Below are 57,671 nucleotides of genomic sequence, written 5' to 3'. Positions count from 1 at the left end.
AATAACCGGAATTTTGACTGGAGTACCCTCTCCGGTCGCTGGCTTCTGATCTCCCGCAATCGCGGTGTCTGTGCTGACGACTGCCGGCAACAGTTACAGGCACTGCGACAGATAAGGCGAGCAGTCGGCGCGGAGCGGATACGGGTTGAGCAGCTGCTGATTCAGGAAGCGCCCGTGGCCGAACTCTTTACCGACACATCGGACACACACGCCGAAGACCTGAACATCCTTTACCTGGACCCGGATCAACTAACAGAGTTCGAAAGACTCTTTTCAGTTTCCGGCATCGATCCGGGCAGGGCTACTTACCTGGCGGATCCCAATGGCATGCTGATGATGGGTTACACCGCGAGCAGCCCGAAGAAAGACATCCTTAAAGATCTCGAGACGCTGCTCAAGGCGTCTCGCAACTGGACAACAGGAGTAAACAATGGCCACGACGGGTGAACTATCAATCCTGAACCAGGGCACCATCACCTGGCGCCGTTATTATGAGATGACCAAGCCCAAGGTGGTTCTGTTGATCGCCTTTACCGCCCTGGTGGGGATGCTCCTGTCAACCCCCGGTGCGGTGCCGCTGAAACTGCTGCTGTTCGGGCTGGCCGGAATTTCGCTGGCAGCCGCCTGCGGCGCGGTGATCAATCACATCCTCGACCAGCGTATCGATGCACTGATGGAGCGAACCAGTCGACGCCCCATCCCCAGTGGCCGGATGGATACGCGCCACGCAGTCGGTTTCGCGTTGCTGCTGGGGATAATTTCCATGCTGATGCTGGCCACCCAGGTAAATCTGCTGACCGCGGGACTTACCTTTCTGGCCCTGATCGGCTACGCCTTCATCTACACCCTCTACCTGAAGCGCACCACCCCGCAGAATATCGTCTGGGGTGGCCTGGCCGGCGCCGCGCCGCCCCTGCTTGGCTGGTGCGCCATTACCAACAGCGTGCCGCTGGAGGCGTTTCTGCTACTGCTGATTGTATTTATCTGGACACCGCCCCACTTCTGGCCGCTCGCCATCCACCGCCGACAGGAGTATGCCCGCGCCAGTATTCCGATGCTGCCGGTGACCCACGGCGTCGACTTCACCAAACAACAGATACTGCTTTACAGCCTGATGCTGCTGGCCGTTTCACTGATGCCGTTCGTGATCCACATGAGTGGCTATCTCTATCTGGCGGGCGCCTTTGCACTGGGGGTGGGATTCGTTTATCACGCCTTTGTACTCTGGCGCAGCGATGACAACCACCATGCCATGAAGACGTTCGGCTACTCGATTGTCTATCTGAGCCTGCTGTTCGCACTGCTGCTGGCTGACCATTATCTGGCGCTGCTGCTGCCGGGACTGGGCACCTGATCATCCAGTGTCTGCACATCGGGACCTTCCCAGAAGGCGCGCAACATGATCCAGACGAACAGAATGCCGCCAATAACCGCCAGCAATCCGCCGATGCCCACAACGCCCATGGCCAGCTTGGCCTGGATGCTCTCCAGCCCCTGGGCGGCACCCGCGGTTTTTCGCTGTATACCCAGAAACCCGGAAAACGCCAGACCACCTATATGCAGCATCTGCCCCACTCCATAGACAATCGGTTGAGCCGTGGCCAGCCTGCCTTCCACCCTGGCATAACCCAGGGCCGGCAGCAGCAGGTAGGCAAACCCCATCAGGGCCAGAGTCACACCCACAATGGAGCCGTGATAATGGGCTGGTATCACTGTATTCACGCCGCGAATCAGCATGGCCAGCAAACCGCCGGAGGCAAACAGCAGCAACGAGAACCAGAGCGCCAGACGCAACGGACGTTGCGCCGGAGCCGCCGCCTGGCGGTTTTTGAACAGCGCATACAGCACCAGCAGACCAACCGGGATGGCGGGAATGCCGCCGCCATACTGCATCAGGCGGGTGTGGGCGATGCGCATACCGGCGGAGACCGGCGCGTGATTCAGATAGATGACAAAGGTCCAGAGTATCGGCAACAGCCCCAGCAACAGCAGACCATTCAGCAGGCGCGGCGACAACGGGATACGCACGCCACCAGCTGCCAGCAACAGCAGCCAGGCCAGCAGCAGCATCTGGGTATAGGCAAACTGCAGCACATGCCCCGCGCCCCAGAACAGATACTCGTAATAGGCTACACCATCCAGCTCGGCGGGCAGATGCAACCAGGTGTAGAACAGCACCCCTATCGCCATGGCACAGGCCACCGCGACGGTCAGGGCGACAACATTCACCAGACCGGTCTGATCAGCAGACAGGTCGGCCGGTCGAATCCGCAACAGCAGCAGCGCCAGGCGCAGAGCCACACCGATGCCCACCAGACCCAGGCTGATAAAGAACAGCGGCCGCTGCAGAACCGGGACATAGTTATTCATCAGCGGCATACCCTCACCGATGAAGGCAGAAAGCGCGATGCCCAGGGTACCTGTCAGGGTCAGTCCCAACGCAACACGCCTCAACCCGACTGGTCCCTGCGGCACACCGGCCAGGGACCAGATCACACCGGCCATGGCGAGCGACCAGATCAACACCGACTGATCCACATGCACCACCAGTGCGGTGCGAAAAAAATCGATCCAGGGGAAAAAGCGTTCCATACCGGGAGAACGGGAGAGCACCAGCAGAATGGCGAACAGACCGGCAATGGCCAGTGCCAACACCCCCAGTTGCAGCCAGCGCCGCGCTTCATGCTGCTGTGTCGGACTCAACGGTTCAAGCACTTGTCTCCCACCCCTTTGATCTATATAAACAATCTATCAATAATTTTATCAAAGCCCGGACAACAAACATTGCGATGCAGAATATCTCACTGACTCATGCCCGGTTTGCCCTGACTCTCACGCTGCTGGCACTGCTGGTTATCGTACTGGGGGCCTATGTCCGGCTCTCCGACGCGGGGCTCGGCTGCCCTGACTGGCCAGGCTGTTACGGCAATCTCATCGCCCCTACCAGTGAAGTGCAAATCGCCTCTGCCAACAGCGCCTACCCTGCACATCCGGTTGAGGTAGAGAAGGCCTGGAAAGAGATGGTACATCGCTATCTGGCCGGAGTGTTGGGATTGGCAACTTTGTTTCTGGCAGTGTTATCAATCCGTAATCGAAACCTGACCGGGCAACCCCATCTACTGATCTGGCTCCTGGTACTGGTCGTCGCCCTGCAGGCCGTGCTGGGCATGTGGACTGTCACTCTACTGGTTAAGCCGGCCATCGTCACCTCTCATCTGCTGGGTGGTTTTATCGTCGCGGCCCTGCTCTGGACTCTGACCCTGCGCCTGTACAGCCCAACACTCAATCGTTATGTTGTCAGCCGCGCCGGCCGGCTGCTGTGGTTTTCCAGGATCGGCCTGGTTGTCCTGCTGCTACAGATCCTCCTGGGTGGCTGGACCAGCACCAACTATGCCACCATCGGCTGTACCGAGTTCCCCACCTGCCACTCCGGCAGCTGGTGGCCGAACATGGATTTCAGCCAGGCGTTCACCCTCTGGCATGGGACCGGGATCAACTACGAATACGGGATTCTCAGCGCGGAGGCACGCACCGCCATTCACATGACTCACCGTATTGGAGCGTTGATAACGGCAGCTTACCTGTTGTTCCTCAGCATTTACCTCTGCCGCACCGGCAGGTCGGTTATCACCCGGCAACTCGCCTGGGCCGTGGGTATATTGCTGATATTGCAACTGGGGCTGGGTATTACCAATGCAGTGAGTCATCTACCACTACCGGTAGCGGCCGCGCATAATGGAATTGCCGTGCTGCTGCTGCTGACGCTACTGACACTGAACTGGCAATTGAAACGCGCCTACCGGATGGAATGAGGCAGAGTCCATGATGCAACAATCAACAGACCACAAACCCAGACGACGCTGGTTGATTCCAGTCGCCGTATTCATGATTGTTTTCGGCGTCAGTTTCAACCTAATACTCAGGCAGGCCAACGAGCCATTGGAAAGTACTCAATCCACCCCTCTGATCAGCGGTACGCTGATCCCTGATCCTCGCCCATTGACCCCCTTCCGCCTGACAGACCACAACGGTGGCGAGTTTTCCCAGGAATCGATCAAGGGCAGCTGGCATCTCCTTTCGTTTGGCTATACCCATTGTCCCGATATCTGTCCAACCACGCTGGCCATGTTGGCACGACTGGCTGACCGGATGCGACAGGAATCGCTCAACGCAGAAATTAAAACCGCCTTTATTACCATCGATCCGGAACGGGACACACAAACCGTACTCGCCAGCTATGTGCCCTATTTCGACAGCGCATTTCTCGGTGTTACCGGAGACCGGCAGGCGCTGGATAAACTCACCGGACAACTGGGTGTACTGTACGCCCGCGTGGATACTGAACAGAGCGGCATGGGCTATCTCATGGACCACTCCACCAGCATTATCCTGACCAATCCAGCAGGTGAATTCCAGGCCTTGTTTGGTGCGCCACACGAAGTTGAGGCCATGGCTCAGGACCTGATTCGCCTCATCACCCGGTGATGTCACGCCTCCTGTCCGCCAGTAATCCTGATAAACACCCAACCAGACTGTTGTTTATTATTCAGCTATTCTCAACTATAGAGAATCATGAAAGCAATAGACTCAGGAGGAGTGAATCGTGCCTTATTCGCTCACTTTTCAGGAAAGGGATGGCTATCTTCGAGTAGAGGGGAGAGGAGACAGAACCACAGGTGATCCGGTCAAAAACGGCAGGGCTATTGTGGACAGAGTGGCCATGAAATGCAGGGAGGCCGGATACACCCGGATCATGCTGGTCTCCCACCTCACGGGAGCCTATCCACCTTTTGCAAACTTCCAGGTGGTAACTGCCCTGGAGCAGCTGGGGATTCCGAAGGAGTGGAAAATGGCCTACGTTAACCTGGACCCCAAGAGTCACAAGGCCGTGCTGTTCAGCGAAACCATGGCAGTCAAAAAAGGCTTTCAAGCCCGGGTATTTGACAATGAGCAGGAGGCTTGCAACTGGTTGAATAGCTGACAAGGATTAAGCTGTCACCTCTGCAATGGGTAGCCCGGACAGAGTCCCATTCAGTACGGTACAAAAAATGATACATTGATGGCCCCGAACTGTACGTTATCGTCCTGTCCCTTGAACTCCCGGCTGCGCCAGACATTGCTGATGGCAAAGCGGATATTCTGGATATGATAGGCGAAACCAAACTGCACATCGGCCACCAAAGGTTTTTTGTTCACGCTGTGACTGTCCCTGAAGGTGTTGCCATCGAGGAAGATGTTGCGGGCCACGGCACGCCCCTCAACCCCGGCAAAAAAATACCAGTTGGCCTTGTCAGACGGCCGGATGTAGGGAACCCCGGGGAAACCGGGTCGAATATTCGGCGGCGCGATATCGTTGCGCAGTCCCTTGCCCAGACGCAGCATCATGCCACCACCGGCATAGGTATAGACATTACCCAGGGTGCCCACCAGATGGGGTGAGGTTTCAAACTCCAGGCCGCCACCCACTGGGTGGAAATATTGCCAGCGACGGGTGTAGGTCAGCAGAATCCCGAGTTCATCCTGGAGCTGATTGTCCCAACCGTTGGGTTTATCAACACCGATCAGGTCATGAAATCCCCGCTGAATATCTTCTGCCTGGGAACTGGGTCCGACGATGCCCACGGTGATGCCCAGTATGTTACCCACCTGCAGATTGGGTTCATCCACATAGCGAGACATCAGGTTGGCACTACCGTACAGCCAGCCGGCGTATGGCCGGTCGTCGGTGATCAATGTACTGCGCTCGGTATCCTGCGGGGTGAAGATCTTCTGACCGACGGAATACTGCACGGCACTGACATCACCAGTGTGGAAGAAAGGCAGTCCCTGACCCAGCCGGGTCAACCAGCCCGGAGGACGCTTCAGGGAGAGATAGGAGATCTCGGTGCCGTGACTGTAAAACCGGTCATCACCACTGCCCCAGAGGTCATTCTCGAACTGGATACTCCAGAAACCGCCATCTTTCAGTTTTTCAAGAGGCGTGGCGGCTTCTGCGCCAGATGACACCAAACCGATAAAAACCAGGGTCATCAGATAAATCAGTCGGAATACAATCCCGCTCCCGGATAGTCCAACAGGCATCTTTGGCACGTTTCTCACTGATTCCCCCTCTCCTTTCAATACCTATGAAACAGTAGCCCAGGCTGGTCGGTTTATCCATTCAAGCTGTTATTGCTTTGGCTCGGACAGTCACCGGTAGACCGCCATAAAATATATCAAAAGCCGCAGTGTAGCCTGGAAATCTGCAGATTTTGATTAGTCGGGATTAATTCCGGTCATCTATTATGCTCAGGAATCAACAGACAGTATGATGGCATGGAGATAATCAGGGGCGGCAACACTTCCGTTTACCACGCGGATAGGCGCAATTCACCGGTGATGAACGTCCCCGTCCATTTTGTAAAGAGGTGATGCGACAATGATTAAGCTCATGCACTACCATCGGGTCGGCCGAATTCACCCGGTGAAGCACCGGAACCTGCTCCGGACCTTCATACTACTGCTATTCATTTTTACAGCCACCCCGGCAACGGCCATCGAGGTGGATGAACTGATCCGGCACATTGACCGGCTATGGCGTGGCGAGACCTCCCAGGCAACCATGTCCATGGCGGTCAGGACCGAGCGCTATGCGCGCACCATGACCATGGAGGCCTGGTCACGGGGGAAGGATTACTCGCTGGTGATCATCCGTGAACCGGTCAAGGACCGCGGCATCGCCACCCTGAAAGTGGAGGACAACATCTGGAACTACCTGCCGAAGATCAACCGGGTCACCAAGGTCCCCTCCAGCATGATGTCCGGCTCCTGGATGGGCAGCCACTTCACCAACGATGACCTGGTCAAGGAGAGCACCTTTGAAGACGATTACGATGCCAGCATCAGTTTCGAGGGCGAACGCGACGGACAACAGATCTATGAGTTGACCTTCATACCCAAACCGGATGCCGCCGTGGTCTGGGGCAAGGTGATGATGATGATCGAGCAGACCTCCCTGGCCCCCTACAAGGCGCTCTACTATGACGAAGAGGGTCTGTTGATTCGCACCATGACCATGGATCAGACACAATTGATCGATGGCCGCACCATTCCCATGCGTATGCGTCTGCAACCGGAAGACAAGCCGGAAGAATCGACGGAAATCGTCTACCAGGAGATTACCTTCGGTGTACCGCTGGAAACGTCCTTCTTCTCCCTGCAGACCCTCAAGCGACGCCGCTAGACAGCCGCCATGAAGCATTCAGACCAACTGCACGCTGACGCCAGCCGCCTGCCCATGCTGCTGTTCATCGCCTGGCGCAATATCTGGCGCAGTCCGGTGCGCAGCATCCTGACCATTGGCGCACTGGCCGGCGGGCTGGTGATGGTGATCCTCTACGCCGCGATGATGGAGGGGATGATCCGCCAGATGGTACACCAGGCCACGGCGATCTCGATCGGCCATCTGCAGATACATCGCCAGGCCTATGTGGACGATCAGGACCTGTATGCCACCCTGCCCTGGTCCTACCTGGACACAATCGCCGGGGTGTTCCCCGAAATCAGCCTGGCGCCCCGCCTTTACGCCTCCGGCCTGGCCAGTACGGCGGAGACCTCCACCGGGGTGCTGATCAAGGCGGTCGATCCGGCGCGTGAACCGCAGGTCACCCGGATGCTGCAACAGGTACGCCAGGGTAAGATGGACCTGGGGCCCGCCGACGACAGCCAGGATGGCCTTCCCCGCAACAACCTGGTGATCGGTGCCCAGCTGGCGAAAAACATGAAGCTGCAACCGGGCAGCGAACTGGTGCTGGTCACCCAGGCCGCCGACGGCAGCATCGGCAACGCCCTGTACCGGGTGGCGGCGATACTCAAGCCACTGGAGCCGAACTTCGACCGCATGGGTGTACTGATGTCGATCGCGGCCTACCAGCAGTTGATGTATCTCACAGATGGTTTCCATGAACTAGTGATCCGGCTTGATGACGCCACTGATCTCGGGGTGATGCAGGCGGAACTGGATGCTGAACTGAAAAAGCTGGTCAGCGAGCAGCCGCTGGATGAGCTGGGCGGCACCCCCGTGGTGCGCAACTGGCGCCAGCTGACGCCGATGGTGGCCGACATGCTGGAGATCAGCAAGACCATCACCTTCTTTGTCGGATTCATTGTCATCGCCCTGGCCTCAATGGGCATGCTCAATACCATGCTGATGGCGGTGCATGAGCGGACCCACGAGTTCGGCATCCTGCTGGCGATCGGCATGAAACGGCGCTGGCTGCTGCTGATGGTGCTGCTGGAGTCGTTTTTCCTGGGTCTGGTTTCGGCGCTGACCGGCGTACTGCTGGGTATCGGCGTGATCGGGCTGTTCGGTGAACGCGGTATCGACTTCAGTGGCATGCTGCCCGACGGCTACGACTGGGGCGGCATCGTGTTTGAACCCTACATGAAACTCCACCTGGAACCGCTGGACCTGCTGCTGGCCTGTCTGCTGATGCTGGTGATCACCCTGCTCGCCTCGCTGCTCCCGGCCTGGCGCACGGTACGTCTCAGACCGGCCGAGGTGATGCGATGAACCGGCTACACAGCCATCTGCCGCTCGGCATGCTGGTGATGCTGTCGTGGCGCAATATCTGGCGTCACCGAAGGCGCACCCTGATCACCCTCAGCTCCATCGCCATCGGCTTCGCCCTGGCCGTACTGATGATCGGCCTCAATGACGGCGCCCACAACTCGATGATCCGCAATGCCATCAAGCTGGGTGAGGGTCATCTGACGGTGCAGCCGCGCGGTTATATCGAGGCCCCGGCGAACCACAAATACCTGACCGATGGGACGACGCTGCAGGAGAAGATCGGCAGTCTCGATGTCGCGGGACGGATAGAGCCGCGGATCTCGCTGCAGATCCTGGCCAGCACCGCCAGCAACTCGGTGGGCGCCGGGCTGGAAGGACTCAGTCCGCTGGGTGATCAGCGCGCCGACCTGCTGCGACCACAACTGGTGGACGGCACCTGGATCGAGCCGGGCGACCAGCGCGGCATCCTCATCGGCGACGGCATGGCGGGTAAGCTCAAGGCCAAGATCGGCAGCAAGGTGGTGCTGATGGCCGGCAAACAGGGGGGCGACTCCCAGGCGCAACTGGGCCGGGTGCGGGGCATTTTTGACTCCAGGGTGGATGAGCTGGATGATTACCTGATACTCAGTGATATTCAGCTTGCCCGGCGCTTCCTGGAAGGTGAAGGGGCCGATCCGGCCCTCCAGCCGATCACCCGTTTCGCCCTGTTCCTGGACGACCCGGACAGCCTGCCGGAGTGGAAGGCAGAGTTGAAAGCGGCGGTTGAAAACGACCAGGTAGTGGTACTGGACTGGCGCGAGATGATGCCGCAACTGGTGCAGTTCATCATGGTCGACGATACCGGCAACTACATCTTTCTGGTGCTGATACTGATCATGGTGGTGTTCGGTATTCTCAATACTGTGCTGATGAGCGTGCTGGAGCGCACCCGCGAGTTCGGCCTGCTGCGGGCGCTCGGCATCAGCCGCTATCACCTGCTGTGGCTGGTGTTCTGCGAGTCCCTGCTGCTCAGCCTGCTGGCGGTGGGCATTGGCTGGATAGTGGCCGGCGCCGTGCATCTCTGGTTTGCCAGCCACGGCATCGACATGGCCGCCCTGATGGGTGGCAGTACCGAAATGATGGGCACCTTCATGGACCCGGTGATCTATACCGAACTCTCCGGTGAGCGCGTGCTTCAACTCACCCTGCTGATTTTTGCCGCCACCCTGGGCAGCGGTATCTATCCGGCCATCAAGGCGTCCCGGGTGACGCCGGTGGAGGCACTGCGCACATGACAACAATTGACAACGACAGCGCCGGGAAAACGGCTGTGGCACTACTGACGCTGCAAGGCGTGGACAAGATCTATCGTCAGGGCGAACTGGAAGTGCGGGCACTGCAGGAGATCGACCTGACCGTGCGGGAAGGCGAGTTTGCCGCACTGGTCGGTCCCTCCGGTTCCGGCAAAACCACCCTGCTGAATATCATCGGCGGACTGGACGCGCCCAGTCATGGCAGCATCCAGCTCAATGGCACCTCAATCACCACCCTGAAGGAGGCCGAGTTGTCAGACTTTCGCCTGTTTCAGCTCGGCTTTGTGTTTCAGGCCTACAACCTGGTGCCGGTCCTGAGCGCCCTGGAAAACGTCGAGCTGGTGATGGTGCTTCAGGGCCGCGATGTGCGGGAGCGCCGGGAGCGCGCCGAACACTACCTGAAGCTGGTAGGGTTGGAAAAAGTGCTGCAGCGCCGCCCCGCGGCGCTCAGTGGCGGCCAGCAGCAGCGGGTGGCCGTGGCCCGCGCCTTGGCAGCAGGGCCCCGCCTGGTACTGGCCGACGAGCCGACCGCCAATCTCGATTCGGAGAACGCCACCGCGCTGCTCGACATCATGCATCGTCTCTCCCACGAGGAAAAAACCACCTTTATCTTCTCCACCCACGACCGGCGGGTGATGGAGCGGGCCGAGCGCATCATCACCCTGCGTGATGGGAAAATTGTCAGCGACAAGCATATCGGGCAGGAGTCCCATGAGCAGATGGCCTAGCACTTGCCTGCTGACGGCGCTGTTGCTGCCGCTCAGCGCCACGCACGCGGTGGAGCTGACCGGGCGCCTCTCCCTGCTCGGCAGCGCCGCGCGGGCGGAACGGGGCGATGCCGGTTATAACCCGCTGGACAACGACACCCTGACCACTGACCAGCAGAGCCTGCGCCTGATGCTGGAGGGCGCCAACGGCAACCGCGAGTGGTCGCTGCATCTGAAAACCGCCCGCCAGCACGCCAGCGGCATGGCGCTCGGCGGACGACACTCCAGCGATCTGTTCCGTTATCGCGAACTCGCCGGCGACTGGCATCATGAAACCGACGGCGACCACACCACGCGGATCGGCTACACCCTGGACCGCGCCGCCTACAAGCTGCGCTTCGACGATCTGACCCTGGGAATCGGGCGTCAGCCGGTGGACTGGGGCAGCGGCCGATTCTGGCAGCCGCTGAATGTGTTCGGCGCCTTCGCCCCCACCGACCTGGACACCGACTTCAAGCCGGGCATCGATGCGGCCGTGCTGGAGTGGTATCCCTCCCCCTTCTCCTCACTGACGGCGGTGCATGCCTTCTCCCCCAACGGCAGTGACGGGATCAAGGACAGCAGTGCACTCTATCTGCGCAGCCAGATCGGCGAGCGCTCCGAGTTCGCGCTGCTGGCCGGCCATGTCATCGGCAACGAGATTGTCGGCGCATCCTTCGAAAGTGACTGGGCCGGGCTGGGCTGGCGCGTCGAGGCGGCACACTACCACCTGGAGCAGAGCGGTAAAACGGCCGTTTTCTGGATTGCCGGTGTCGACTACCAGTTCGAGGAAGGCACCTTCCTCGGGATCGAATGGTATGACCACGGGTTGGGAGCCACCCATCAGGCCACACTCTCCGCACTGCCCTCCGAACGGCTGGTGGCCTACGGGTTGCAGCCGCAACTCGGGCGACGTGTACTCGGCATCACCCTGGAGCGGGATATCACGCCGCTGTTGCGAGGCAGTTACCTGCTGCTGTTCAGTCCACTCGGCGAGAGCGATGTGCAACTGGGCAACTCCACCCTGCACCAGGTCAATCTCACCTACTCGGTGAGCAACGAGTCGGACCTGTTATTGTCACTGCAGTATGCCAGCGGCAGGGGGCTGGATCAGCAGGCCGATCCCCGATCCGAGTTCGGCCACTTGCCCACCAGCCTGACGCTGCGTTTCCGCACCTATTTCTGAATTTGTTTCATTCCACCACACCCGGAGAGGATTTAATCTGTAGAGGCCCGCCCCGGGCCGAATTCGCGGCGAGGGCGCCGCTCCTACTGGACGGGGCGGAAATTAACAGGACAGTAATACCGCTAAAAACCGCTGCGAATCTGGTATCCTTCTGACCCACGTATGGAATCACTACTCCCCTATTTCAGCGCCTTTATTGTCGGTCTGCTCGGCGGCGTCCACTGCATCGGCATGTGCGGCGGCATTGTCAGCGCCCTCACCTTCGGGCTGCCAGAGACGAGTCGCGGATCGGTCACAGCACAGCTCCCGTTCCAGCTCGCCTATAACCTGGGACGCCTGATCAGTTATGTCATTGCCGGCGCCATCATGGGTGGCCTGGGTGTGTTACTGGCCGGCATGCTACCCATGCAGATGGCACAACAGGCACTGCTGATGCTGGCCGGGCTGTTCATGATCCTGCTGGGGTTCTATCTGGCCGGTTGGTGGATGGTGCTGAACCGGGTTGAACGGCTCGGCGGCGTGTTATGGCGCCGGCTTGAACCGATGAGTCGCCAGTTGATGCCGGTACGTTCACCGACCCGGGCTTTTGCCATCGGCATGCTCTGGGGCTGGGTACCGTGCGGACTGGTCTATACCATGCTGATCAACGCGGTCTCATCGGGTGGCGCATTGCAGGGAGCGGGACTGATGTTCGCCTTTGCCCTCGGCACCCTGCCCAATCTTTTGGCAATCGGCTTGCTGGCTGGCGCCGCCGCGCGACTGGCCCGTTCGCAAACGGCCCGCCGAGTGGCCGGCATCACGGTCATGCTGTTCGGGATCTACACCCTGTGGAGTGCGATTCGATTGGGGTGAGGGACGAACCCACATCATGGTTGGATGGAAATACGCTGGGGTTCGCAAGCTCACCCCAACCTACGGCTACTCCTCGATCACTCGAATATCGGGATTGGGATAGCGCTCGATCATCTTATTTGGCAGCTTGTGCTGGGTTGCCTGGTGCAGGGCATCCGATTCCATCAGGATCAACACCAGCACGGTCACCATCACCGGCAGTACACCAGCCCCACCTATCATGGCCATCACCGCCACCTCTTTCATGCCGAAATAGGTAAATCCCACCCAGCCGAGGAAGGCGATAAAACCAAATACCGACAAGGTCAGGATAAAGGCGCGGCTGCGCCCCGCACAGAGTTGCCAGTGGCACATCACGAACCAGGAATCGATGGCTTTTGAACGCCTGGCCCGCCACAAGGTATAGCCAAGCAGGAGAATGGAAACGACAGGCACCAGGGCGAGCGGCTGCCAGTAGGAACGCACCAGCCCCAGAGAGGCGATAAACCAGAGGATGTGATTGCCCACGAGATTGGTGAGAAAAATCTCATGCGGCACCTTGGCCTTTTTACTCTCCTGATCACTGACCTCAAACTTCATAACCACTCCCGTTTTCAAGCGTCACAAAATAGCACTTGTAGGAACAGAATGCATTAGCGCCATGTCGTCTCACCGGTGTGTTTCCCCATGTAGTTTGAGTGGAAATAGACTGGCAAATTTACCGATTCGAATATGACCACCGCATAATTTAAAGCACATCCTCTGATATGGGTAATTCTTGGTCTGGCGTACAGAAAAAAGACCCCTGTGCAATAAACCCATCTTCAAACAGCATTTGCAATGAACATTCATTCTATGCTAATTAACAGGCAGTGCAGTATCCACATTTTTTCTACGGCCACGGGATATATTTGGATGGAATTCAGCACGAATAAAGCACACGGTGGTCTGGTCACGTCAACCGTTCGCGGATGCGGAACACACGCGACACCCGTCACTGATTGCATTGTCCAATCCTGGAAACGCTGTCTGGATGAGTATGACCTTGATCCGGAACGACGCCCGGAACCCGTGCTTGTCGACCGGTCAGACCTCAAGGAACGACAGGAAAAATCCTGCCGACTGGTGGAGATCGCCCGCTCAGAGATGACCAATCTCTATCAGCAGGTCGCCGGGTCGGGACATTCGATCCTGCTGACCGACCACGACGGTGTTGTTCTTAATTATGTGGGTGACCCCATGTTCACCAGCACCGCGGTCAAGACTGCCCTGCAAACGGGCGCGGTCTGGAGTGAAAAGACCCAGGGTACTAATGGTATGGGAACCTGCCTGGTGGAGAAGCGCCCGCTGATTATCCACCAGGACGAACACTTTTTTACCAAGAACACGCGCCTCACCTGCTCTGCCGCACCCATCTTTGATCCCACCGGCGAACTGGTGGCGGTACTGGACGCCTCGGGTGAATCAAGGCAGGCGCAACAGCACACCATGGTGCTGGTCAACATGTCCGCGCAACTGATTGAGAACCGGATATTTCTCTGCAAAATGCGCGATAACTATATCCTGCGTTTTCACAGCCGTCCGGAGTTCATCAGCACCCTCGGTGAAGGGGTTATCGCCTTCGACGAAACAGGTCGCATTCAGGCGGCCAATCGCAGTGCCCTGTTCCAACTCGACATGAAAGACATTATCGGCCGCCCCTTTGAAGAACTGTTTAACCTGCGCACCAACAACGCACTCGGCAATGCGCACAATCAGGCCATGGTGCCGCTGCCACTGCGGGATGCCAGCCAGGGTAGACGCTTCTACGCGAGTTTCCAGCCACCGAACCCTGATATAAGCGCTAAACGTCAGCCAGCCCGATCAGCGCGGGCCTTTGTACCGGAAGCGGTTACTGAAGCACCGACACTGGAAGGGCTGGAGTTTGGCGACAATCGCATGCGTCACAATATCGAACGGGCGAAAAAACTGCTCGAACTCGACATCCCCTTCATTCTGCTTGGAGAGACAGGCACCGGCAAGGATGTCTTCGCTAACGCGGTACATAAAACCAGCAGCCGGGCAAGCAAGCCGTTTGTGGCGGTCAACTGTGCCTCGCTGCCAGAGACACTGATCGAGAGCGAGCTGTTTGGTTACCGGCCCGGTGCATTTACCGGGGCGAGCAAAGAGGGTTCCCGAGGCAAGATCGCACAAGCCCACGGTGGCACGCTGTTTCTTGATGAGATCGGCGACATGCCGTTACATCTGCAGGCGCGTCTGCTGCGGGTGCTGGAGGAGCGGGAAGTCATACCGCTGGGTAGCGAAACCCCTATCAAGGTGGATATACGTCTGATCAGCGCAACCCACCAGAATCTTCAGCTGCAGATTGAGGACGGCAGTTTCCGCGAAGATCTTTTCTACCGGCTGAACGGTATCAGCCTGCAGATGCCACCCCTGCGTGACCGGGAAGATCGACGCGCCCTGATTCAACATATCATGAAGCTGGAATCAGCGGGTCAGGATACCGTCATCATTGCGGACGAGGCACTGGATGCGCTGGAACACTATGAGTGGCCGGGGAATATGCGACAGCTGCGCAATATCATGCGCACACTCATTGGCCTTTGTGACAACAACAGCATCGGACTGGACGACCTGCCAGAAGAGATATTCTGCGACTGCGGAGACGATGCAGGTGAACCAAGACAGCGCGCGCGGCCCAGTAACCCACTGGATATCGCCGAGCGTGATGCCATCATCCGGGAACTGGAGGCGGCCCACTGGAATGTCACGCGGGTTGCCACGAAATTGAACATCAGCCGTAACACTCTGTACCGGAAAATGAAGCGCTACGATATAAAACCGCCCCGCTAGCCGACAACTCCCCGGTTGGCCCGAGCCTTGCAGTCTGCAGGCAACGAGTCAACACGCAGGATACCGGGACATGAGCCATTTTGCAGTGCGCGTACACCCAGGCGAACTCCATTTCAACGCCGCGCACTTCATCACCTTCAATGGGAGCTGCGAAAATATCCACGGCCACAACTTCCATCTGCAACTGGAGGCGCGCGGGGAGAACACCCGGGATGCCTTCGTCATCGATTTTGTTCTGCTGAACAAGCTGGCTGCCAGGATCTGCGCGGAACTGCATGACGGCGTGTTGATACCAACCGAAAGCGACGAGATTACGCTGACTGAACGGGAAGACGACATGCTGGAAATCCGCAGCTATGACAAGCGCTTTATCCTGAGCCGCGCAAGCTGCATTCTGCTGCCGATAACCAATACCACGGCAGAGATGCTTGCTTACCATATCAGCAACCGCCTCATCGACGCCCTGCATGCGCACCAGGGGCTTGGCAATCTGCAGACACTGGAAGTGGCCGTCGAAGAGGCCGATCAACAATGGGGCATCTATCAGCGGGAGATCATCCATGACTGATACCGGCCGCACGGCCTGGGCCATTACCGGCTCGGGACATTATCTTAAAGAGTGTCTGCAGCTGGCGGAGCGACTCCCGGCGGTCGATCTGTTTCTCAGTAAAGCGGCCGCCGAAGTACTCCAGGTCTACGGCCTTCCGGTCAAGCAACTGAAACAGCGCTTCCGCATTTTTCACGACAACACAGCCAGTGCATCGCCGGTGGGGCTTTTCTATGAAGGGGTATACAAGCAACTGATCGTGGCACCAGCCACTTCCAACAGCGTGGCGAAGATGGTTTACGGCATATCCGACTCACTGGTTACCAATGTCTATGCCCAGGCCGGCAAATGCCGTATACCCAGCATCGTATTTGCCTGTGATGCGGCGCCGGAAATGGAGACAGAGGCACCCGGCGGAACCGTCATGGTCTATCCACGCCGCATCGACCTGGAAAACACTCGCCGGCTGATGGATTTCGAATATACCCGGGTGGTAACCGGTCTACAGTCACTCGAGGATGCCCTCGACCTACCCGCGCCATGTCAGAACATCTCCTCTTTCTGACCGGGTCACTGGCCGAGGCCAGCCTGAGGCAGGTGCTGCACGCGATGGCACCAACCCCCGTAACCTGGGAAGTACGGCCACTCAAAATCAAGGTAGCGGCGCTGTTGACCGGTGAGATGATCAAACGCCAGTTGGCAGATACCGGAAACGCCAGCCGGGTGGTGATCCCTGGTCGCTGTCGCGGCGACCTGGAAGGACTGAGTGAACACTATGGCACCCCATTTCAGCGTGGACCGGATGAATTGCGCGATCTGCCGGAATGGCTGGGACAGGCAGGCCAACCGGCCGATCTGAGTCAGCACGATGTATTGATTTTTGCCGAGATCGTGGATGCCCCCAACCTGACTCCGGCCTCCATACTCCATCAGGCTGAACTGTTTCGCCAGGATGGCGCCGATATCATTGATCTGGGCTGTCTTCCTGACCAGCCGTTTCCGCATCTGGCGGAGAGTGTGCGACTGCTCAAGTCGGAAGGATTCAGGGTAAGCGTAGACTCCCACCGGGACGAGGAACTGCTGGCCGGTGGCCAGGCAGGTGCCGACTATCTGCTCAGCTTGACCGAACAGACGCTGTGGATTGCCGATGAAGTGGCTGCCACACCCATTCTGATCCCCTATACCGCGGGCGATCTGGAGAGCCTGCAGCGCGCATGGGAGACGCTCGATTCGAAAGGAAGAAGCTGCTTCATTGACCCTATACTCGACCCCATCCACTTTGGATTCACCGAATCCGTTGTGCGCTATCACGAGGCACGAAGACGTCTCCCCGACGCACCCATGATGATGGGTGTAGGCAATCTGACCGAGCTTACCGAAGCGGACACCAGCGGCATCAATGCCCTGCTGTTTGGCATCATATCCGAGTTGCATGTCGGGGCCGTGCTGACCACCGCAGTAAGCCCCCATTGCAGATCGGCGATACGCGAGGCCGACCTCTCACGGCGCATCATGTATCGGTCCAGGGCAGACCGCACCTTGCCGAAACGCCTGCATGGCGGGCTCAGTAACCGACATGAACGTAATCCGTTTCCCTATGATTCGGCGGAAATCAGCAGTGCGGCCAATCGGGTTAAAGACCGTAACTTTCGCATACAGGTCAACCAGCAAGGCATACACATCTACAATCGGGATGCATTGCACCAGGCCGTTGATCCGTTTGACCTGTTTCCCCACCTGGGAGTGGAAGAGGATGGCAGTCACGCCTTTTACCTCGGCGTTGAGCTGGCGCGTGCCCAGATTGCCCTGCAACTGGGTAAACGCTATACCCAGGACCAGATGCTCGACTGGGGCGTGGCGACCCCGCCAACGGAAGAGAATCTGTTGGAATATGCCAAACCCGGCAGTACCAAGCAGGGTCGAAAACCGTTGACAAAAAAAGGCACCAAGTGAGATTGGCCCAGCTTTTGCTCCCGTCTGCCTATTATGAACAGACACGACAGGCTGGACACTTTGGCGTTTGTTAGCTGCCCCTTCTGTGCCATGGTTTGTGACGATCTGTCACTGCCAGTACACAACGAAGCCCTGACCGCGCAGCAGATACCTTGCGAGAAGGCCCGCACGGGATTTACCAGTGCATTCCAGGCGACCCGGGAAACACCCCTCATCCATGGGAAAGAGGCCACCTGGAAGCAGGCGTTGCAGCAGGCGGGCAAAATGTTGCGAGAAGCCAGACTACCCCTGTTTCACGGATTGATTGGCGATCTGCTGGACAGCAAGGCTGCAGTCAAAATGGCGGATCACTTTGGCGGTGCCATCGACCATCTGCATGGCGATGCAATTGCCCGCAATCTGCAGATCTACCAGCAAGGCGGCTGGCAGGTCAGCAGCATGGGTGAGGTACGCAATCGTGCCGACCTGGTTGTATTGATTGGCCATGACCCGCAAGAGACCTACCCGCGACTGCACGAGAAGCTGCTCGACAGCACGGAGCGGCTGCATGCCGACTCACCACCGATTATCCATCCACTCAACCATGACTGCCTCGATTTACTATCAATCACACGTGCACGTCTTGCCGGCAAGCCGGTACAAGCCGATACCGCCGGGAGCGATGAACTGCTGACGCAGATCACGGGTGCGAATTACCCGGTGTTTATCATTGGCCGCCTGCCGGGGAAGAACGCTGAGCTGATCATCCGCACCTGTGTAGGGCTGGTGCGTGATATCAATGAAACCCGACGTAGCGCATTGCTGATGCTGGGCGCGGGGGAAGGCGATACGACCGCACAACTGAGCGCCGCCTGGCATAACGGTTTTGGTATTCGCACCTGTCATGCAAAGGGTTATCCGGAACAGGATCTGCAGAGGTATGCCGGTAACCGGCTAATGCAATCCGGTGAAACCGATCTGCTGGTCTGGATCAGTAGTCTCAGTTGTGCACCCCCACCCGATGTAGCCCAAAACACCATTGTTATTGGACATCCAGCGATGTCATTCACACAGTCAGAACCCGCCATTTTTTTGCCGGTCGGCGTTCCTGGTATACACCGTTCGGGTTATCTGCATCGTGCCGATGGACTGAGACTGGTTCCTCTCAAGAGACTGATCGACAACCCGCTGCCCGGCAGTGCCACACTTTGTGAGCAGCTGATTTCACAGGAACCACGCACATGCTGATAAGACTTAAAGGCGCTCGAATACACGACCCGGTCAATCAGCTCAACGGGACATGTGGTGACATCTGGATCAGGGATGCACGTATCTGCGAGGCACCAGACAACATGGCGGAGGCGGATAGGACCATTGACCTGGAAGGCAAGATCCTGATGGCCGGTGCAATTGACATTCACAGTCACATCGCCGGCGGCAATGTCAACAACGCCCGCTTGTTGTTACCCGAACAGCACCTGGCCGAGCGCGCCCGCCTTCCACAATTCCCCTTCTCCGGTGCCAAATGGTCGGCTTGTGACACCGGCTACCGCTATGCGGAGATGGGCTTTACCACGGTCGTCGAGCCCGCCGTCCTGCCGATCAATGCCCACCAGGCGCATGCTGAACTGGCCGACATACCGATCATTGATACCGCCGGTCTGGCCATTGTCGGCAATGATGATTTCCTGCTGCGTATGCTGCGGGATGGCGCGGAACAGGCCCGTATCAATGACTATATTGCCTGGACCCTGCACGCCACCCGGTGCCTGGGGGTCAAGGTGATCAACGCGGGGGGTGCCACCGCCTTCAAGTTCAACCAGCGACAACTGAACCTGGATGACGAGGTGCCGATGTACGGCATGACATCGCGCGCAATCCTGAGCGCGGTGCAGCGCGCGGTTGTGCAACTGGGCATCCCGCATCCGGTGCATGTTCACTGCAATAACCTGGGTATTCCCGGCAATGTGAACACCGCACTCGATACCATCAAGGCGGCGGATGGCCTGCCCATGCACCTGGCCCATGTGCAGTTCTATGGTTACGGGGACAACGGGGATTCTGGCTTTTCCTCCGGGGCCAGCGCACTGGCCGATGCCATCATGGCGAATCCCAATATTACCGTGGATATCGGACAAGTGCTGTTTGGTCAGACCGTCACCATTTCCGGTGATGTAATGCGCCAGTTTGATGCACGCCATATTGCCAATCCGAAAAAGTGGGTGGTTTGGGAAGGCGAAGATGGCGGTGGCGGCATTGTGCCGTTCCGCTATCGTCCGAAAAACTATGTCAATGCCCTGCAGTGGGCGATCGGCCTGGAGCTTTTCATGCTGATTGATGATCCCTGGCGGGTCTTCTTCACCACCGATCATCCCAATGGCGCGCCCTTTACCGCTTATCCGGAACTGTTCAGACTGCTGATGGACCGAGACTACAGAAACCAGTGGCTGGACCGAATCAATGCGAAATCGGCGGATATCTCCCTGTTGCGCCATCTGGAGCGTGAATATGACCTGAATGATATTGCCATCATGACCCGGGCCGCACCGGCCAGACTATTGGGCCTCGGTGACCGGGGTCATCTCTCCGTTGGGGCCATTGCAGACATTGCCGTTTACCAGCCACAGGCCGATAAGGCCGCCATGTTTGGCAAGGCAGAACTGGTGTTCAAGAACGGTATCGCGGTGGTTGAAAAGGGCCAGGTAATACGCTCCATCCAGGGCAAGACCCATGCCGTTGCACCCGGCTTTGACAGGGGGATTGAATCATCCATCAGCGACTATTTTGATCGCTATCACTTGATGAAAATGGATCACTACAAACTGGATCCACAGCATCTGCTTGAGACACTGGGCAGTGAACTGGTACTGCATTGAGGCGTCTATGAGTGAACGTATTCATGAAGTTATCCTGATCACCCGTAACCCTGATGGATCACCGCATATGGCACCCATGGGCATTCGGCAGCGGGGCAACAGCTGGTTGATTGCACCCTTTCGTCCCTCGCGGACACTGGATAACCTGCTGCGGGATGGCGCCGCCAGTATCAACACCACCGACGATGTGCGGATCTATGCCGGTTGCCTGACCCAGCACTATGACTGGCCCCTGCTAGCGTGTGAAAAGATCGAGGGACTGCGCCTGCGTGACGCCCTCAGTCATGAAGAGATCCGCGTTCAGCAGGTCAAAGAGGATACCCAGCGGCCCGAGCTCTCATGCGAGCGCATTCACCAGGTCAATCATCGCCCATTCAGCGGTTATAACCGTGCACAGGCGGCCGTGCTGGAGCTGGCCATACTGGTCAGCCGGCTTCATCTGCTTACGCCCGAAAAACTGGCAAGCGAGATCGCTTATCTGCAAATCGCCATCGACAAGACCGCGGGCAGTGAAGAACAGGAGGCCTGGGACTGGCTGATGCGAAAGGTCCACGACTATCGCAAGAGGCAATGTGCATGACCGGTCTGCTGGCCAGCATCTGCTCGGTTGAAGAGGCGGCTATTGCCCTGCACGCCGGCGCCGACATTATTGATTGCAAAGATCCCTCCCGGGGCGCCCTGGGCGCACTCGACCTCGACCGGATCGCAGCCATCGTAGACTATGTCAATGGCGAGCGGCCTGTCAGTGCGACCCTGGGCGATCTTCCTCCCGATCCAAAGCGCATCCAGGCCGCCGTCAGGAACACCGCAGACTGTGGTGTTGACTACATCAAACTCGGCCTGTTCGATGAACCAACAGCAGCCTCCTGCATCAGGGCTCTGGAAGAGGAGTGCCGGCACAATCAGTTGATCGCTGTCTGCTTTGCCGACCGCTTTGATCCCACACCCCTGCTTCCGCTACTCTCCACACAAGGTTTTCATGGGGTCATGATCGATACCGCGGAAAAACAAAATGGACGCCTGACCGATCTCTGGACCCTGGACCGACTGGGCCGCTTTGTCGATCAGGCACAACGGCTCGGGCTGGTCTGCGGACTGGCCGGTCGCCTGACGCTTGACGACATCCCTTCCCTGCTGCCGTTGAATGCCGACTACCTGGGATTTCGCAGTGCACTCTGCGTCGCCGGTCGAACCAGCCGAGTAGACCGTGAGGCCATGCTGCGGGCCAGGGATGCCCTGCCGTTACGCCATGACACCACGACCACCCTTACGCCCCACCGGGCCACTCGTTAGTGACCATCTGTCCCGAGATCTATCGCCAGCGCGCCGTCATCGAAGGACTCTATGGCGTCGAGGAGATCACCGAACAGACGGTCAGGCAGGTACTCCAGATCATGACAGAGACACTGGGCATGACGCCGATAGCCAAGCTGCTGATCTTCTCCCCTGACCAAGTCAGTGAGTTGCATCATGGCATCGGCGGCTTTCAGGCCTGGGCTGAGTCAGGCTGCTCATTCTACACCTGGCGGGAGCAGAAACTGTTCACCCTGGATCTCTACTCCTGCAAACCATTTTCGGCAACAAAATGTATTCAACAGCTCGAAGACATATTACGCGTGGAGATCATTGAGTGGCGTGACCTATCGTCCAGGTAAAAAAATGGACCGCCGAGTAAACTGAGCGGTCCCAAGCGGAGGTAAAACTTTAAGTAGAATAGTTGTCGGATTAGGCTGCGCCAATCCGACCTGCATTCGAGGCGAACAATCCGCGCAGTAGGTCGGGTTAGCCGAAGGCATAACCCGACAAAGCCAGCCAGTCACTGCTCCCATCACGATGCGCCAGCCTGACCTTGCCGCCCCACTGCCGCTGAAACTCATCGAACGCCGCATCCAGCAGATCCGAACCCGCTGTTGTCAACGGGGCCGACTTGACCAGCAATACACCTTCCGCCCCTACTTTTGCAGCAAGCCAGAGTGCCAGGCTATCAGCAGTCACCCGCCAACTAGGCTCCACGTCAGGGTCTGCCGCGGCAGGCAGCCAGACGGCACTGCGACCATCTGCCACTATCTGTTTCAACTGTTGCGGATCAGCTGCCGTTTGCAGTCGTTCTTCGATGCCTGACATCAGCAGACCGTACTGATCCATTGCGCAGAGCGCCATGCTGTGGGCTGTGGCATCATCAAATTGCCAGCGCTGTTGCGCCACACGTACCTGATCCGCGAACGGCCCACCTCCTGGCACTAGAATGACCGGGTGTTCACCCGCCGCGATCACCCGCAGCCAAGCCTCGAGTTGTGGACTGTCATACAGACTGCCGCCGATCTTAACTACCCACATTGGACCATTGGCTCTCTTTGAGTAAACACAACAGGGCAGATGCCTTGTCAAAGGTCTCCTGGTATTCGGCATTGACTTCGGAATCATGCACGATACCGCCGCCCGCCCAGCAGCATATCTCCCCCTGGTTGTAGACCAGGGTGCGTATCACGATGTTGCTATCCATCCGGCCATCAAAACCGATATAGGCTATCGAGCCGCAATAGGGCCCGCGGCAATCCGGCTCCAGTTCCGCAATGATCTCCATGGCGCGAATCTTGGGTGCGCCTGTAATAGAACCACCGGGGAAACAGGCACGCAGCAGTCCAATCGCATCCTGATCTTCCCTCAGCTCTCCGGTTACCGTGCTGACCAGGTGATGTACGGTGGCATAACTCTCAACAGAAAATATTTCCGGCACCTTTACTGTTCCGGCATTACAAACCCGGCCCAGGTCATTGCGCAGCAGATCCACTATCATCAGATTTTCGGCGCGATCCTTGGAGCTTGATGCCAACTCTCTGGCCATGGCGGAGTCGCCTTCCGGCGTATCACCCCGGGGTCGTGTTCCTTTAATCGGCTTGGTTTCCACCTGTTTGCCCTTAAGCTTTAAAAAACGTTCGGGTGATGAGCCGAGTATCTCTGCATGAGGTGTTTTGAGATAGGCGGAAAATGGAGCGGGATTCATTCGCCGCAACTCCTGGTAGGCACTCCAGCCATCACCTTCCGCCGGCGCTGAAAAGCGTTGCGCAAAATTCACCTGATAACAGTCGCCATCCAGAATGTACTGCTTAATACGCTGAAACGCCGCCACATAAGTGGCGCGATCCATATTGCTTCGGATCGGACCCGTAATATGGAACGGACGTTTTATCCGCGGCCTTGACGGGGTGCAGAAAAGCTTTATCAGCGACCACCAGCGCTCACGGGTACGCTGGTCCCTCCCCTCAGCAACCAGCCAGCTGCGGCATAGTTTATGATCCACCACGACAGCCCAGTCATAAAGGCCGATTACCATTTCGGGAACTTGATCCCGATTGTCCGGCTGTTCCGGCAGCTGTTCAATGCGCCATGCCAGATCATAGGAGAACCAGCCGATTGCGCCACCGCCAAAGGGTAAATCCGCAGCACTCTCTGTATGCGCACCCAACACTTCTTGCAAGAGTGCAAAAGGATCATCCGGACTCAGGCGTATGCTAGCTTCACCGCGTATCTCGGTAATATTGGCCCGCGTGGTCAGGGTCAGATAAGGGTCGGCCGCCAGGATGTCGTAGCGACCGGCGCTGGTGCGGGGATATCCGCTATCCAGAAACACCGCCCAGGATTTCTCGGCAATACGCGCAAACAGCGCGGCGCTATCGGGCTGGTAGGGTATTCGCACTCTCAGGCACATACGGCACTCCGGCATTGCTGCAGACGCAGTAGTGCGACTGCCGGGGCGCAATCCGCGGCCTTTGCACCGTATTCCCCCTGCGTGAGCAGTTGTCCAATATCGATATAGGGGCACCCAAGCCGATCCGCCACACGTTGGACCAGAAACCGTCCAACTCCGGCTCCGACCAGGGTCGCGGAATCAGCCAATCCGAGACTCAACTGCCGCTGGCACGTCAATGAGAGCGCATCCAGTTGACGATCCGCAAAAAAAGCCGCCAATCGATACCAGTCGGCATCGGAGCCGTCGCCCAGGTCCGCTCCGATCATGCGCGACAATCGTCGCATGCTGGCCGTTATTGAGTGGGCCTTGCCATCAGCAGCCGGATAGAGGTCGGCATGTTCCGGCAGATCACCCAGGATGCGGTAGATATCCGCTGTAGTGGCGAAATGTTCATTGGCGAGGGTCAACCAATCACCTTTAAACGGAACCCGATCGGTAATCGCCATCAGCGGCGTACGCACGATGCCCGCATAGATCATCTCTCCATGCAAAAGACGTTCACGATCAGTGAAACCCCTGTTTTGTAGCTGGTGCTTATCGAATGGCAGCAGGTCACTGGTGGTACTCCCGACATCGATCATCACACCAGAGGCAATCACCGAAGCTGCAAAGCTGGTTGTCGCCAGCCAATTGGCTGAGGCAATCTGCTCATAGAAATTAGAGGCCACAGCGGCGGGAACAAATCCCTTCTGGCCTGCGAAAAAAAAGAGCTGCTGTGGCGGCAACCTGACGCTCAGCCAGTCAACCAGTTCACAGACACCCGACCGGCGGTCGTCAAACAGGTCAACCAGCTCCGCCGTCATGGTGACACGGTGCTCGCACATTTGTAGCGGCAACTCCTGCGCAAGCTCCCGTATCGCCAGATCCAGCGATTCCAATCCTTGCCACAAGGGTGTCGCCCGGATCTCCACGCGCCGCAAAGTACCGCGCCGGTCCTGCCACGCCACCTTCAGGTGGGCACCACCGACATCCCAGCCAATCACTCCCTGCTCAGGCAACACGGCCCAGCTCCAGGTCGATATGTACACACTCACCGGTGATCAATCCCGTCGGCAGTGCGCCTGGGCACTCGGCGAGTTGCATGATCATCGCCGCCAGATTCCTGCCGGTCGATTGACTCAATCCGACATATGCGGTGGTTAACCGGGGGTTAATCTCCAGGACAACCGGGCCCTGCTCGGTAAGAATCAGATCCACGCCAACATAGCCCCACAGCCCTGGAATCGCCGCGCAGATCCCCTTCGCCAATTCAAGCAGTTCCACCTGGTGGCTCTTGAGTCCGTTGACAACACACCCCAGCAGGTAAAAGCCGTCGTTCATCTGCACCACCCGCTGAATATTTGTGCCGACCAGACAGACACAACTGTGACCCACCATAATCGACATGCTGATCGACTGGCCCGCCATGTAGGGCTGTACCACCCACTCAATAATCGGGTCACGACTTTTTACATACTCAATCAGTGCTGCTTCATCCGCAATGATGTGAATATCCTGACAACCCACGCCCTGATCAGGTTTCACCACCAGTGGCTGATTATTAAAGCGGGGATGGGCCCCAAACCGCCAGGTGGGTATCACCGGAACTCCCTGCATGGCCAGACAGTCCACGGTCGCCTTTTTGCTGGATGCTATAGACACCGCCTCGGCACTGCTATTGAGCAACAGTTTTCCAGACGCTTCAACGGCACGACACAGTGACTCCAGGACGCCGTTGGTTTCCGGAGCAATGGGCAACACCGCATCGACTTCATTGACACAGGTAAGCCAGGCGCTCCACCAGTCATCCTCTACCCAGTGGATGTTGGTTGGCAGGGAGAGCGAATCCAGGCGCACGTCACGACTGATCAGCACATCAATTGATTCCAGTTCCGTCAGGTCACGGACAATGGCGTTAAGCATCATATCGCCTTCCGCCTTCAGACTTGGTATCATCTCCTCGTTCACACAACCACCACCGGTTATGTATTCAAATACAAAGATCCGCATACAAACTCCTTGAATATCATCCCTGTCATTGATCTTCTGCAAGGCCAGGCGGTTCACGCCATTCGAGGGCGTCGCGCCGGGTATCGACCAGTTGACTCACCGTTATGCCGCCAGGGTGAAGTCATGCCGTTGATAGCAAGACTTTACGATGACTTAGGCATGCAGCAGCTTTACCTGGCAGACCTGGATGCCATCCAGGGAATGGGCAATAATCTCCTGACCCTGCAAACAATCGCTCACACCTTTCCCCAACTGATTCTCTGGGTAGATGCGGGCTTTTCCTCTCCTGCAGCAATCCAGGCATTGCAATCTCAACTCGCATTCCGACCGGTCATCGGCTCTGAAAGTTGGCAATTCAACCGTTGGTTCCCAGTCGACCAGACGATTCTCTCTATCGATTCGGTCGACGATAATCTGCGCGATCCTTCAGGTATCACGCGCGATAGTGCACGCCGTCCGGACACCCTAATTCTGATGAACCTCTCCCGCGTGGGATCATTGCAGGGTCCCGACATGGAACGACTCACCTGCTGGCAGTCGGTCGCGCCTGACGCGACCCTGTACATGGCCGGTGGAGTGCGCAACCGTTCTGATATCGAAAAACTGCAATCAGCCGGCGCCGCCGGAGTATTATTGGCAAGCGCGCTGCACAATGGCGCGTTGACCGCGGCGGATATCCGGCATTTCAGCTGACCGAGCATGCCGTCATCCTGGGTTTGCCCGGTTGCTGAATCAGGCGTCGTCTAAGTTCTGTATAATCGCTTTTGGCACGAAATGGATATAACAATGATTCGGAACCCTGTACCTGCTGTTCAGCCAGTGATCTTCCCTGATAGTCACACCATGAATTAGTCGTCTCATACAGACGTATGCCACTCAATCCGGGGAGATATTCAATCAACTGTTCCCAGATATAGACGCATAGCATTTCGGTGCTGGACCGCCAGGCCAACTCCTCCGCTGCATAGTTCAGATGATGATGATCAAAACGTTCGATGATCAGCCGGTTTACCACACGTTTCAGATAGCCATAATCCACCACGCATCCGGTTACCGGATCGATACGCCCGGTCACTTCCACCTGCAGGACATAACGCCCTCCATGCAGGTTGGAGCATTTGGCCGGATGGTCAGTAATAAAATGGGCGGAATCAAAAACCAGCTCCTTGGTCACACTTGCCTGTGGTGTAATGGCCTGAAAACGTTCCCAGGCCGTCGGCATGGTCATCAGGCGATCCTTCATCAACTCAAGCAGTTTGTCACCATCAGCCAGTGTCAGCGTGCGTAACAGTGAACCACCTGTTGCATCTGATTCACCGGATGCATCCAGCACCTGACAATGGATGTGAAAATTACAGGCCAAATGTTCACGAACGGCCTCGGCATAAATCGGTCGGCTGAAGAGCATAAACAGGTAACCCGCATGCCACTCCGCACGGTGGGCCATGTACACTGCCAGAGCGCCCAAAAAGGCAGGTGGTGGTTCAGGCATTGCCCAGTCATGAACCAGATTTCGCAACGGTGCCCGGAGAAGATTTTTCGCCACTACACGATGTGTATCCGAGCGGTATTCATAAATCTGATGAAACTGAAAACCGTAATCAACCAGATGATTCAGAGTCCACAACAGCAGGTCCAGGCGGCGTACTTCACCAGCCACATCGACGAAACCATCATTTTCCTGTAGCAATCCCGCCCAGCGCAGCCCCAACAGGGCCTGTCGCGCCGCCTCTGTCGGTCTGGCAACAGGGCGGGCATAATTTTCAATATGATCAGGCTGGTTAATCTGATCACTATGCAGAATCAAATCCAGTGGCAGCTGGTGACGTATTGCATACTCCTGGATTGTCAGGTTGCTGCATTCGAGCAAATGCCCGTTATCCAATTGAGATACTGTTTCGCCACATTCCAAACAGTGCATAACCTGCTCCTGACGAGGAGAAAAAGTGTGGGGCCCAATGGACCCCACAACGATCACTTAGGCGTGTGCAGCAAACGGATGCTCGTTAGTCGACTTACCCGCAATCACCTCTGCAGGAGTAGGCGTACCAGCAACAGCCCGCTTGATTGACTGCTTGGTTGCCTCGTAGTTGTAGTCCTGGATCTTGTCGTCATCCGCCGCCTCCCAGTGAATAAACACCCCCACGCAGATAAACACATCATCCGCCTCATCGGCAGGAATGGTGCCATCCTCAAGGCAATCGGCGACAGCCATGGCCACGCCACGCTGTGCCGGCCCAAACATCTGAACGGCCTGCGCCGCACCCTTGATGGTCACCTTATTGAACATCATCGTGTGTGGCTTACAGGGCAGGTTCGGTGCCACAACAGCCAGCAGTGATGTAAAGCCATCTTTATTGTTGACCAGACCATTACAGAAAGCCGTCTCTGCTGCAGAGCCGCGTGGCCCCATGATCAGATCGATGTGTGCCACTTCATTGCCGTCGCCGACCAGTGATTCACCTACCATAGTCTTGTTAATAACTGCCATATCGGATCTCCTCAGATTGTTGGCTTATAGTATTAGCGGTGTTTTGGCCTGAATCGGCCTCATCATCCGCGGATAATTCCGGGCAACCCCGGCGCTGTTTATCGTCTGCCTTTGCAAACGATGGATGAATACGCCAGCAACACAGAAGTCTGCCGTCGTACCAGGATTTATACCTTGCTGTTTGAGTTGCCGGTCCATTTCGATCAACAACAGATGTCGTGCCGAGTCATCAGCAGCAGTGAGATATTTTTGATGCACGTCAGCAGCCCACCGGGAAACCGCGATCGCTCGTGCCGTTCCCTGCTTTCGTTGAATGTGGCTGTCCTGATAACTCTCCAGCAGATAAAGAAACAGATCAGTGACAGCAGTCTCTTCATCGGCATGGCGTTGAAAAGCGTCGATCAGATAAGGCAGAATTACGCTGGATAGCTCATGGAAACCGTTGGCATATTGCCGGGCGATCAAATCCCTGTCAGCCGCCAGAGCCATCACTTCCACCAGGGGACTGGTAGCGGGACCGGCCACATCATGGGATTCTGTCCGACCGAGCCCACCCGGATTAGCCAACCGTATTGCCGCGAACACTCTATTCGTCTCTTCTGCACGAACAGCGGACAACACCTTGAGAAGCGCTGTCTCCAATCTCTCTTCAGGATAATCAATAGCCGCCTGAATAATCGGTGCGCAGAGTAGAATGATGCCCAGATTGGTATTACACCGAACCGCATCCTGAGTGGCCTTTACCGCACCATAAATGCGATTTCCGAGTACCTGGCCGGGTTCCGTAATCATCTCCGCACTGGCCAGAGCGCTCTGTACAAACAGCTCGGCATCCATTCCATGACCGGCCGAATGAATCGATACATTTCCTGGCTTCAGTGCAGCCACATCCAATGCACAGGCCTCCAGGTACCACTTTGCAAGAAGTTCTGTGGTCATCGGGTTCATTGAAGCGCCTCGCATGCCTGCGAATGGCGACACTTCATCAACAGGTCGTCTGCCAGCACGGAGGCGATGTTTACCGAGGTAACACGCTGCAAGCCGCGCCAGGCGGGAACACTGTTAATTTCAATCACCCACCAGTTGCCCAGGGCATCACGCATCAGATCCACCCCGGCATAGTCCATATCAACGCAGGCAACAGCCTGTTCCGCCAGGTGTTTCAGTTCCCCTTCCGGTACCGCGGCATGGCAGATACCACCTTGCGCTACATTTGCCAACCAACCCGAAGTACTCCTGCGCATGGCAGCCACCGCCACGCCTGAAATGACAAACACCCGCCAGTCGCAGGCCAGATCATCCGACTGTTCAATAAATCGTTGCAGATACCAGACGTGGTGTATCGCATCGGCATCAGGAAGATCGGCACGGTTTTTAACCAGAACGATCCCCTTGCCCTGTGATCCGAACAGGGGTTTGCAAATCAATTGATGTCCACACGCCGTTTCCCGTTCGGTTATGGCTTCAGCCATCGGCCGTTCGGCACAGACCCAGGTGGCCGGTGTAGGAATACCCTTTTGAGACAACCGCGCCGTCGTCAGACCCTTGTCAACCGACCGCTCAATGGCGCGACCATCGTTATAGACCCGCACACCCAGTACCTGCAGGACATGCAGTACATTTAAATGGAATACCACCTGTTGCAACGTGCCCCCGGGAATACCCCGCACAAAAACCGCATCCGGCAGGCCCGACTCAAAACCGGGAAGCACTACCTGGATCTGCCGATCCATCTCGATACGCGCATGTGTCAGCGAGCTAAACAGACAGGTTACTCCCCGCGCCATAAAGGCTTCATGCAGCCGCTTGCCATGCCAGCCCGGATCATCCGTCACGACCGCAACCTGTAGCGTCATAGCGAGACCCCGAAAGAGACCAGCAACTGCTCATGATCAATCACGCCATGGGTAAAACTGCGTCCTGAATCAAGGTTGCTTACGGTGATACGTGCCGGGCTGAACAGCAGCGGATCAATCTTGAAGAAGTCGTACTCGCAGGATTTGAAGATCTCCGCAAAGGGTCGTCCGTAGTCACTTGAAGTGCTACTGGGCAGCGCCTCCGCAAGGGCCTGTGCCGCGCTGTCCTCACCGGTAACAAACAGATGTATCTGTCCGGCAAACAGAATGGCATCATTGGTTCGGCCCATCGCCTGCAGGAAATCCGGCGCAGGCGGTGGTAGCGGCGCGGTCGCCAGTCCATCCACGATGTGCCTCAGTTCAAAACCCAGTTCATGCGCCTTGTGCAGCGCGACCTCCAGCACCCGCGCAACCACCTGGGTAGTACCGGCCAAACTGCGGGTCGGCGTCAGTATCAGACGCAGTTGCTCCGGTAATACACCGCAATCCAGCGCAATACGTTCGGTCAGTTCAAGGGGGGGCGGTTGATCAACTTCCAGCACCAGCGTGGCACAATCCGCGCTATCTTCAATGCCCAGGTGATCGTAGAGTTTTTCCTTACGCGCAAGGATGCGGCCCGGACCGGAGCCCAGGGCGTGAAATGCCGACTTGCCCTCGCCATGCGACAGACTCCAGCCTGCATATTGACTCCCCAGACAGGCCAGCACCGGCTGGTTGCTGTGCACGGTAATATTGGAGGTCCAGCCCGACACCGTACCCGCCGCCTGCAGTGATACGTGTCCCTGCCCACCCATGCAGATCTCGGCAATCCGTCTACCCGCTTCCAGACCGCCATGACATTTAATACCGGCATCGATAACCGTAACGCCATTCTCCAGCTGTTGCGGCAACAGTCTGAGCGACGCTGAATCCAGCAACAGGGAATCAACCAGACTACGGGTATGCCGATTCATCGAAGCGGGGTTATTTTGCAATGCCATATCAGGCCGCCTCCTGATTCGACAAGGCGACGAGGGAGCGGATCTGTTCAAGCCTCTCCTGCAGAAGTCCAGCCACCTCGATGCTGGAGTTACCCGTCGCATGCAAGCCACAGACCGGTGCCCCCTTCAGGCAATAGGTACCGGCTGGCGGACGATCACTACACCAATCCGGCCAGGATACCCGGCCGACCCGTTGATCCTGTTCCGCATAGTAGACCCGGTACCCCTGAGCCTGGCCTTCCAGGGACAGTTCACTGAGCGTGCCGTTACAGGCAGCGATATGCGCCGCCACGCCACCATCCGGAAGCGCCTGCTCATAGAGTTCAAGCGTGGCCGGTGGGCGGGCATTCAGCTCCAATAGGAGCACCTGATCACCCTCGAACACGCAATCGATACCGTTTGCACCACACAACTGCAGGGACCCCGTCAACTTCCGCGCCATGTCAATCATCTGCCGCCTGTGCCCATCACCCGGATTGAACCTGGAGTACACGCCAGAAAAACGAAAATCACCCAGACCGGGATCCACTGCATGCAACTCGTTAATCCCCAGCACCTCTATTTCACTACCATCTGCAAGAAAAGTGAGCGAACAGACAGGGCCCGGAATCAGACGCTGAAAATAATGTACCCGGTTATCGGGGGCATCCGTCTGGGCATACCGGACACCCAGGCCACCATAACTGCCGGCGACTTTTCTTAACCAGCCACACGGCTTGCGCGGCCGCCTGAATGACACCCGCGGGTAACTAATCGCCAGATCATCCAGCAGGGGAAAAAAGCTGGCAGGCTGAGACAACAGCATCAGCGTCCGCGGACTGTTACCCAGACAGCAGCCCAGTGATTCCAACTGCTGCAACCGCTCTGGTTCGGCCTCGAAACCCGCACCATATATCCAGGCGGTGTTCGCCACCATGTCCTGACCGAGACAGACATCTATAAGTCCCTCGACATCCTGCCGTACTGTTTTGACAGCGGTGTGACAGGCGGCCTGCGTATCCTCATCCGAAAACAGGTCCACGCCGGTCACCGCATAACCGCCACGCGAGGCGGACTGCGCAAGATAGCGCACACTGTTACCCACAATGAGGAGAGACTCTGGCCGGTTCATCTCACACCTTGCTCCGGGCCACAACCAGTGCCTGTGAGAAGTCCAGATAGACCGGCTTATCGGTATCAATCATCTGCTGCAGCAAGGCGCGCTGGGTCTGATACTTCACATTACCCACCGCCAGCGCACCGATGCCCAGAGCACCTGCCGGCGTTGATGCCAATTCAACACCATTATCCATAACGCCAAGGCCGGCTATACCTTCAGGCGGCACCGCATTGACATCACAGAACACCTTTACCGATAGTGCAGACGCCAGGTGCCGATCATTCAATATCTGAACACCCGCCTTGGCGGCACCGAACACCAGATCTGCCTCTGACAGGAGCGCACATATCTCTGCATCACCGCTCCCTACTGCACCCGTAATCGCGGTCTCGTAACGTTCACCGCAGAAAGCCGCCGCCACATCAGCCTTTTCCTTGCTCTCATGGCTGACGATGATTGCATGTGCACCGGCCTGTGCTGCAAGCATCGCACAGGTCAGACCCACGGGTCCGGTGCCGCCAAACACAACCACGTTCTTGGCCTGGAGCGAATCGCCGGTTCGCCGCCGATAGGCTTTTTCACCACAGGCCACCATCGCCGCAGCCGTGGTAAATGCACCGCTGGGATCGGCAAACACAGAGACCTCAAACGGCGGCACCATCGCCTTCCGGGCGGCATTCAGCATATCCATCGCACGGTGGATATCACGGCCACCGATAAAGATACCGGTGCGCGTTACCCCTTTAGGTCCGCGGGAAAAAATTGCGTCCTGGGTGAAGTCCGCCACCTGCCCTACTCCCAACCCGGTGTACGGAATACAATGATTCCACCCCGCATCAATCGCCATATTGACATCAAATGGGCTCAAGTTAGGCACTTCAGTAAACATGTGCAGAATGGTCTGGTAATTCATACGTTAGCGGGCTTCCTTCGTGACCGGACGGGTCGATTCAATCGCCACATGGCTCCCCTCATTACAGGCTGCGGCTATTTCAAAACAGAGCGGGGAGAACTCGCCAACACGCTGGCGTGCCTGCTCCTTGAGCTGTATGGCAGAAGCCTGGTCGGGCAGCAAAATAAAGCCCGTGGGGCCCCAGGAACTTTGTCCGACCCCGGCATAGCCCTGCAACTCCGCCCAATTCAAAAGATCAGCCACAGCCGGGCTGGTATAACGCCCCCCTTGCGCGGGAGCAAAATGATCTCCGACGCTGCGCTGCAGCTCGGCAATTCCTGCAGCGACCGGACCCAGCCGCTGTTCTCTGATTCCGGGCAATATCTGCATCAGCGTCAAATGACAGAGATGAGCCGCCTGATCTGCAGGAAAGGGGGGTAGACGCCTGAACGCCTCTACCTCCTGCTGGCCATGCAGACCCTGGCCACCTCTATCCATCACCAACAGCACACGCCACGCTTCCGGAAATGGCATCTGCACGGTGAGCGGCGGCGGACCATCCTGCTCACTGACTCCGCTATCAACCATGAAACCACCATGATCAAAGCCACCAATGCCAATGCCCGAGCGCCGACCTCGCTGCATCTGGATCGCCACCTGAGACGTGTTTGTGGACAAACCAAACAGCAGGTGGATAGCGTGCCCGACAGCCAGAGCCATCTGGGTGCCTGAACCCAACCCGGCATGGTCGGGAATCGCTTCATCAATACCGATCTCCACCCCTTCCCTGATGCCCAGGAGGCCAAGCATTTTCCTGGCATAGCCGACAGCCCGTTCTGCTGAGGGGCCGGAGGCACTGACCGTGGGGGCAATCTGCATATGCAGGGATGTCCTGAAGGCATCGATGCTAAGTCCGAGACTGCCGAAACGCCTGCCCAGGGCTCCACTGATATCGAGAAAACCAAGATGTAGTCGTGCTGCCGTACTGACAAAGACACGCTGATGCTGTTGACGATATGACCACTGATCTCTCATACGAGCTGCAATTGCAAACCCCGTGCCTGTTTTCTCAAGCGTATAAAAACGGCCGGATTTGTAGGGTCTTACGCTGACGGGTGCGTCTGTCATGAGTCACTGTGTCACGACCCTACGGCGCACCCATGACAATCAGACACCCCATGGCGCTTTGCAGCAGGCCACAGTGGCGCCCAACCCTACCCCCGCCCATCCCGGCATAGCTTTTGCCTTGGTGAGTCCAATCAATTAGTAAAATGGTTAACTTGATGCAGATTAATGGGGTCACAATCGAAGATACGTTTGCGGAAGCATTTGGTATGCGGGCCACCCGAATCATCATTACCGCGCTCAATCTGCGCTGGGCCCGGCAGGCTGGAGAAACCATGACCGGCTTCGCCACCTCGGTAATCGGCTGCGGCGTTGAGGCAGGTATCGAATCCGACCTGACCGCCGACCAGACACCCGATGGTCGACCCGGGGTCAGCATTCTGCTTTTTGGCATGTCAACCAACGACCTTGCCAAGGCATTGGAACGGCGAACCGGGCAATGCATACTCACCTGCCCGACAACCGCGGTCTACGCCGGAATGGATGGCAGTGAGCGACTACCGCTTGGAAAGAACCTGCGCTACTTCGGTGATGGGTATCAGATCAGCAAGTTGCTTGATGGCAAACGCTACTGGCGAATTCCGGTAATGGATGGAGAATTCATCGCAGAGCAGGACACCGGACGCTGTGCAGCCGTGGGAGGCGGGAATTTCCTGGTATTGGCTGATACCCTGCCTGAAGCGTTGACGGCCTGCGAAGATGCGGTAATAGCAATGCGGCAACTACCGAATGTCATCTTGCCCTTTCCCGGCGGGATTGTGCGCTCGGGATCAAAAGTTGGCTCCAAGTACAAGGCACTGGTCGCATCCACCAATCAGGCCTACTGCCCTACCCTGCGCGGACTTGTTGAGACACAACTGGATGACAAGACCGGGGCAGTGCTGGAAATCGTTGTCAATGGGCTCGCGCCGGACGATATCACGCTGGCAATGCGCGCCGGCATTGAAACTGTCTGCAGGCATGGCCGCGAGCGGGGAATAAGACGCATCTCTGCGGGCAACTATGGCGGCAAACTGGGACAGTTTCACTTCAAATTACATGAGGTAATGGCATGAGCCTGATACTGCGCCAGATCAATGAACAGAAGGGGCGTATAGATCTCCGGGGAATCACGCCGCAGCGACTTGCCACTCTTGAGCTACCTGCCATCGAGCAGTTGCGGATCACAGCCGATCACCAAATGGTTCCATTATCGTCGCTCTTCAGTGTGGAGGGTGACCCGATGGATGAACTGATCATCATACCCGGCAATAATCGGGTGGATTACATCGGCGCCCGAATGGCCTCGGGGACGATAACCCTCTCCGGTGATGCCGGGAACCATGCGGGGTCCGGGATGCTGGGGGGCAGACTGCTCGTTAATGGCAATGGCGGTGATTTCACTGGCAGTGCCATGCAGGGTGGAGAAATCATTGTGCAGGGCAATGTCGGCAACGCTACCGGCGCCCCTAGCGCGGGCGGTTTGTGCGGACAGAATGGCGGTGTCATACATGTACAGGGCCACGCCGGTGATCGTGCGGGTGAGTGTCAGCGGCGTGGCCTGCTGATCATCGAGGGTGATGCGGGCGATCTCGCCGGGTATCGCATGATTGCCGGCACTATTTATGTAGGCGGGCGTACTGCTGAACATACCGGCCTTGGCATGCGCCGCGGGACTATTCTACTCAATCACCGGCCCGATCAACTCCCCGTTACCCTGAACCACAACGGTTCTTTACCCCTCACCATGCTCACCCTGGTTATACGGCAGCTTCGTCACTACCTTGTGGGCAAAACACCTGAAGCTACTTTTGCACATCACGTTGACCGTTATGTCGGTGATCTTGCCTGTCAGGGTCTGGGTGAAATTATCATTCTTACCTAGGCACCATTATGGGATCTAACCTTCTGATTGGCTGCCTTATACTTTTTCCCCTCCTGGCGAGGCTGTTCTGGCTACAAAATCATAATACCCTGGTCAGACAGAAGCTGATGGCTGCACGCAAGCGCTGCAGTGAAATGCATGAACAGCTGAGTGAACAAGCAGAACTGTTCAGAACCATGTTCGATTCAGCACCTGAATGCGTCAAACTGCAGAATGCGGACGGCACCATCGTGCGCATTAATGCCACCGGACTATCGCTTCTGGAAACCGATACTCCGGCAACCATTGTTGGTCAATCGGTTTATAGCGTTATTGCGCCAGAATATCATCAAGCCTATCAGAAACTGACTGACAGTGTATTTTTGGGTAACACCGAGTGCATGGAGTTTGAACTGATTACTTTTGAAGGACGCCGACGCTGGCTTGAAACTCATGCAGTACCTTTACGCAATGACCAGGGTGATATCAAAGCGCTTCTGGCGATCACACGGGATATTGAAGAGCGTAAGCAGATGAGTTACCAGATGGAGGAACAGCGAAATCGTCTCCAAACCATTATTGAATCCGAACCCGAGTGCGTCAAACTGCAGGACCGGTACGGTACAATCCTGGAGATGAACCCCGCTGGGCTTGTCCTGCTGAACGCCACTCACTCCACTGAAGTGATTGGTCGATCGGTCTATGAGTTCCTGAACAGCGAGTATCACGAAGCCTATCAGGCACTCACCCAGGAGGTCTTTGCTGGAAATCCCGGATGCATGGAATTTGAAGTGACGGGAATCAGCGGCACGCACCGCTGGCTCGAAACTCATGCCGCGCCACTTTGGGATAATACGGGTAAAGTCACCGCACTGCTGGCTATTACCCGAGATATTGATGATCGAAAACAGTCCGAAGATAAGATGCGCCGCCAGCATGAAGAACTGGCCCATGTCTGCCGTCTGAGTACCATTGGTGAACTGGCAACCGGGCTGGCGCATGAACTAAACCAGCCGCTCTGTGCGATATCCAGTTATGCTGAATCGGCCGTTCTCCTGAATGCACGTCCTTATGGCAAGGATCCGACTAAAGTCGATCAGATCCTGCAAAAGATCGTCTGTCAGACTGAGCGCGCCAACGGCATTCTGCAACGTTTGCGTGACTTTGTACGCAAGAAGACACCGAAGCCGCAGGCTAATCAGGCATTGTCATTGATAGAAAATATGCTTGAATTCATTGACCCGGAAAGACGCCGGCAAGGAATAATCATCAATGTGACACATGATGACCCACTGCCCTACATCTGGGTCGATCGTGTACAGATAGAACAGGTCATACTCAACCTGATCACCAATGCCATACAGGCCACCATTCTGAACCCCGATAATCCCAGAAAGTTATCTATCAACATCATGGCAGCCGATTCTGATGTCACTATCATGATCCGTGACTATGCGGGCGGTGTTCCTGACAAAATACGACCCAATCTGTTTACCCCATTTATTACGACTAAAGAGCAAGGCCTGGGTATCGGATTGGCCCTGAGTCACAGCATTGCCGAGGCTCACGGTGGCAGACTCCGGTATCAACCGGCAGATCCCGGCAGCCTGTTCTCACTCACCCTACCTTGCAGGGTACAGGACGCATAATGATTCAACGGGTATTTATCATTGATGACGACCCTGCGGTACGGGATGCCCTGGTGACATTGGTGGAGTCGGTCGGCCTGACTGCCGAACGCTTTGCAACGGCTGATGATTTTCTCTCCAGCTACAGCAACGAGACCCCAGGCTGCCTCATCACAGACATCTGTCTGCCGGGTATGGATGGAATTCAGCTACAGCAGGTGTTGCTGGAGAGAAAAATCAACCTGCCCCTGATCGCCATGTCGGCCCATGGTGATATTGCAATGGCGGTAAGAATGGTGCGCCGTAATGCGATCGACTTTATCGAGAAGCCTTTTCGCAATCATGTCATGCTGCAACGAATTCATGAGGCGCTTGAAATTGATCGACAACAGCGTCAGCTGCACGCCAAAGACGATAAGTTAAGGTCAAGGCTCAGCCTTTTGACGCCTCGTGAAAAACAAACACTAACTCTCCTGCTGGATGGAAAAAGCAACAAAATCATTGCTCGTGAACTTGCACTCAGTCCACGCACCGTGGAATCCCATCGCGCCAGTATTCTGAAAAAGATGCGTGTTGATTCTGTCACTGCCCTCGCGAAACAGATCAATAATATCCAACAAATTCTTACGTGTAAGTAGTATTACGGATACCTATCGTAGTCTTGCGAATAGGCACGAAGTCCACCGCAACATATCCTCACAGACAGCAACACAGAAACCGTGCTGCACCATTACTGGAACCATCTGGAGGAGATATCATGTCCCAGGCAAGCGTAAGAACCGCACTGCTAAACACAATCGAAGGCATCAAAAACAATCCTGCCATGTCGGGCGTAGTTTTTCGCGCAGATACTGCATGGGAGGAGGACGTAAGATGCAGTGCAAAGATCCGCGATTTTGCACCCTTCACCATCGATGAGCCACTGGAGCTGGGCGGGCAGGACAGTGCCGCCAATCCTGTTGAGCTGGTGCTGGTCGCCCTGGGCACCTGCCAGGAGATCATGTACTCCGCTTATGCCTCGGTCATGGACATTCCGTTGGAAGCAGTATCTGTTAAGGTCCGTGGCTACCTGGACCTGAAAGGAATGTTTGGTCTGGATGAATCGATAGCCCCCGGTTTTAGTCGCATCACATTTGACACTGAAATCACCACCTCGGCAGACAGTAAAAACATCAGCGAGCTGATTCATGTAGTAGAAAATCACTGCCCTGTTCTCGACATTCTTGTCCAGGCCCAATCCGTGACTGGAAAAGTAAAAGTCAATGGCCAAGCACACACCGCACTAAGTTCAAGCGCGGCTTGATGTTGCTGGAGACTCTTGATGACACGATTCAGCAGCAAACTCAAATATGCAGGCCTGGTTACCGGTCTGTCCATGACATGTACTCAACTGAATGCGGCCAATTATGGCACTGACCTTAATCTCACCATGATGCCGGCGTCGGGGGGTATGGGGGGCGTTGGCATTGCCCGCCCCCAGGATACCGGCTCGGCGGTTTTTGGGAATCCCGCTTCGCTTACTCAGTTCAACGGCACCCACTTCATGTTTGGCGCCACATTCTACGCGCAGGACGTGGATGCCCTGCATGATGGCACCACTACAGGTACGGCCTGGTCTGGAGACTCGGATGCGGGGCCTTACTTGATTCCAAGCATAGCCATTACCCAGTCACTGAATAACCGGGTGACCCTGGGTCTGGGACTGGGCGTGGTTGCCGGAATCGGTTCCGACTTCCGCAAGGTGCCCGGCAGCCTGGGTCCCTTGGCGGAGATCATGGTGTTCGGCGCCAACGCCGGTGCCGCCTACCAGGTCAACGACAACCTGTCTCTGGGCGCTGTGGCGACCATGGGCATGGGATTTGGCCAGGCGGGCCTGAACAGCAATACCTCATCCACCAGCAACTTCGGTCTGCGCGCTACGCTGGGTGCCAACTACAGCATGGATTACAACACGCTGGGGCTCTATTACCGGTCACCGCTGTCAATTGAATACGACAACATGGTTCAGTATTCCACCACCGGTTTCCACAGTCCCACCTTCGAGCAGCCCCAGGAAGTCGGATTCGGCATTGCGAACGGGAGCCTCGCCGGTGGAAAACTGCTCATCGCCGCAGATGTAGTCTGGAAAGATTGGGAGAGCGCCGACAGCTATCGCGATTTGTATGACAACCAGACCGTCTTTGCCCTGGGTGCCCAGTATACGACCGGCCCCTATAAACTGCGGGTCGGCTTTTCCCACGCGGACAGTCCGATCAAGAAAAATGTCGGCTCAAACGTGGGCAGCATCACCTCGCTACTGGTGGGTGGCGCCACGGTTCCGCTTAACCCGGCACTAACCCGTTATGTGCAGGCCACAAACGGCGAAGTAGTGTGGGAGGACCAGGTCACCCTCGGTGTTGGCTGGAACATGAGCAAAATGCTGACCCTGGACGCCCATGCCAGCGTGGCCCTGGACCGGGCCGAGACTATTGGCGAAACCCGGGTCGACGCCGGGGCATGGCAGGTTGGCGGCGCATTTACTTGGCACTTTGATTGATCGAATTTTTACCTTCAGCCGTCGCTTTGGAGCGACGGCATTTTTCATTGTTTGGAGTTAGCTATGCAGTTACCTGATGATCGTCGTTACAGCTCGGAGCATGTCTGGGCACTTTTGGACAAGGGTGAACTGGTGATAGGCATCACCGATTATGCACAGTCCGCCCTGGGAAGCGTGGTTAGCCTGAATCTTCCCGTAAAGGGTCAATGCATTATTGCCGGTGACAGCTGTGGCACTGTTGAGTCGATGAAAACCGCATCCGATCTGATTGCCCCGCTCAATGCAACTGTTGTTGAATTAAATGACAGCGCTGATATTGATCCCGAGATGATCAATGACGATCCCTACGAAGCGGGTTGGCTGCTACGCGTGACAGACTTTGACCCAGACGCCTACGAATGCCTGCTGGATGCGGCTTCCTATGAAGATTTGATCTCGGAATAAGCAACCCCGACAAGCGCTGCTTGCCGGGACAGGAAAGGCGGTATTATCGCAACGAGCCGGTCAGATACCGGCTCTATTTTTTCTCATGTAATCGGCAATCGTTTTAAGCATGCCGGGTGCATCCCATGCCCGCTCCCCCACAGCCTCGGCAATTATGCGGCCCTGGGGATCGATCAAAAATGTGGACGGTAATCCCCGTATGCCCCAGCCGGTCAGTGCCAGTTCCTGATCAACCAGGATAGGAAATTCGAGGTTTAACTGATTGGCATACTGCTGCGCAGTTTCAACACTCGGACCCGCATGAATGGCCAGCAACTCAAATCCCGGATTACTCAATTTTTCGTAGGCGCGTTGTAACGAGGGCATTTCAGCACGACAGGGCGCACACCAGACTGCCAAAAGTTGACCAGCAGGTACTTTCCTCGGAAATCCTCGAACCGGTGTTGTTTCCCATCGATGCCGGCCAGAGAAAAATCAGTAATATCTTGAGGTGGGTCTACACGCTCGATACCCTCTGATGCGCCTACGCTGCTATAACAGATCCAGAGAATCAAACCCAGACAATGTAGTTTACTCATGACTTGCCTTCTGATTGGCCCAGTTGGGATCCGCCTCGGTAATATCGCCTATCGGGGCAGCGAATGCGTCAGCGATAATAGTATCCACGTTATCACCGGTCAGGCTTTTCAGAAAGGCCACCAGGTCTTCCCGCTCGCCTTCGGACAGGCCCAGTGGTTTAATCCTTACATCCAGCAGTTCATTCTCAATACCGCCCTCGTTATAAAAATCAACCACCTCGCGCAAAGTGCTTAAAGAGCCGTTATGCATGTAGGGTGCCGTTAATGCAATATTCCGCAATGATGGGGTGTGATACTTCCACCGGTCATGGGGATTCTGGGTCACTTCATAGAGACCCACGTCTGCGGGTGGCGGATGGCCGACTGCGTCAATAATCTCCCTGTCGACTTCCAGATAAACACCGGGTGCCACCAGTATCTTCTCTTTCTCGGGTTTAATACCCATCGATTCACGGTATCCCACACCCGTGTTATGCATGGCATCATCCGTGAAAAGTGCGGCCTCCGTACCAATTTGATGACAGCTTACACAACCGGCCTTACCGGTGAAAAGCGCATGCCCCCGTTTTGCCGATTCACTCAGAATGTTGGTTTCGCCACCATAGTGCCAGCGGTCGAAGGGTGAATTACCCGACACAAGAAGACGCTCATAGCTTGCGATGGCCATCCCCAATGTTTCCATACTGACGCCTCGGCCATTAAACGCAGCCTCAAACATGCCGGCGTAATCAGGAATTTTGCGTATTTTCCCAATCACCGCACCGACCGAGGGATTGGCCATCTCATTCACGGCCAGTAATGGCCCCCACACCTGCTGTTCCAACGACTCTTCGCGGCCGTCGTGAAACAACCGGGACAGGTAACCGGTATTATAAATGGTGGGGGAATTTCTACGCCCACTCCGTCCTTCCAGACCAACCGCAATCGCCAGTTCATGATTGGTAAATCCTTGTTCAGGTATGTGGCACATAGCGCAAGAGAATGTGTCATTCAGCGATAACCGGCGATCGAAGAACAGCTTTCTTCCGAGTTCCACCTTGGCATGGGTAACCGGATTATCCTCGGGCTGAGGAATGGCAGGCAAACCCAGTGGGGGTCGTACCAGGTAGTGAGACAGGTCGGCTTTTTCTCCGGTACGTTCCGCAACCGACTGACTCTGCGTCACGTATCCAGATGTTTCATATCCTCCCTTATAATCACCTGGCCTGGAAAGTTCGGATACTTTTATTGACTCGTTTGGGCTATACCGTTCGTACTTAGGCACGCTATCCTGCAGTATCGTCTTGGCATCATTGATAATGAGTTCAGGATAGAGAAAAGAGACACTGTAGATATTGCGGATGCGCTTCTCTGGATCGATCAGAAACACCCGGAGAATATGTGAAAATGTCGATAACTCCCTACCCTGCTCATCCACATCCCTGATAACCGGCTGGTTGTAACTATCAAGTATCGGTTCCAGCTCCTTCCATGACGCAGTGGTCAGAAAACGCCAGTTTCCGGCATCTGCGTACCCCCCACCGTAAAGAGACAATACTTCAGGCGTGTCATATACCGGATCAAAGCTCAAACTCAGCATCTGCAAGCGGTCACGTAAAACAGGATCATTTTTTATTTTACGCTGGATGTCATACATGACTGCCGTTGCCAGCGGACAGCCATTGACATCGCTACAGGTACTGTAGATAAAGCTGAGCAGAATAATTTTCCCGTGGCCAAAGAAATCGTGCAATCTTCCCTCTTTGCCATCCGCATCGATCACCCTGCCATCCGCTGCTACTCCAAACGGTGGTAGCTTGTAGCTGCCCACTTTCGGCGGTGGGTACTCGGCCTTTGTGTAGAATGGCGCCAGTACTGCAGGCGGCTCTCGTGCAGGCGCAACAAGCGGACTGTGAGTCATTAGTGCGCTCAGTAGAATGACGGCTATGGCATATATCCCACGCTGCTTGATTACGCTCATACAGAATACTCCGCACATCCAGAGATTAAAAAAATGCCCTCCGGGGTAAGAGGGCAGGAATCCCCTGCCGGTGGAACCCGGCAGGGGTGTCGGGAAAAACCTGCTATTTTGCAGCGACGGCAGACTGACCCTTTTCTGTACTTCTGTTATTGGCATATAGCGAGTAGGCACCGAAACGCATCTGATGCGCGCGTCCCAATTTCTCTTTTAAAAAGTCTATGGAGAACTGCTCGGTCAACTGTTTGCCGTCCCAGTGATAGGCCTTGAAATACTGCTCATTGTCCTGCCCCTTTTTATCCCAGTTAGCCAGCAAGGAACTGGTATAGTAAGCGCGTTTTCCATCCCAACTCTCCGACACCATATTGACCTGTGCCGCTATCTTCTTTTCATAGGTCTGCTTGGGATTGTGCGGATCACTCAGATCAAAAAAGCGACTGGTACCATCCATGAAGGTGTTGACCCACAGACCGGAGTCATCAGCCAGCAAGGAGATATCAACCGGGAGAGGCACCTTGGAAGGATCACCCACATCGGCAATTTCCTTGGCCTGCCATTCGCCCGTTTCATCCTCATAGATCATCCAGATTTTGGAAGTCAGCGCAGTCGTTGTCAGACACCAGTTATTCTCAGACTTCCATGCACAGCGGACTTCCAACGGCGCTCCAGGGACATCGAGTACCTTTTTGGGCTTGCGCGTGTGCAGATCCCATACCACTACCGTATTACCAAAACGCTTCATGGCCTCTTTGTCCTGCAGCATCTTGCCAAAGTCCATCATATAGTTTGACCAGCCGGTAAATGACGAAGTCACCATCACATTGCGACGTGGCAATGCACGAATATCATAGCCATAACCATCGGCAAAATTACCACCCTTCTTGGCGCCCTGCAGGTTTTGATCTGTTGGAATCCAGTGCGTTGCCACGTATTCACCTTCATTGGTGTATTCAACCAATGCTGTACGCCCCCCGTGATCCTGATTGTTCGACAGCCCGGTGATCATCATACGGCCCGGCAAGGCATAGGTTGTGTGGGGGCCAACAACTCCCCCACTCTTCGCGACAAAGTCTGTAACCACCTTGTGAAGCTGAGGTTTGGCCGGATCTGTATGAACATCAAATATAAACAGCTTATTGGTATCCAGACCTCCGGCCCAGAGATAGCGACGGTCATCGGTAAATCCCGAGTGATGGGCCTCGTTGCGCCCCCCGACAGAGAGGCTATTGATGACCTTACCGTAATTCATGGATTTCGGATTCACGTCAACCGTGACCAGTTTGTCCTGACCATCCCCCAGTCCATCGACACCCAGAGTCCAGACATAGACAAAATCCTCCTGGCCGACAATCTTCGCCATGTAGGGTGACTGGCAGGTTTCATCAGCGACTGTCCTGGCAGGCATCGCAGTAAACAGTGTCGTTGCTGCCAACGAGGCAGCCATAAGAACACGACTGAATGTCCCTTTGTGTTGCTTTTGCATAAGGTGGTTTCCTCCAACTCTTCACTCTATTTGGTTGTTTGCTGGGTTAAAGCCCCAAGCAGTTGGGGAATACTTTGCCAGCCTGATCATCACCGCGATCTCCAGCGGTGTGCGGACATGTCGCAAGATAGATGCCAAACTGACAAATATCAGTTTTTACAAGCGTTCAATGCGCATGCAGAGTTGTCCGGTGCGCCGTCGCTGTTACACATACACACGCTGTTGCACAGTGTCTGCAACACTTATCGGGTTTCTGATCAGGCAGGACAGGCCTGCATAAGTTGGCACTAAAGCTGCATTGTAGGGGGGATAATCTGGAGAACTTCATGCGCAGATCAATTAAGTACTCATTCATAGCACTACTACTAATCACCGGCGGCACGGCATTCGGATTGGGTGGTGATTTCAGCCTGACCGCACACAACGGCAAGCCTTATTCGCTGGCCGATTCGCGCGGCAATATTGTCATACTTTCATTTGGATACAGCTTCTGTCCCGACATCTGCCCGACAGCACTGGCAACCATCAGCAGTGCCCTGGACAGCATCGGCGACGCTGCGCAACAAGTCGATCCACTCTTTATATCTGTAGACCCGGACAGGGATACCCCTGAGTTTCTAAGTAAGTACACGCAATATTTTCATCCGCGGCTGATTGGTCTGACGGGTGATGCAGAAGACATTGCGGAAATTGCCGGGCGCTATCACGCTCGGTTCCAGTTCGTAGGCAAGGGTGAAACGCCCAATTACACCATTGATCATACCGCGAGCCTCTACGTAATAGACCGAGAGGGAAAACTGATGACGGTTCTACCCCACGGACTCCCCCCCCAAGCCTTGGCCGAGAGTCTGATGAATGCCATCAATCAACCATCCGAATAAAGCCAGGGTCAAGGCAGGTCCTATTATTGGGTTATTGAGATCTACTCATAGCTGGCAGAAATAAAAAATGAGGATATGTTGTTGAAAGTAAAAACAACAGGCAGGAAACCCCGCAGAAGAGGTCGGCAGGCCGCACCTGCAGACCTGACGGCAGTAAAGCAGTACCTGGATGTTGGAAACACCAGTCGTGATCGGCTGATTGAATACTTGCATCGTATTCAGGATGACCGGGGCTACCTGGATAGCGGCATATTGACCGCACTGGCGGAGATACTTCGGCTTTCGACCGGTGAAGTGTATGAAGTGGCCAGTTTTTATCATCACTTTAATATCATCAAGGATAATGCCCCCCCGCCACCGGCACTGACGATTCGGGTATGTGACTCCATCAGCTGTAACCTGGCAGGTGCCGAAACCCTCATTACTGAATTACAGGCTGGTCTGGGTGAGGCTGTTCGCCTGCAACGGGTTCCCTGTATCGGACGATGTGAGAACGCGCCTGTAGCTGTCGTGGGTACCAATCCGATCCCGTTTGCCACCCCCGATCGCGTCTGCAAGACAGTTGATCAGGGTATCCATGACGAACCCATACCCAAGGCAGCACTCACCTATTCATCTTATCTTGAATCGGGCGGCTATCGGCGACTCAAAGACCTGGTCAATGAAGGTGATGAAGCAACCTGCGAATCAATCATTGAGACACTGGAGAACGCAAACCTGCGTGGCCTTGGCGGCGCGGGTTTTCCTGCCGGAAGGAAATGGCGCATTGTGCGGGGCTTTGCTGCCCCGCGCCTGATGGCTGTCAATATAGATGAAGGAGAACCGGGCACATTCAAGGACAGGTATTACCTGGAGCGCGATCCGCATCGTTTTCTGGAAGGAATGCTGATTGCCGCCACTGTAGTGGGTATTGAAAAGATTTACATCTATCTGCGCGACGAGTACGCCGGTATTCGTACACTACTGCAACGTGAATTGCGAGCACTCAATCTTGATCCACCATGTCACCTTCCAGAAATCGAACTACGGCGGGGAGCCGGGGCCTACATCTGCGGTGAAGAGTCCGCCATGATCGAATCCATAGAGGGCAAGCGGGGTATTCCCCGGTTGCGCCCGCCGTATATTGCCGAGAAAGGCTTGTTCGGATTACCCACACTGGAACACAACATGGAGACCCTCTACTGGGTCCGTGAGTTGCTGGAGAAAGGGGCTGACTGGTTCAGTGCACATGGTCGTAATGGCCGACAGGGGTTGCGCAGTTTTTCCGTCAGTGGGCGAGTAAAAAGACCCGGTATGTATCTTGCGCCTGCCGGGATCACCCTGCAGCAACTCATTGACGAATATTGTGAAGGCATGCAGGACGGACACCAACTAAAAGCCTATTTCCCGGGCGGTGCCTCGGGCGGCATACTGCCGGCTTCCCTGAGCAATGTCCCGCTCGACTTCGATACGTTAAATGAATATGGATGCTTCATCGGATCGGCGGCGATTATTGTCCTGTCCGACCAGGACAGCGTGCGTGAACAGGCATTGAATGCTATGCAGTTCTTCGCCCACGAATCCTGTGGTCAATGCACGCCCTGTCGTGTGGGCACAAGCAAAGCGGCCATCCTGATGGGTGAACAGGAATGGGACCAGCCCCTGTTACAGGAGCTCTGCCAGGTGATGTCGGACGCCTCCATCTGTGGTCTTGGCCAGGCCGCTCCAAATCCACTCCGCTGTGTACTGAAGTATTTTCCAGAGGAGTTTGCATAAATGGCCTCGAATCTGGAAAGCGATGGAACCACAATCTCGTTCACACTGGATGGTGTGACCGTCACTGCTCAGCCCAATGAAACAATTCTGCAGGTCGCCCAACGACATGACGTGGAGATACCGCATCTCTGTTTTACCGATACCCTGCGTGCCGACGGGAATTGCCGGGCCTGCGTGGTAGAGATTGCCGGTGAGCGGACGCTGGCGCCATCCTGCTGTCGTTATCCCAGTGAAGGCATGTCGGTGGAAAGCAACTCCCTTCGTGCGACAACAGCACAAAAGATGGTTCTTGAGCTGCTGCAATCGGATATTCCGAAAACACCCTTACTCACCCCCAACAGCGAACTGGACCACTGGTGCAAAAAACTGCATGTCACCGAGCGCCGGTTTCCGCCACGCCGACAACCCGAACAGGATCTATCTCATCCCGCCATAAGCGTAAGCCTGGATGCCTGTATTCAATGTGGCCGTTGTCTGCGCGCCTGCCGGGAGGAACAGGCCAATGATGTGATCGGTTTTTCCGGCCGGGGAAGCCAGGCACAGATCATATTTGACATGGACGATCCGATGGGTCAATCAAGCTGTGTCGGCTGCGGAGAGTGTGTACAGGCCTGCCCCACCGGTGCACTGATGCCGGCCGGCGATGCGGGCAAGCAGGCTATTGACCGGCAGGTCCACTCGGTCTGTCCCTATTGTGGCGTAGGCTGTCAGCTCACTTATCATATAAAAGACAACCGTATACAGTTTGTCGAGGGACGCGATGGACCGGCCAACCGCGGCCGCCTCTGTGTCAAGGGGCGTTATGGATTTGACTATGTGAATCACCGCCAGCGCCTGACCAAACCACTGATCCGCAAAACCGATGCCCCAAAGCATGTTGAAATGGATATGGATTATGAGCATCCATTACGCGACTTTCGCGAGGCGAGCTGGGAAGAGGCATTGCAGTACGCCGCCGACGGGTTGAAGGAGATTCTGGATAGTCAGGGTCCCGCAGGCCTGGCCGGGTTCGGATCGGCCAAGGGCTCTAACGAAGAGGCCTACCTGTTTCAAAAACTGATCCGCACCGGCTTACATACGAACAACATCGATCACTGTACACGCCTGTGCCACGCCTCTTCCGTTGCGGCGCTGCTACAGATGGTCGGCTCAGGTGCCGTGACCAATCCCGTCTCGGACGTGGATTTATGTGAAGTGATTGTGCTGATCGGCTCCAATCCCACCTCCAACCATCCCGTTGCCGCCACCTTTTTCAAGAATGCCGCCAGAGCGGGAAAAACCCTCATCGTGATGGACCCGCGAAAAACCGATATTGCTCGTTATGCCGATCATGTCTTGCAGTTCAATCCCGACACCGATGTGGCGATGTTAAATGCCATCATGCACGCAGTCATTCAACTGGATCTGGTAGACAAGACATTTATTGAGCAACGCACAGAGGGCTACGAAACATTAAAGCGGCATCTGGAAGAGTTTGCACCGGAAAGAATGGCGCCGATCTGCGGCATACCCGCCGATACGCTCTATGAGATAGCCCGAATCTATGCCAGCTCAAAAGGCTCAATGATATTTTGGGGCATGGGTGTGTCGCAGCATGTGCATGGCACTGATAATGCGCGCTGTTTGATTAACCTGGCATTGATTACCGGACAGATTGGCCGGCCCGGTTGCGGCCTGCACCCGCTGCGAGGTCAGAACAATGTGCAGGGTGCCTCAGATGTTGGCTTGATACCTATGGTTTACCCCGATTATCAACGTGTCGACGATATCGGGGTACGGGAGAAATTTGAGGCGCTTTGGAAAACTGCGCTTGATCCTGATCCGGGGCTAACCGTAGTTGAGATTATGCATGCCATACATGACGGAAAAATAAACGGCATGTACATCATGGGAGAGAATCCCGCCATGTCCGACCCCAATCTGAATCATGCGAGAAAGGCATTGGCTTCCCTGAAGCATCTGGTGGTTCAGGACATCTTCATGACCGAGACCGCACACTATGCGGATGTCATTCTTCCCGCCTCGGCCTTTCCGGAAAAAACCGGTACCTTTACCAATACAGACAGACGCGTACAGATGGGCCGACAAGCCATCACCCCCCCGGGAGAGGCGCGACAGGATCTGGATATAATCCTGTCGATGGCCAGTCGGTTGAACCTGGACTGGAACTACGCGGGTCCGCGTGATGTATTCAATGAGATGCGCCAGGCCATGCCCAGTATTGCCGGTATAACCTGGGAACGTGTCGAGGCCGAGAGCGCGGTCACTTATCCCTGTAGCCAGGAGGGTGACCCGGGGGAGCCAGTCATCTTCCAGGAACAGTTCCCACGCACAGGCGGGAAGGCCGCGTTGGTTCCAGCCACCTTCAGCCAGGCCGATGAACTACCTGACAAGGAGTATCCGAACATTCTGATCACCGGCAGACAACTGGAGCACTGGCATACCGGGGCGATGACCCGCAGGGCAAGCGTACTTAACAACCTGGAACCGCAAGCAGTCGCCATGCTGCATCCCGATCACCTGAAACAGATAGGCTTGCATGCTGGACAATCCATCCGTTTGCGATCAAGACGCGGAGAAGTGATCACGCAGGCACGGAGCGACCGCGGACTCAAACCGGGACAGATATTTCTGCCTTTCTGTTATTACGAAGCAGCAGCAAACCTGTTAACCAATGAGGCGCTGGACCCGGATGGCAAAATACCCGAATTCAAGTTTTGTGCTGTTCAAGTTGAACCGGCATGAACCGGGCACCCTGTTGCGTGACGCCGATGAGCGACCCATGAGCCATGCGCCTGGCTCATGGCTGGTAATCCGCTCTCAACACTGGAGAATCTGAATGAACAACCTTGCCCTCGCCCTGGAAGATGTACAAAACAGAGCCGACAAACGACAGATACCCATCAACAAAGTGGGTGTCAAAGGCATTCGTCACCCCGCCCTGGTGAAAGACAGAAGCGGTGGTGAACAGCGCACAATTGCTGACTTCAGCCTCTATGTCAGCCTGCCCCAGCATTTCAAGGGTACGCACATGTCACGCTTTATTGAAATTATCAACGAACATGAAAAAGAGATCACCGTGCGCTCCTTTCACGAAATGCTGTTTGAAATCAACGACCGGCTGGAGGCGGAGACCAGCCATGTAGAGATGCATTTCCCCTACTTTATCGAAAAGTCGGCACCGGTTTCCGGGGTAAAAAGTCTTATGGACTATGACATCAGTTTTATTGGCGAATTGAATAAGAATGAACTGGCTGTAAGTATCAGGGTTGCGGTTCCAGCCACCAGCCTCTGCCCCTGCTCGAAGGGCATTTCGGAATATGGCGCCCACAACCAGCGATCCATGATCACGGTGACTGCGCGTATTGGCGGATTCATCTGGATTGAGGAGCTGATTGAGTTGATCGAGGGAGAAGCTTCCTGCGATCTGTTTTCCGTCCTCAAACGACCCGATGAAAAATATGTCACGGAGAAGGCGTATGACAATCCCAAATTTGTTGAAGATATCGTGCGGGATATTGCAAACCGACTGAACGCCGAGAAACGTATTTCAGCATATAGCGTGGAGTCAGAAAATTTCGAGTCGATACACAATCACTCAGCCTATGCGCTGATAACCAAGGATAAAACCATTTAGATTTCAACAGTGTTAGCGTGCTGCCTTATCAAGGATCAGGAAACTCTAACAGAGTGTAACAGATCATTAAACATCAAAAGCGATCGGAGGTGCCTGGTGTTATCAAACTATCCAGAAGATAGCGTACTCAGAAGACATGCCCTGACAGCAGAAAAAATGAGCCAGTATGAAGCGCTGAAAAGAGCGCCTACAGACTCAACCCTGTTACGACATTACCAACAACTGCATGCGCTGCGGGCGGATATGGACAACGGCACTTCGATAGGCTATTCGGCCAATACCCTAACAGCGGTAACTGCGCCACAATCAGATTACAATGAACCACCACGAAGCGGATTTTTGAGTTTGCTTCGGCGTCTCTTTGGAATCTGATTGAACCTTGGCACTGGCCGTTCACTTTTTTAAAAGAGGTCGGATATGGAGGAATACGTTGTACTGGTAGATGCCCATGACCGGCAAATAGGCGTGGGCGAAAAAATGGCCTCACACCGTGAGGGCCTGAGACACCGGGCATTCTCGGTTATATTACTAAACGGCTCTAACATTCTACTGCAGCGGAGAAGTCGCAAAAAATATCACTCCGCCGGTTTATGGGCGAATGCAGCCTGTGGGCATCCACGACCTGATGAAAGTCTGCCGGCTGCCGCCCATCGAAGATTGGCTGAGGAGATGGGTATCCGCTGCGACCTGACATGGCGGGCTGTGACCCACTATGAAGCCAATGTCGGCGGAGAGATGATTGAGAACGAGATAGTTCATCTCTTTTTTGGCAACTATACCGGCCCGGTAAACCCGGACCCTGACGAAGCGGACGACTGGGGCTGGTATAGACTGGAATCGATTCGCCAGCAGATCAGATCCGCAAACTGTTACAGCTACTGGTTAAGAGAGTATTTCAGGCAACGGCTGATCTGATCCTGCCCCCTATTATCATTCCCATTTAATAAAACGAGAAAACGATGAAGCAGAAGATTTTTAAGGAAAAGTACTCACTGTATGAGATCAGTTATGCTAAAGACGAAATCCGACACAACAGTGTTGATGAAATCATTGCCGATCTGAAGCAGATGATTCAGGATCATCCGGTCATCGCTTATATTGACATCTTTGATCAGTATCAACACACAAAGAAACTGAACGGGGAAATCAACCCGCACATATGTGCGGCCAAGAATATCGTCTTCTGCTTTGGTATGGAACTGCCAACTCCAGAGGTATTGGCAGTGCGGCCACGCAGTATAGGTGTGTGTGAGATGAGTGACAGTTATGTCATTAACTTCATGGAAGCGCCGAATGCCCAGGCGAACCAAACAATGATTGAAATGATCAAATCACTGAAAACCTGAGGATTCACCAGCAATCAGGTCCCTGCTGTTTCAAGAGGGACTTTACTCCCCAGCCTGGACCAATCATCAGGTCCAGACGGACAAGCCTCATCCTGTAGCACATGCCAGCTATCCTGTTCCAGTGATCGGGACGAGTTCCACACCACCAGAATACTGCTTGATGCCATCGCCAGTGCCGCAAATAGCGGATTCAACATGCCCGACAAAGCCAGAGGAATTGCTATGGCATTATACAATAGTGCCCAGCCTATGTTCTGGTGCACCCGGCGACGTACACTGCCCAACAGGTCGAGTGCAATGGTAATGCGATCCAGCCTGTCACCCGGAATAATCAGATCAGCGGCATCGGCTGCCAATGATGTGGGCACACCGAAAGCGATACCCAGGTTCGCTGCCGCCAACGCCGGCCCATCATTACTCCCGTCGCCAATCATGACAACGCCCCCCTCCTCACGCAGCTGCCTGACAATGACTGCCTTGGTTTCAGGGGGTACGCCCGCATGATGCATATCCACGGCGGACTCATACCCATCCGTCCGCTCCGCACCGGTTAGCATGACAACCCGATACTGTTGCCGCAATTCAGCAACAAATTTTTTCCAACCGGGACGAGGCTGGTCACCCGTCACGATAGCGCCTATCGCCATACCTGCCCAGCCAACATAGGACACCACGCCACCTGCGGGTGCACCCTTGACCTGGGCTTGAAGCTGATCCGGAATGGTCCAATTCAACAATCTGAAAAGTGTCTGGCTACCGACCACCACCCGTTTCCCATCAACCAAAGCCTCGGCCCCCTTACCGGGATGAATAACCGGGTTGATTGCCTCATACCTGGCATCCAGTCGCGCGATGGCATTGGCAACCGGGTGTTGTGAAAAGCGTTCAACGGCGGCGGAATACCATTCAACCTCAGGTGGACCGTAAACCGCTGTAACCTGCATTTTTCCCGTCGACAGGGTGCCTGTCTTATCAAGTGCAATGGATTTTATGTGCGCGGATTTTTCGTACGCCGCCGAGCGACCGATGATGATGCCGTGCTTGAGAGCCGTGCTGACGGCAGCAGCGGTAGTCAGCGGTACAGCCAATCCAAATGTGCAGGGGCAGGAGACAATCAGCGTGGCCAACCCGGCCAGCAGGGCTGTACCGGTCGAAGCACCATTCAGCAACAAGCCTGACGTAATTCCGGCCGCCAGGACCAGAACCAGGGGCACGAACACCCGGGCGAATCGGTCGGCCATTCCAAGCAGACCATCCGACGTACTCTGGGCACGCCAGAGAATACGGGTCAATGCCTCCATCTGACTCTCAACTGACTCACCTACCGTCACAGTCAGTTCACCCTCAACCAGGGTTGTCCCACCCAAAACCTCTGCGCCTGCGCCTCGCGTCACCGGATGGGGCTCGCCTGTCATGAGCGACTCATCCAGCGCGCCAACGCCCTGGAATATGGTTCCGTTAACGGGTATGAACTCCCCCTGTGTTACAACAAAGCGGTCACCCGGGTGAAGCGCATCCATACTCTTTTCAACAAAACCCTCATCCTGAATCACCCTTATCTTCGGATTCCAGGCGGAAATTATCCGGGAAAGTTCCGCTGTAGCATCGAGCTTGGCATTTTTTTCAAAGAATCTTCCGGCCGTTACCACAGTCACAATAACTGCGGCGACATCGAAATAGAGATCATGGGATCCGATCCACATCTGATGGATGCTGTACCCGTAGGCGGCCAGTACAGCAATGGCAAGCAGGTTATCCATATTCAAGGCGCCGGCCCTGACCCCGATCCATGCTCCACGCAGTATGGGAAAACCGACGTAGAAGATCAGAACCGTGGTTAGGAGAAACATCACACGTGGCGCTGCATAGAACGCCAGCCAACGCATTGATTCAAGGTCTTCCGCAGGCACCAACCCAAGATTGCTCGGATAAAAAAATGCCAGATACAGCATCATGACGATAGCAGACAGACTCACCCCGGTGAGCAGCCTGAGTAGTGACAGATCATTATCGCGCTGCTCGATAACCTCGGATCTGAAACCCGCCCTGTAACCGGCATGACTTAACACCCGGGGTAGATCGGACTCATCAATGATATCCGGATCAAAAGTCACCTTGGCGGTGGATGTTGCATAGCAGGCGGTTACATCGAGCACACCCTTCGCCCGCTCTCCCAATTTTTTGAGCATGAATTCGCAAGAAGCACAGTGCATCCCTTCGATTCGAAGAAAGGCCTCTTTACCTTCAGGAGGTAAAGCAGGCCCAACCTCTTCAATCAGTTTATACGAATCCAACACCGCCTCACCGAAGTGTTCATAGACAGTGCTGCACCCATAGCAACAGAAGACATGGCCGTCCTGCTGAACAGGGGGATTGGGTGTTGGCAAACCACACAGTTTGCAATCCATTCGTAATCCTTATCTTCTCACTGTCGAACGCTTAACCCCGGCTTACGACAAAAGTAACACATCGAGTACTGTTCCTATCAATAATAACGAGAGCTGTATCAGTGAAGCAAAGAAGCTCGCCATGGCATTTTTCTTTCCCGCATCCTGAATCATTTTCAGGTTTCGATAGAGAAAATATCCGCCACCACTCACCGCCCCCAGAAGATACAGCCATCCCATACCGTAAAAATAGGGCATTATGGAAATGGCGACCAGGATCAGCGTATTCCCCAGTACTACCTTGGCTGCATACTCGTTGCCCGCTATGGCAGGCAGCATGGGCACGCCAGCGGCGGCATAATCCTTGTTCTGGGCAATCGCCAGACTCCAGAAATGGGAAGGTGTCCAGAAAAACAGGACCAGTGCCAGCTGTATGGGAACCGGTGTCAGTACCGGATCAACGGCAGCGGCTCCAGCCAGCACGGCAAAACTGCCCGAGGCTCCGCCAATCACAATATTCATCCAGGTACGCCGCTTTAACCAGACGGTGTAGACCACAGCATAAAAAAAGGCGCCGAGAAAAATGTAGAGTGCCGCCATGCCGTTCAGAACCACAGCAGCAATCGCCACGCTCACGAACAGCAACCCATTGATCACCATTAACCAGAATGGTCCCTTGGTTAACACACCGGTCACAAAAGGTCGATTTCTGGTACGCGCCATCAGTGCATCGAGATCTGTCTCGTAGTACTGATTGAACGCGCCGGCACTGGCGGCCGCGACTAGCACGGTGAGCGCCAGAACAATCATTTCAGTCAAAGTGACCGAACGCCCGGGCGTGGCCGCCATCGCCACGAGCGCTGTCAGCATCATGATAAAGCCTATTCTCAGCTTAAATAGATTAACCAGCTGTTTAATCATGCCATCCCACCTCAATCTTCACATCCGACTCTGTTGGCCGGTTGTCGAATATATAGCGTTAAATGTCGAAGCGGGCAGGCTCCGGGAGGTATCTATCTACCTGCCCGCTCGACAAGCGCGGCACACTATTGTGTCGCACCCCTACACCTGGGTAACACGATTAACCTCATGAAATGGATCTCGACCTCATGAAGTTCTGCATGTAGGTGACAAATCCGGCTATCAGGAAAAGACCAAATATCAGGATAGCAATGCCTACCATCATCCAACCATCAGGACCGGCACCCCAATCGGCAAAGCGTCTTGGCATACCCATGGCACCACCTGCCGCAAAAGAGTACAGCAGGCCAACCGCACCAATAAAATAGAGCGTTACAAAACGACTGCCGAGTTTTTTATCCAGCTTTTTGCCGGTGATTACCGGATAGTGGTGATATAGAACACCCATCCACATCAGGCACATGGCGATCAGAACCGACATCGCATGACCACCCACCCAGAGGGTACCGTGTATCTGATACGATACGGCGATATTCCCCGCCACCATGGCATTGACACCATCCAGGATATAGACAACAAATCCGGCCAGGATAGCCATCAGGCCAGGTTCCGGTTTTATGCCATGTTTCCAGATAGTCGCCAGAATAGTGAATGTCGAAAGCGCGGCACCAACACCGGTTGCCCAACTCATGAAGTTACCGTGATAGGCGAGCGCGGAAGGGAGCCCCGGGTTAGTGGTATAGAAGTGATGGAAGAAGGAGGTAACCGAGGTAACCAGCAGTATCCAAAGAGCCAGGTTGGCCAGCTTGTCGCTGTACAGTTTGCGGGTTCCATCCGCCAGGTAGAGCGGCAATGTGGCGTAAACGGCACTGATCACCATGATGGCCATGGCTTCCATCAGATTGTGTGCAAAAATATAGAACACATACTGAAAGACCACGGGCTCGGAGGCCCAGGTTATCGCCTCCAGCGGAACGATACCATAAAGCGCCAGCAACAAGGCACCTGCAACAATCATCAACGGTGTCCCCGTTACAAGCAGGATCATGACCGACATCACCATGCCGAGCATGCCGGGGTCCTTAAGGGTGCGCGCCGACAGCAACAACTCTTCACGCTGCTTGCCAAAGAAGGACATGCGGATGATCTGTAATGGATAGAGGAAGATAATAGAAGTCAGAACCAGTGCGATACCGGTAAACCCGAGCACCACCATGTTCATGCTCCACGCGCCCATCTGCGCACCCACCAGGGGTAGCGGATACATAACGGTGTAGG

At 55.6% G+C, this 57,671-nt stretch carries 57 protein-coding genes (2 of these 57 cut by a window edge); 35 read left to right on the top strand and 22 right to left on the bottom strand.

From position 1 onward, the window contains the following. Together ACHZBF_RS06420 and cyoE (ACHZBF_RS06415) are read left to right on the top strand one after the other, a co-directional pair. On the top strand, positions 1-447 hold the 3' portion of the coding sequence (locus ACHZBF_RS06420; protein WP_321527975.1) for an SCO family protein. 186 nt of this gene lie to the left of the window's left edge; 447 of the gene's 633 nt are visible here — the last part of the coding sequence; its start codon lies off the left edge, out of view; the stop codon is at positions 445-447. Next, a complete protein-coding gene (cyoE, locus tag ACHZBF_RS06415) occupies positions 431-1,354 on the top strand; it encodes a heme o synthase (RefSeq protein WP_321527974.1) in 924 nt (307 codons plus the stop codon). The genes ACHZBF_RS06420 and cyoE (ACHZBF_RS06415) overlap by 17 nt, the downstream gene beginning before the upstream one ends. Here the strand turns inward: cyoE (ACHZBF_RS06415) and ACHZBF_RS06410 are convergent. Beyond that, a complete protein-coding gene (locus ACHZBF_RS06410; protein WP_321527973.1) occupies positions 1,318-2,715 on the bottom strand; it encodes a cbb3-type cytochrome c oxidase subunit I in 1,398 nt (465 codons plus the stop codon). The two genes, cyoE (ACHZBF_RS06415) and ACHZBF_RS06410, sit on opposite strands and share 37 nt — an antisense overlap. Positions 2,716-2,789: 74 nt before the next feature. Between ACHZBF_RS06410 and ACHZBF_RS06405 the strand changes: the two genes are divergently transcribed. From ACHZBF_RS06405 to ACHZBF_RS06395, 3 genes are all read left to right on the top strand, one after another. Continuing rightward, positions 2,790-3,812 carry a COX15/CtaA family protein gene (locus ACHZBF_RS06405; RefSeq protein WP_321527972.1) on the top strand — a complete coding sequence of 341 codons (1,023 nt, stop codon included), beginning with the start codon at positions 2,790-2,792 and terminating at the stop codon, positions 3,810-3,812. A gap of 10 nt (positions 3,813-3,822) precedes the next feature. Then, positions 3,823-4,485 (top strand): SCO family protein, encoded by a 663-nt coding sequence (locus ACHZBF_RS06400; protein WP_321527971.1) that lies wholly within the window; start codon positions 3,823-3,825, stop codon positions 4,483-4,485. 118 nt (positions 4,486-4,603) lie between these two features. After that, positions 4,604-4,981 (top strand): hypothetical protein, encoded by a 378-nt coding sequence (locus ACHZBF_RS06395; RefSeq protein ID WP_029133015.1) that lies wholly within the window; start codon positions 4,604-4,606, stop codon positions 4,979-4,981. A 50-nt stretch (positions 4,982-5,031) separates the two neighbouring features. Here ACHZBF_RS06395 and ACHZBF_RS06390 read toward each other — a convergent pair whose 3' ends face one another. Beyond that, positions 5,032-6,099, bottom strand: coding sequence for a lipid A deacylase LpxR family protein (locus ACHZBF_RS06390; RefSeq protein ID WP_394707551.1), 1,068 nt, complete (start codon positions 6,097-6,099; stop codon positions 5,032-5,034). A 319-nt stretch (positions 6,100-6,418) separates the two neighbouring features. On the opposite strand from ACHZBF_RS06390, the gene ACHZBF_RS06385 reads away from it, so the two are divergent. The 6 genes from ACHZBF_RS06385 (at position 6,419) to ACHZBF_RS06360 (ending at position 12,627) form a co-directional block, all read left to right on the top strand. Continuing rightward, on the top strand, positions 6,419-7,222 hold the full coding sequence (locus ACHZBF_RS06385) for an outer membrane lipoprotein-sorting protein (protein WP_321527969.1): 804 nt from the start codon (positions 6,419-6,421) through the stop codon (positions 7,220-7,222). A 9-nt stretch (positions 7,223-7,231) separates the two neighbouring features. Next, positions 7,232-8,551, top strand: a complete 1,320-nt coding sequence (locus ACHZBF_RS06380) for an ABC transporter permease (RefSeq protein WP_029133012.1) — start codon at positions 7,232-7,234, stop codon at positions 8,549-8,551. Then, complete coding sequence (locus tag ACHZBF_RS06375) at positions 8,548-9,825, top strand: ABC transporter permease (protein ID WP_321527968.1); 1,278 nt, start codon at positions 8,548-8,550, stop codon at positions 9,823-9,825. The genes ACHZBF_RS06380 and ACHZBF_RS06375 overlap by 4 nt, the downstream gene beginning before the upstream one ends. Further along, the gene (locus ACHZBF_RS06370; protein ID WP_321527967.1) at positions 9,822-10,571 is read left to right on the top strand and encodes an ABC transporter ATP-binding protein; all 750 of its coding nucleotides are present in this window, start codon (positions 9,822-9,824) and stop codon (positions 10,569-10,571) included. Before ACHZBF_RS06375 ends, ACHZBF_RS06370 begins: the two co-directional genes overlap by 4 nt. Next, positions 10,555-11,775 carry a hypothetical protein gene (locus tag ACHZBF_RS06365; RefSeq protein ID WP_321527966.1) on the top strand — a complete coding sequence of 407 codons (1,221 nt, stop codon included), beginning with the start codon at positions 10,555-10,557 and terminating at the stop codon, positions 11,773-11,775. The genes ACHZBF_RS06370 and ACHZBF_RS06365 overlap by 17 nt, the downstream gene beginning before the upstream one ends. A 162-nt stretch (positions 11,776-11,937) precedes the next feature. Further along, a complete protein-coding gene (locus ACHZBF_RS06360; RefSeq protein ID WP_321527965.1) occupies positions 11,938-12,627 on the top strand; it encodes a sulfite exporter TauE/SafE family protein in 690 nt (229 codons plus the stop codon). Between the two features lie 66 nt (positions 12,628-12,693). Here the strand turns inward: ACHZBF_RS06360 and ACHZBF_RS06355 are convergent, their stop codons facing one another. Then, the gene (locus ACHZBF_RS06355) at positions 12,694-13,206 is read right to left on the bottom strand and encodes a hypothetical protein (protein WP_321527964.1); all 513 of its coding nucleotides are present in this window, start codon (positions 13,204-13,206) and stop codon (positions 12,694-12,696) included. A 315-nt stretch (positions 13,207-13,521) separates the two neighbouring features. On the opposite strand from ACHZBF_RS06355, the gene ACHZBF_RS06350 reads away from it, so the two are divergent. The 9 genes from ACHZBF_RS06350 (at position 13,522) to ACHZBF_RS06310 (ending at position 22,469) form a co-directional block, all read left to right on the top strand. Next, a complete protein-coding gene (locus tag ACHZBF_RS06350) occupies positions 13,522-15,459 on the top strand; it encodes a sigma-54-dependent Fis family transcriptional regulator (RefSeq protein WP_321527963.1) in 1,938 nt (645 codons plus the stop codon). 70 nt (positions 15,460-15,529) lie between these two features. Beyond that, the gene (locus ACHZBF_RS06345) at positions 15,530-16,027 is read left to right on the top strand and encodes a 6-pyruvoyl trahydropterin synthase family protein (RefSeq protein WP_321527962.1); all 498 of its coding nucleotides are present in this window, start codon (positions 15,530-15,532) and stop codon (positions 16,025-16,027) included. After that, complete coding sequence (locus tag ACHZBF_RS06340; RefSeq protein WP_321527961.1) at positions 16,020-16,571, top strand: flavoprotein; 552 nt, start codon at positions 16,020-16,022, stop codon at positions 16,569-16,571. Before ACHZBF_RS06345 ends, ACHZBF_RS06340 begins: the two co-directional genes overlap by 8 nt. After that, a complete protein-coding gene (locus ACHZBF_RS06335; RefSeq protein WP_321527960.1) occupies positions 16,547-17,959 on the top strand; it encodes a DUF6513 domain-containing protein in 1,413 nt (470 codons plus the stop codon). The genes ACHZBF_RS06340 and ACHZBF_RS06335 overlap by 25 nt, the downstream gene beginning before the upstream one ends. Positions 17,960-17,992: 33 nt before the next feature. After that, on the top strand, positions 17,993-19,186 hold the full coding sequence (locus tag ACHZBF_RS06330) for a hypothetical protein (protein ID WP_321527959.1): 1,194 nt from the start codon (positions 17,993-17,995) through the stop codon (positions 19,184-19,186). Then, the gene (locus ACHZBF_RS06325; protein WP_321527958.1) at positions 19,180-20,814 is read left to right on the top strand and encodes a formylmethanofuran dehydrogenase subunit A; all 1,635 of its coding nucleotides are present in this window, start codon (positions 19,180-19,182) and stop codon (positions 20,812-20,814) included. Before ACHZBF_RS06330 ends, ACHZBF_RS06325 begins: the two co-directional genes overlap by 7 nt. Positions 20,815-20,821: 7 nt before the next feature. Then, the gene (locus tag ACHZBF_RS06320; protein ID WP_321527957.1) at positions 20,822-21,394 is read left to right on the top strand and encodes a DUF447 domain-containing protein; all 573 of its coding nucleotides are present in this window, start codon (positions 20,822-20,824) and stop codon (positions 21,392-21,394) included. After that, positions 21,391-22,107, top strand: a complete 717-nt coding sequence (locus ACHZBF_RS06315; protein WP_321527956.1) for a (5-formylfuran-3-yl)methyl phosphate synthase — start codon at positions 21,391-21,393, stop codon at positions 22,105-22,107. The genes ACHZBF_RS06320 and ACHZBF_RS06315 overlap by 4 nt, the downstream gene beginning before the upstream one ends. After that, positions 22,107-22,469, top strand: a complete 363-nt coding sequence (locus ACHZBF_RS06310; RefSeq protein ID WP_321527955.1) for an S-adenosylmethionine decarboxylase — start codon at positions 22,107-22,109, stop codon at positions 22,467-22,469. The genes ACHZBF_RS06315 and ACHZBF_RS06310 overlap by 1 nt, the downstream gene beginning before the upstream one ends. A 127-nt stretch (positions 22,470-22,596) precedes the next feature. On the opposite strand, the gene ACHZBF_RS06305 is transcribed toward ACHZBF_RS06310, so the two are convergent. Genes ACHZBF_RS06305 through ACHZBF_RS06290 form a run of 4 tightly spaced genes read right to left on the bottom strand, consistent with a single transcriptional unit; the run spans position 22,597 to position 26,554 of the window. After that, positions 22,597-23,151 (bottom strand): amino acid kinase family protein, encoded by a 555-nt coding sequence (locus ACHZBF_RS06305; protein WP_321527954.1) that lies wholly within the window; start codon positions 23,149-23,151, stop codon positions 22,597-22,599. Further along, complete coding sequence (pabB, locus tag ACHZBF_RS06300) at positions 23,138-24,523, bottom strand: aminodeoxychorismate synthase component I (protein ID WP_321527953.1); 1,386 nt, start codon at positions 24,521-24,523, stop codon at positions 23,138-23,140. Before pabB ends, ACHZBF_RS06305 begins: the two co-directional genes overlap by 14 nt. After that, positions 24,514-25,599: a hydantoinase/oxoprolinase family protein gene (locus tag ACHZBF_RS06295; protein ID WP_321527952.1), complete on the bottom strand. Its 1,086-nt coding sequence runs from the start codon at positions 25,597-25,599 to the stop codon at positions 24,514-24,516. The genes pabB and ACHZBF_RS06295 overlap by 10 nt, the downstream gene beginning before the upstream one ends. Continuing rightward, positions 25,556-26,554, bottom strand: a complete 999-nt coding sequence (locus ACHZBF_RS06290; RefSeq protein WP_029132996.1) for an ATP-grasp domain-containing protein — start codon at positions 26,552-26,554, stop codon at positions 25,556-25,558. The genes ACHZBF_RS06295 and ACHZBF_RS06290 overlap by 44 nt, the downstream gene beginning before the upstream one ends. 9 nt (positions 26,555-26,563) lie before the next feature. Between ACHZBF_RS06290 and ACHZBF_RS06285 the strand changes: the two genes are divergently transcribed. Next, a complete protein-coding gene (locus ACHZBF_RS06285) occupies positions 26,564-27,247 on the top strand; it encodes a HisA/HisF-related TIM barrel protein (RefSeq protein WP_029132995.1) in 684 nt (227 codons plus the stop codon). Here the strand turns inward: ACHZBF_RS06285 and ACHZBF_RS06280 are convergent. The 8 genes from ACHZBF_RS06280 to ACHZBF_RS06245 are packed head-to-tail and all read right to left on the bottom strand — an operon-like array spanning position 27,240 to position 34,907. After that, positions 27,240-28,475, bottom strand: a complete 1,236-nt coding sequence (locus ACHZBF_RS06280) for a 6-pyruvoyl trahydropterin synthase family protein (RefSeq protein ID WP_084609924.1) — start codon at positions 28,473-28,475, stop codon at positions 27,240-27,242. The genes ACHZBF_RS06285 and ACHZBF_RS06280 overlap by 8 nt on opposite strands. A 57-nt stretch (positions 28,476-28,532) precedes the next feature. Then, a complete protein-coding gene (gene fae / locus ACHZBF_RS06275) occupies positions 28,533-29,045 on the bottom strand; it encodes a formaldehyde-activating enzyme (RefSeq protein ID WP_321527951.1) in 513 nt (170 codons plus the stop codon). A 24-nt stretch (positions 29,046-29,069) separates the two neighbouring features. Beyond that, positions 29,070-29,993 carry a triphosphoribosyl-dephospho-CoA synthase gene (locus tag ACHZBF_RS06270; RefSeq protein ID WP_394707550.1) on the bottom strand — a complete coding sequence of 308 codons (924 nt, stop codon included), beginning with the start codon at positions 29,991-29,993 and terminating at the stop codon, positions 29,070-29,072. Next, complete coding sequence (locus ACHZBF_RS06265; protein ID WP_321527949.1) at positions 29,990-30,901, bottom strand: ATP-grasp domain-containing protein; 912 nt, start codon at positions 30,899-30,901, stop codon at positions 29,990-29,992. Before ACHZBF_RS06265 ends, ACHZBF_RS06270 begins: the two co-directional genes overlap by 4 nt. Next, positions 30,898-31,881, bottom strand: coding sequence for a methenyltetrahydromethanopterin cyclohydrolase (gene mch / locus ACHZBF_RS06260; RefSeq protein WP_273439052.1), 984 nt, complete (start codon positions 31,879-31,881; stop codon positions 30,898-30,900). The genes ACHZBF_RS06265 and mch overlap by 4 nt, the downstream gene beginning before the upstream one ends. 1 nt (position 31,882) lies before the next feature. Next, positions 31,883-32,992: an ATP-grasp domain-containing protein gene (locus ACHZBF_RS06255; protein WP_321527948.1), complete on the bottom strand. Its 1,110-nt coding sequence runs from the start codon at positions 32,990-32,992 to the stop codon at positions 31,883-31,885. Position 32,993: 1 nt separating this feature from the next. After that, positions 32,994-33,893, bottom strand: a complete 900-nt coding sequence (locus ACHZBF_RS06250) for an NAD(P)-dependent methylenetetrahydromethanopterin dehydrogenase (RefSeq protein WP_321527947.1) — start codon at positions 33,891-33,893, stop codon at positions 32,994-32,996. A 3-nt stretch (positions 33,894-33,896) separates the two neighbouring features. Continuing rightward, a complete protein-coding gene (locus tag ACHZBF_RS06245) occupies positions 33,897-34,907 on the bottom strand; it encodes a beta-ribofuranosylaminobenzene 5'-phosphate synthase family protein (protein ID WP_321527946.1) in 1,011 nt (336 codons plus the stop codon). A 248-nt stretch (positions 34,908-35,155) separates the two neighbouring features. Here ACHZBF_RS06245 and fhcD point away from each other — a divergent pair, with 248 nt between their 5' ends. From fhcD to gcvH, 7 genes are all read left to right on the top strand, one after another. Next, a complete protein-coding gene (gene fhcD / locus ACHZBF_RS06240) occupies positions 35,156-36,052 on the top strand; it encodes a formylmethanofuran--tetrahydromethanopterin N-formyltransferase (RefSeq protein WP_273439057.1) in 897 nt (298 codons plus the stop codon). Continuing rightward, positions 36,049-36,861: a formylmethanofuran dehydrogenase subunit C gene (locus ACHZBF_RS06235; RefSeq protein ID WP_321527945.1), complete on the top strand. Its 813-nt coding sequence runs from the start codon at positions 36,049-36,051 to the stop codon at positions 36,859-36,861. Before fhcD ends, ACHZBF_RS06235 begins: the two co-directional genes overlap by 4 nt. Positions 36,862-36,968: 107 nt before the next feature. Then, positions 36,969-38,489: a PAS domain-containing protein gene (locus tag ACHZBF_RS06230; protein ID WP_321527944.1), complete on the top strand. Its 1,521-nt coding sequence runs from the start codon at positions 36,969-36,971 to the stop codon at positions 38,487-38,489. Next, positions 38,489-39,106 (top strand): response regulator transcription factor, encoded by a 618-nt coding sequence (locus ACHZBF_RS06225; protein WP_321527943.1) that lies wholly within the window; start codon positions 38,489-38,491, stop codon positions 39,104-39,106. Before ACHZBF_RS06230 ends, ACHZBF_RS06225 begins: the two co-directional genes overlap by 1 nt. A gap of 119 nt (positions 39,107-39,225) precedes the next feature. After that, on the top strand, positions 39,226-39,771 hold the full coding sequence (locus ACHZBF_RS06220) for an OsmC family protein (protein ID WP_321527942.1): 546 nt from the start codon (positions 39,226-39,228) through the stop codon (positions 39,769-39,771). Positions 39,772-39,789: 18 nt separating this feature from the next. Continuing rightward, positions 39,790-41,004 (top strand): OmpP1/FadL family transporter, encoded by a 1,215-nt coding sequence (locus ACHZBF_RS06215; RefSeq protein ID WP_321527941.1) that lies wholly within the window; start codon positions 39,790-39,792, stop codon positions 41,002-41,004. A 63-nt stretch (positions 41,005-41,067) separates the two neighbouring features. Further along, positions 41,068-41,448: a glycine cleavage system protein GcvH gene (gcvH, locus tag ACHZBF_RS06210; RefSeq protein ID WP_321527940.1), complete on the top strand. Its 381-nt coding sequence runs from the start codon at positions 41,068-41,070 to the stop codon at positions 41,446-41,448. 60 nt (positions 41,449-41,508) lie between these two features. On the opposite strand, the gene ACHZBF_RS06205 is transcribed toward gcvH, so the two are convergent. From ACHZBF_RS06205 to mtoX, 4 genes are all read right to left on the bottom strand, one after another. Then, a complete protein-coding gene (locus ACHZBF_RS06205; RefSeq protein ID WP_394707549.1) occupies positions 41,509-41,814 on the bottom strand; it encodes a peroxiredoxin family protein in 306 nt (101 codons plus the stop codon). Then, on the bottom strand, positions 41,781-42,026 hold the full coding sequence (locus ACHZBF_RS06200; RefSeq protein ID WP_394707548.1) for a peroxiredoxin family protein: 246 nt from the start codon (positions 42,024-42,026) through the stop codon (positions 41,781-41,783). Before ACHZBF_RS06200 ends, ACHZBF_RS06205 begins: the two co-directional genes overlap by 34 nt. Beyond that, positions 42,019-43,986 carry a cytochrome c peroxidase gene (locus tag ACHZBF_RS06195; protein ID WP_321527938.1) on the bottom strand — a complete coding sequence of 656 codons (1,968 nt, stop codon included), beginning with the start codon at positions 43,984-43,986 and terminating at the stop codon, positions 42,019-42,021. The genes ACHZBF_RS06200 and ACHZBF_RS06195 overlap by 8 nt, the downstream gene beginning before the upstream one ends. A gap of 103 nt (positions 43,987-44,089) precedes the next feature. Next, positions 44,090-45,466, bottom strand: a complete 1,377-nt coding sequence (gene mtoX, locus ACHZBF_RS06190; RefSeq protein ID WP_335342955.1) for a methanethiol oxidase — start codon at positions 45,464-45,466, stop codon at positions 44,090-44,092. Between the two features lie 326 nt (positions 45,467-45,792). On the opposite strand from mtoX, the gene ACHZBF_RS06185 reads away from it, so the two are divergent. From ACHZBF_RS06185 to ACHZBF_RS06155, 7 genes are all read left to right on the top strand, one after another. Then, positions 45,793-46,347 (top strand): SCO family protein, encoded by a 555-nt coding sequence (locus tag ACHZBF_RS06185; protein WP_321527937.1) that lies wholly within the window; start codon positions 45,793-45,795, stop codon positions 46,345-46,347. Between the two features lie 81 nt (positions 46,348-46,428). After that, positions 46,429-48,102 (top strand): NAD(P)H-dependent oxidoreductase subunit E, encoded by a 1,674-nt coding sequence (locus tag ACHZBF_RS06180; protein WP_335342954.1) that lies wholly within the window; start codon positions 46,429-46,431, stop codon positions 48,100-48,102. Then, positions 48,103-50,847 carry a formate dehydrogenase subunit alpha gene (fdhF, locus tag ACHZBF_RS06175; protein WP_321527935.1) on the top strand — a complete coding sequence of 915 codons (2,745 nt, stop codon included), beginning with the start codon at positions 48,103-48,105 and terminating at the stop codon, positions 50,845-50,847. A 94-nt stretch (positions 50,848-50,941) separates the two neighbouring features. Continuing rightward, the gene (folE2, locus tag ACHZBF_RS06170) at positions 50,942-51,739 is read left to right on the top strand and encodes a GTP cyclohydrolase FolE2 (RefSeq protein ID WP_029132981.1); all 798 of its coding nucleotides are present in this window, start codon (positions 50,942-50,944) and stop codon (positions 51,737-51,739) included. A 96-nt stretch (positions 51,740-51,835) separates the two neighbouring features. Continuing rightward, positions 51,836-52,111, top strand: a complete 276-nt coding sequence (locus ACHZBF_RS06165; RefSeq protein ID WP_157606758.1) for a hypothetical protein — start codon at positions 51,836-51,838, stop codon at positions 52,109-52,111. A gap of 45 nt (positions 52,112-52,156) precedes the next feature. Beyond that, a complete protein-coding gene (gene idi / locus ACHZBF_RS06160) occupies positions 52,157-52,654 on the top strand; it encodes an isopentenyl-diphosphate Delta-isomerase (protein ID WP_029132980.1) in 498 nt (165 codons plus the stop codon). A 44-nt stretch (positions 52,655-52,698) separates the two neighbouring features. Next, on the top strand, positions 52,699-53,085 hold the full coding sequence (locus ACHZBF_RS06155) for a DUF6858 family protein (RefSeq protein WP_029132979.1): 387 nt from the start codon (positions 52,699-52,701) through the stop codon (positions 53,083-53,085). Positions 53,086-53,099: 14 nt separating this feature from the next. Here ACHZBF_RS06155 and ACHZBF_RS06150 read toward each other — a convergent pair whose 3' ends face one another. The 3 genes from ACHZBF_RS06150 to ACHZBF_RS06140 all read right to left on the bottom strand — a co-directional run. Next, positions 53,100-55,493: a heavy metal translocating P-type ATPase gene (locus ACHZBF_RS06150; RefSeq protein WP_321527934.1), complete on the bottom strand. Its 2,394-nt coding sequence runs from the start codon at positions 55,491-55,493 to the stop codon at positions 53,100-53,102. Between the two features lie 42 nt (positions 55,494-55,535). Beyond that, entirely contained in the window at positions 55,536-56,393 is an 858-nt protein-coding gene (gene cyoE, locus ACHZBF_RS06145) for a heme o synthase (protein WP_273439072.1), read from the bottom strand. Positions 56,394-56,559: 166 nt separating this feature from the next. Further along, positions 56,560-57,671, bottom strand: partial view of a cbb3-type cytochrome c oxidase subunit I gene (locus tag ACHZBF_RS06140; RefSeq protein WP_321527933.1) — the 3' portion only. 391 nt of this gene lie beyond the right edge of the window; the window shows 1,112 of its 1,503 coding nt (coding positions 392-1,503); the start codon falls outside the window, past its right edge; its stop codon occupies positions 56,560-56,562.

This window comes from Sedimenticola selenatireducens (assembly GCF_963675335.2).
GTDB classification, from domain to species: Bacteria; Pseudomonadota; Gammaproteobacteria; order Chromatiales; family Chromatiaceae; genus Sedimenticola; species Sedimenticola selenatireducens.
The sequence above is the reverse complement of the archived record's forward strand: the minus strand, read 5'-3'. Positions and strand labels throughout refer to the sequence as shown.

Bases quoted from the DNA above. Each gene is read 5' to 3' on its own strand.
- fdhF (WP_321527935.1), top strand. From the start codon at position 48,103: ATGGCCTCGAATCTGGAAAGCGATGGAACCACAATCTCGTTCACACTG.
- ACHZBF_RS06400 (WP_321527971.1), top strand. From the start codon at position 3,823: ATGATGCAACAATCAACAGACCACAAACCCAGACGACGCTGGTTGATT.
- ACHZBF_RS06380 (WP_029133012.1), top strand. From the start codon at position 7,232: ATGAAGCATTCAGACCAACTGCACGCTGACGCCAGCCGCCTGCCCATG.
- gcvH (WP_321527940.1), top strand. From the start codon at position 41,068: ATGCAGTTACCTGATGATCGTCGTTACAGCTCGGAGCATGTCTGGGCA.
- ACHZBF_RS06305 (WP_321527954.1), bottom strand. From the start codon at position 23,151: ATGTGGGTAGTTAAGATCGGCGGCAGTCTGTATGACAGTCCACAACTC.
- ACHZBF_RS06265 (WP_321527949.1), bottom strand. From the start codon at position 30,901: ATGACGCTACAGGTTGCGGTCGTGACGGATGATCCGGGCTGGCATGGC.
- ACHZBF_RS06350 (WP_321527963.1), top strand. From the start codon at position 13,522: ATGGAATTCAGCACGAATAAAGCACACGGTGGTCTGGTCACGTCAACC.
- ACHZBF_RS06245 (WP_321527946.1), bottom strand. From the start codon at position 34,907: ATGAGAGATCAGTGGTCATATCGTCAACAGCATCAGCGTGTCTTTGTC.
- mtoX (WP_335342955.1), bottom strand. From the start codon at position 45,466: ATGCAAAAGCAACACAAAGGGACATTCAGTCGTGTTCTTATGGCTGCC.
- ACHZBF_RS06205 (WP_394707549.1), bottom strand. From the start codon at position 41,814: ATGCCCTCGTTACAACGCGCCTACGAAAAATTGAGTAATCCGGGATTT.
- ACHZBF_RS06235 (WP_321527945.1), top strand. From the start codon at position 36,049: ATGAGCCTGATACTGCGCCAGATCAATGAACAGAAGGGGCGTATAGAT.
- ACHZBF_RS06290 (WP_029132996.1), bottom strand. From the start codon at position 26,554: ATGCGGATCTTTGTATTTGAATACATAACCGGTGGTGGTTGTGTGAAC.
- ACHZBF_RS06335 (WP_321527960.1), top strand. From the start codon at position 16,547: ATGTCAGAACATCTCCTCTTTCTGACCGGGTCACTGGCCGAGGCCAGC.
- cyoE (WP_321527974.1), top strand. From the start codon at position 431: ATGGCCACGACGGGTGAACTATCAATCCTGAACCAGGGCACCATCACC.
- ACHZBF_RS06215 (WP_321527941.1), top strand. From the start codon at position 39,790: ATGACACGATTCAGCAGCAAACTCAAATATGCAGGCCTGGTTACCGGT.
- ACHZBF_RS06250 (WP_321527947.1), bottom strand. From the start codon at position 33,893: ATGAATTACCAGACCATTCTGCACATGTTTACTGAAGTGCCTAACTTG.
- ACHZBF_RS06360 (WP_321527965.1), top strand. From the start codon at position 11,938: ATGGAATCACTACTCCCCTATTTCAGCGCCTTTATTGTCGGTCTGCTC.
- ACHZBF_RS06155 (WP_029132979.1), top strand. From the start codon at position 52,699: ATGAAGCAGAAGATTTTTAAGGAAAAGTACTCACTGTATGAGATCAGT.
- ACHZBF_RS06315 (WP_321527956.1), top strand. From the start codon at position 21,391: ATGACCGGTCTGCTGGCCAGCATCTGCTCGGTTGAAGAGGCGGCTATT.
- ACHZBF_RS06230 (WP_321527944.1), top strand. From the start codon at position 36,969: ATGGCTGCACGCAAGCGCTGCAGTGAAATGCATGAACAGCTGAGTGAA.
- fae (WP_321527951.1), bottom strand. From the start codon at position 29,045: ATGGCAGTTATTAACAAGACTATGGTAGGTGAATCACTGGTCGGCGAC.
- ACHZBF_RS06150 (WP_321527934.1), bottom strand. From the start codon at position 55,493: ATGGATTGCAAACTGTGTGGTTTGCCAACACCCAATCCCCCTGTTCAG.
- idi (WP_029132980.1), top strand. From the start codon at position 52,157: ATGGAGGAATACGTTGTACTGGTAGATGCCCATGACCGGCAAATAGGC.
- ACHZBF_RS06345 (WP_321527962.1), top strand. From the start codon at position 15,530: ATGAGCCATTTTGCAGTGCGCGTACACCCAGGCGAACTCCATTTCAAC.
- ACHZBF_RS06280 (WP_084609924.1), bottom strand. From the start codon at position 28,475: ATGCACTGTTTGGAATGTGGCGAAACAGTATCTCAATTGGATAACGGG.
- ACHZBF_RS06270 (WP_394707550.1), bottom strand. From the start codon at position 29,993: ATGAACCCGATGACCACAGAACTTCTTGCAAAGTGGTACCTGGAGGCC.
- ACHZBF_RS06200 (WP_394707548.1), bottom strand. From the start codon at position 42,026: ATGAGTAAACTACATTGTCTGGGTTTGATTCTCTGGATCTGTTATAGC.
- ACHZBF_RS06195 (WP_321527938.1), bottom strand. From the start codon at position 43,986: ATGAGCGTAATCAAGCAGCGTGGGATATATGCCATAGCCGTCATTCTA.
- ACHZBF_RS06255 (WP_321527948.1), bottom strand. From the start codon at position 32,992: ATGAACCGGCCAGAGTCTCTCCTCATTGTGGGTAACAGTGTGCGCTAT.
- ACHZBF_RS06185 (WP_321527937.1), top strand. From the start codon at position 45,793: ATGCGCAGATCAATTAAGTACTCATTCATAGCACTACTACTAATCACC.
- ACHZBF_RS06405 (WP_321527972.1), top strand. From the start codon at position 2,790: ATGCAGAATATCTCACTGACTCATGCCCGGTTTGCCCTGACTCTCACG.
- ACHZBF_RS06220 (WP_321527942.1), top strand. From the start codon at position 39,226: ATGTCCCAGGCAAGCGTAAGAACCGCACTGCTAAACACAATCGAAGGC.
- ACHZBF_RS06340 (WP_321527961.1), top strand. From the start codon at position 16,020: ATGACTGATACCGGCCGCACGGCCTGGGCCATTACCGGCTCGGGACAT.
- ACHZBF_RS06375 (WP_321527968.1), top strand. From the start codon at position 8,548: ATGAACCGGCTACACAGCCATCTGCCGCTCGGCATGCTGGTGATGCTG.
- ACHZBF_RS06370 (WP_321527967.1), top strand. From the start codon at position 9,822: ATGACAACAATTGACAACGACAGCGCCGGGAAAACGGCTGTGGCACTA.
- ACHZBF_RS06325 (WP_321527958.1), top strand. From the start codon at position 19,180: ATGCTGATAAGACTTAAAGGCGCTCGAATACACGACCCGGTCAATCAG.
- ACHZBF_RS06355 (WP_321527964.1), bottom strand. From the start codon at position 13,206: ATGAAGTTTGAGGTCAGTGATCAGGAGAGTAAAAAGGCCAAGGTGCCG.
- folE2 (WP_029132981.1), top strand. From the start codon at position 50,942: ATGAACAACCTTGCCCTCGCCCTGGAAGATGTACAAAACAGAGCCGAC.
- ACHZBF_RS06365 (WP_321527966.1), top strand. From the start codon at position 10,555: ATGAGCAGATGGCCTAGCACTTGCCTGCTGACGGCGCTGTTGCTGCCG.
- mch (WP_273439052.1), bottom strand. From the start codon at position 31,881: ATGGCATTGCAAAATAACCCCGCTTCGATGAATCGGCATACCCGTAGT.
- cyoE (WP_273439072.1), bottom strand. From the start codon at position 56,393: ATGATTAAACAGCTGGTTAATCTATTTAAGCTGAGAATAGGCTTTATC.
- ACHZBF_RS06225 (WP_321527943.1), top strand. From the start codon at position 38,489: ATGATTCAACGGGTATTTATCATTGATGACGACCCTGCGGTACGGGAT.
- fhcD (WP_273439057.1), top strand. From the start codon at position 35,156: ATGCAGATTAATGGGGTCACAATCGAAGATACGTTTGCGGAAGCATTT.
- pabB (WP_321527953.1), bottom strand. From the start codon at position 24,523: ATGTGCCTGAGAGTGCGAATACCCTACCAGCCCGATAGCGCCGCGCTG.
- ACHZBF_RS06385 (WP_321527969.1), top strand. From the start codon at position 6,419: ATGATTAAGCTCATGCACTACCATCGGGTCGGCCGAATTCACCCGGTG.
- ACHZBF_RS06320 (WP_321527957.1), top strand. From the start codon at position 20,822: ATGAGTGAACGTATTCATGAAGTTATCCTGATCACCCGTAACCCTGAT.
- ACHZBF_RS06330 (WP_321527959.1), top strand. From the start codon at position 17,993: ATGAACAGACACGACAGGCTGGACACTTTGGCGTTTGTTAGCTGCCCC.